The 57671-nt window shown below is 68.9% G+C and carries 40 protein-coding genes and 1 riboswitch (2 of these 41 only partly in view); of the genes, 19 read left to right on the forward strand and 21 right to left on the reverse strand.

Annotation, left to right across the window (positions count from 1 at the left end):
• Nucleotides 1–165 carry the 3' portion of a cell division topological specificity factor MinE gene (gene minE / locus HEP74_RS14885; protein ID WP_009608870.1) on the forward strand. It extends 93 nt beyond the left edge of the window, so the window shows 165 of its 258 coding nt (coding positions 94–258); its start codon lies beyond the left edge, outside the window; its stop codon occupies nt 163–165.
• Nucleotides 166–422: 257 nt separating this feature from the next.
• Complete coding sequence (locus HEP74_RS14890; protein WP_185813540.1) at nt 423–920, forward strand: hypothetical protein; 498 nt, start codon at nt 423–425, stop codon at nt 918–920.
• Nucleotides 921–1699: 779 nt separating this feature from the next.
• On the opposite strand, the gene HEP74_RS14895 is transcribed toward HEP74_RS14890, so the two are convergent.
• Both HEP74_RS14895 and HEP74_RS14900 read right to left on the reverse strand, forming a co-directional pair.
• Entirely contained in the window at nt 1700–2992 is a 1293-nt protein-coding gene (locus HEP74_RS14895; protein WP_185813541.1) for a sensor histidine kinase, read from the reverse strand.
• Nucleotides 2982–3683 (reverse strand): response regulator transcription factor, encoded by a 702-nt coding sequence (locus HEP74_RS14900; RefSeq protein ID WP_179570760.1) that lies wholly within the window; start codon nt 3681–3683, stop codon nt 2982–2984. Before HEP74_RS14900 ends, HEP74_RS14895 begins: the two co-directional genes overlap by 11 nt.
• 307 nt (nt 3684–3990) lie before the next feature.
• Between HEP74_RS14900 and HEP74_RS14905 the strand changes: the two genes are divergently transcribed.
• From HEP74_RS14905 to HEP74_RS14915, 3 genes are all read left to right on the forward strand, one after another.
• Nucleotides 3991–4773 carry a phosphatase PAP2 family protein gene (locus HEP74_RS14905; RefSeq protein ID WP_179570759.1) on the forward strand — a complete coding sequence of 261 codons (783 nt, stop codon included), beginning with the start codon at nt 3991–3993 and terminating at the stop codon, nt 4771–4773.
• On the forward strand, nt 4770–6455 hold the full coding sequence (locus HEP74_RS14910) for a phosphoethanolamine transferase (protein ID WP_185813542.1): 1686 nt from the start codon (nt 4770–4772) through the stop codon (nt 6453–6455). The genes HEP74_RS14905 and HEP74_RS14910 overlap by 4 nt, the downstream gene beginning before the upstream one ends.
• Nucleotides 6456–6558: 103 nt before the next feature.
• Complete coding sequence (locus HEP74_RS14915; RefSeq protein WP_185813543.1) at nt 6559–8532, forward strand: M2 family metallopeptidase; 1974 nt, start codon at nt 6559–6561, stop codon at nt 8530–8532.
• A gap of 90 nt (nt 8533–8622) precedes the next feature.
• Here the strand turns inward: HEP74_RS14915 and HEP74_RS14920 are convergent, their stop codons facing one another.
• From HEP74_RS14920 to HEP74_RS14935, 4 genes are all read right to left on the reverse strand, one after another.
• A complete protein-coding gene (locus HEP74_RS14920) occupies nt 8623–9117 on the reverse strand; it encodes a tetratricopeptide repeat protein (protein ID WP_185813544.1) in 495 nt (164 codons plus the stop codon).
• 95 nt (nt 9118–9212) lie between these two features.
• On the reverse strand, nt 9213–9743 hold the full coding sequence (locus tag HEP74_RS14925) for a GNAT family N-acetyltransferase (protein WP_185813545.1): 531 nt from the start codon (nt 9741–9743) through the stop codon (nt 9213–9215).
• 4 nt (nt 9744–9747) lie between these two features.
• Nucleotides 9748–10161 (reverse strand): hypothetical protein, encoded by a 414-nt coding sequence (locus HEP74_RS14930; protein WP_185813546.1) that lies wholly within the window; start codon nt 10159–10161, stop codon nt 9748–9750.
• Between the two features lie 52 nt (nt 10162–10213).
• A complete protein-coding gene (locus HEP74_RS14935) occupies nt 10214–11464 on the reverse strand; it encodes a multidrug effflux MFS transporter (protein WP_185813547.1) in 1251 nt (416 codons plus the stop codon).
• Nucleotides 11465–11823: 359 nt separating this feature from the next.
• A riboswitch (glycine riboswitch) is annotated at nt 11824–11931 on the forward strand.
• Between the two features lie 101 nt (nt 11932–12032).
• On the opposite strand from HEP74_RS14935, the gene gcvP reads away from it, so the two are divergent.
• Nucleotides 12033–14894 (forward strand): aminomethyl-transferring glycine dehydrogenase, encoded by a 2862-nt coding sequence (gene gcvP / locus HEP74_RS14940; RefSeq protein ID WP_185813548.1) that lies wholly within the window; start codon nt 12033–12035, stop codon nt 14892–14894.
• Nucleotides 14895–15032: 138 nt separating this feature from the next.
• Here the strand turns inward: gcvP and HEP74_RS14945 are convergent, their stop codons facing one another.
• Together HEP74_RS14945 and HEP74_RS14950 are read right to left on the reverse strand one after the other, a co-directional pair.
• Complete coding sequence (locus HEP74_RS14945) at nt 15033–15752, reverse strand: hypothetical protein (RefSeq protein WP_185813549.1); 720 nt, start codon at nt 15750–15752, stop codon at nt 15033–15035.
• A gap of 79 nt (nt 15753–15831) precedes the next feature.
• A complete protein-coding gene (locus tag HEP74_RS14950) occupies nt 15832–17307 on the reverse strand; it encodes a GGDEF domain-containing protein (protein WP_185813550.1) in 1476 nt (491 codons plus the stop codon).
• 474 nt (nt 17308–17781) lie between these two features.
• Here HEP74_RS14950 and HEP74_RS14955 point away from each other — a divergent pair, with 474 nt between their 5' ends.
• Nucleotides 17782–19884: a catalase gene (locus tag HEP74_RS14955; protein WP_185813551.1), complete on the forward strand. Its 2103-nt coding sequence runs from the start codon at nt 17782–17784 to the stop codon at nt 19882–19884.
• A gap of 1302 nt (nt 19885–21186) precedes the next feature.
• On the opposite strand, the gene HEP74_RS14960 is transcribed toward HEP74_RS14955, so the two are convergent.
• The 9 genes from HEP74_RS14960 to HEP74_RS15000 form a co-directional block, all read right to left on the reverse strand.
• Entirely contained in the window at nt 21187–21885 is a 699-nt protein-coding gene (locus tag HEP74_RS14960) for a glycosyltransferase family 2 protein (RefSeq protein ID WP_185813552.1), read from the reverse strand.
• Nucleotides 21882–22478, reverse strand: a complete 597-nt coding sequence (locus HEP74_RS14965; RefSeq protein WP_185813553.1) for a class I SAM-dependent DNA methyltransferase — start codon at nt 22476–22478, stop codon at nt 21882–21884. The genes HEP74_RS14960 and HEP74_RS14965 overlap by 4 nt, the downstream gene beginning before the upstream one ends.
• Nucleotides 22475–23236 carry a PIG-L deacetylase family protein gene (locus HEP74_RS14970; protein ID WP_185813554.1) on the reverse strand — a complete coding sequence of 254 codons (762 nt, stop codon included), beginning with the start codon at nt 23234–23236 and terminating at the stop codon, nt 22475–22477. Before HEP74_RS14970 ends, HEP74_RS14965 begins: the two co-directional genes overlap by 4 nt.
• Complete coding sequence (locus HEP74_RS14975) at nt 23224–24204, reverse strand: acyl-CoA dehydrogenase family protein (RefSeq protein WP_255427760.1); 981 nt, start codon at nt 24202–24204, stop codon at nt 23224–23226. Before HEP74_RS14975 ends, HEP74_RS14970 begins: the two co-directional genes overlap by 13 nt.
• 222 nt (nt 24205–24426) lie before the next feature.
• A complete protein-coding gene (locus tag HEP74_RS14980) occupies nt 24427–25590 on the reverse strand; it encodes a zinc-dependent alcohol dehydrogenase (protein ID WP_185813555.1) in 1164 nt (387 codons plus the stop codon).
• 186 nt (nt 25591–25776) lie between these two features.
• Nucleotides 25777–26001 carry a hypothetical protein gene (locus HEP74_RS14985; protein WP_255427761.1) on the reverse strand — a complete coding sequence of 75 codons (225 nt, stop codon included), beginning with the start codon at nt 25999–26001 and terminating at the stop codon, nt 25777–25779.
• Entirely contained in the window at nt 25998–34694 is an 8697-nt protein-coding gene (locus HEP74_RS14990; protein WP_255427762.1) for a glycoside hydrolase family 94 protein, read from the reverse strand. Before HEP74_RS14990 ends, HEP74_RS14985 begins: the two co-directional genes overlap by 4 nt.
• Nucleotides 34695–35142: 448 nt before the next feature.
• A complete protein-coding gene (locus HEP74_RS14995; protein WP_185813557.1) occupies nt 35143–35886 on the reverse strand; it encodes a FadR/GntR family transcriptional regulator in 744 nt (247 codons plus the stop codon).
• A gap of 105 nt (nt 35887–35991) precedes the next feature.
• Nucleotides 35992–38916, reverse strand: a complete 2925-nt coding sequence (locus tag HEP74_RS15000; RefSeq protein ID WP_185813558.1) for a TonB-dependent receptor — start codon at nt 38914–38916, stop codon at nt 35992–35994.
• 281 nt (nt 38917–39197) lie between these two features.
• Between HEP74_RS15000 and HEP74_RS15005 the strand changes: the two genes are divergently transcribed.
• The 7 genes from HEP74_RS15005 to HEP74_RS15035 all read left to right on the forward strand — a co-directional run bounded on the left by HEP74_RS15005 (nt 39198) and on the right by HEP74_RS15035 (nt 48081).
• On the forward strand, nt 39198–41393 hold the full coding sequence (locus HEP74_RS15005; protein ID WP_185813559.1) for a polysaccharide lyase 6 family protein: 2196 nt from the start codon (nt 39198–39200) through the stop codon (nt 41391–41393).
• The gene (locus HEP74_RS15010; RefSeq protein ID WP_185813560.1) at nt 41390–43633 is read left to right on the forward strand and encodes an oligoalginate lyase; all 2244 of its coding nucleotides are present in this window, start codon (nt 41390–41392) and stop codon (nt 43631–43633) included. The genes HEP74_RS15005 and HEP74_RS15010 overlap by 4 nt, the downstream gene beginning before the upstream one ends.
• Nucleotides 43630–44949: an MFS transporter gene (locus HEP74_RS15015; RefSeq protein WP_185813561.1), complete on the forward strand. Its 1320-nt coding sequence runs from the start codon at nt 43630–43632 to the stop codon at nt 44947–44949. The genes HEP74_RS15010 and HEP74_RS15015 overlap by 4 nt, the downstream gene beginning before the upstream one ends.
• A 39-nt stretch (nt 44950–44988) precedes the next feature.
• Nucleotides 44989–45741, forward strand: a complete 753-nt coding sequence (locus tag HEP74_RS15020) for an SDR family NAD(P)-dependent oxidoreductase (protein ID WP_185813562.1) — start codon at nt 44989–44991, stop codon at nt 45739–45741.
• Between the two features lie 24 nt (nt 45742–45765).
• On the forward strand, nt 45766–46974 hold the full coding sequence (locus HEP74_RS15025; protein ID WP_524540743.1) for an SGNH/GDSL hydrolase family protein: 1209 nt from the start codon (nt 45766–45768) through the stop codon (nt 46972–46974).
• Nucleotides 46975–47258: 284 nt separating this feature from the next.
• Nucleotides 47259–47651 carry a hypothetical protein gene (locus HEP74_RS15030; RefSeq protein ID WP_185813563.1) on the forward strand — a complete coding sequence of 131 codons (393 nt, stop codon included), beginning with the start codon at nt 47259–47261 and terminating at the stop codon, nt 47649–47651.
• Nucleotides 47652–47730: 79 nt separating this feature from the next.
• Complete coding sequence (locus HEP74_RS15035) at nt 47731–48081, forward strand: nucleotide pyrophosphohydrolase (RefSeq protein ID WP_185813564.1); 351 nt, start codon at nt 47731–47733, stop codon at nt 48079–48081.
• A gap of 122 nt (nt 48082–48203) precedes the next feature.
• Here the strand turns inward: HEP74_RS15035 and HEP74_RS15040 are convergent, their stop codons facing one another.
• The 4 genes from HEP74_RS15040 to HEP74_RS15055 all read right to left on the reverse strand — a co-directional run bounded on the left by HEP74_RS15040 (nt 48204) and on the right by HEP74_RS15055 (nt 53079).
• The gene (locus HEP74_RS15040) at nt 48204–48806 is read right to left on the reverse strand and encodes a DNA-binding protein (RefSeq protein ID WP_185813565.1); all 603 of its coding nucleotides are present in this window, start codon (nt 48804–48806) and stop codon (nt 48204–48206) included.
• Between the two features lie 503 nt (nt 48807–49309).
• A complete protein-coding gene (locus HEP74_RS15045; RefSeq protein ID WP_524540744.1) occupies nt 49310–50653 on the reverse strand; it encodes a DUF763 domain-containing protein in 1344 nt (447 codons plus the stop codon).
• A gap of 611 nt (nt 50654–51264) precedes the next feature.
• Nucleotides 51265–52287 carry an IS5 family transposase gene (locus HEP74_RS15050; protein WP_221893129.1) on the reverse strand — a complete coding sequence of 341 codons (1023 nt, stop codon included), beginning with the start codon at nt 52285–52287 and terminating at the stop codon, nt 51265–51267.
• A 180-nt stretch (nt 52288–52467) separates the two neighbouring features.
• Entirely contained in the window at nt 52468–53079 is a 612-nt protein-coding gene (locus HEP74_RS15055) for a TetR/AcrR family transcriptional regulator (RefSeq protein ID WP_255427763.1), read from the reverse strand.
• Nucleotides 53080–53197: 118 nt separating this feature from the next.
• Between HEP74_RS15055 and HEP74_RS15060 the strand changes: the two genes are divergently transcribed.
• The 5 genes from HEP74_RS15060 to HEP74_RS15080 form a co-directional block, all read left to right on the forward strand.
• Nucleotides 53198–54265 carry an NAD(P)-dependent alcohol dehydrogenase gene (locus tag HEP74_RS15060; protein WP_185813566.1) on the forward strand — a complete coding sequence of 356 codons (1068 nt, stop codon included), beginning with the start codon at nt 53198–53200 and terminating at the stop codon, nt 54263–54265.
• Between the two features lie 241 nt (nt 54266–54506).
• On the forward strand, nt 54507–54776 hold the full coding sequence (locus HEP74_RS15065) for a hypothetical protein (RefSeq protein ID WP_185813567.1): 270 nt from the start codon (nt 54507–54509) through the stop codon (nt 54774–54776).
• 127 nt (nt 54777–54903) lie between these two features.
• Nucleotides 54904–55530, forward strand: a complete 627-nt coding sequence (locus HEP74_RS15070; RefSeq protein ID WP_185813568.1) for a DUF4291 domain-containing protein — start codon at nt 54904–54906, stop codon at nt 55528–55530.
• A gap of 119 nt (nt 55531–55649) precedes the next feature.
• Nucleotides 55650–56249: a hypothetical protein gene (locus HEP74_RS15075; RefSeq protein WP_185813569.1), complete on the forward strand. Its 600-nt coding sequence runs from the start codon at nt 55650–55652 to the stop codon at nt 56247–56249.
• 860 nt (nt 56250–57109) lie between these two features.
• On the forward strand, nt 57110–57671 hold the 5' portion of the coding sequence (locus tag HEP74_RS15080) for an SDR family oxidoreductase (RefSeq protein ID WP_255427981.1). The gene runs 317 nt beyond the window's last position; 562 of the gene's 879 nt are visible here — the first part of the coding sequence; it begins with the start codon at nt 57110–57112; its stop codon lies off the right edge, out of view.

Raw genomic sequence — 57671 nt, forward strand, 5'->3', positions numbered from 1 at the left:
CGCGGCGGCCCGGATTACCTGCCGCTGCTGCAGCGCGAACTGCTGGAAGTGATCAAGAAGTACGTCAACATCGACGCCGACGCGGTCAAGGTGGACCTGGTCAAGGACGGCGAACACGACGTGCTCGATATCTCGGTGGCATTGCCGGAAGGGCCGACGCCCTGACGGGCAGCGCGCTGCGGTCGTGGATAGCGACCGTGGCGCGCAGCCTGCGCCGCGTTGTTCGGTGGTGTGTTCGACATAACGTCCCCACGAAAATGCACTGCGGCGCCCGAAATGCGCCATGGTTGCGTGCACCACCCCAGCTGCGCTCACCGAACGCACGAGTTCGAGCGGCATGGCAGTCGCGCTGTCGGCCGGCCCAACCGCCGCCAATGCGTTGCCGATTGCCTCTCGCGCCGCCTCTCCTTCCCGACCTCACGATGCAGACCGACGACTCCCGCTCCGCACCCGCTGCCGAGGTCCTGACCGTCGGCGCCATCGGCCTGGACGCGCCGCGCGCGCTGCTGGCCCGGCATGGGCTGATGCTGCACCGGGTCGCCGACGGCGCCAAGATTCCCGGCAGCTACTGGGGCGAACCGGAAGCCGGCGTGATCGCCAGCGACGTGTACGTGCGCGACGACACGCCGGTGCATTCGCTGCTGCACGAGGCCTGCCACCTGATCTTGCTGCCGCCGGAACGGCGTGCGCTGGTGCATACCGACGCCACCGACTCGGTCGAGGAAGAGGACGCCACCTGCTACCTGCAGATCGTGCTGGCCGACGCGCTGCCCGGCGTCGGCAGCGCGCGGCTGATGGCCGACATGGATACCTGGGGCTACACCTACCGGCTGGGTTCGACACGGGCCTGGTTCGAACAGGACGCCGAAGACGCGCGCGTCTGGCTGCTGCAGCGCGGACTGTTGCCGCAGCAGGCGTGAAGCCCGCGCAAGCAATCCCTCGGCCTCCGAATTCTTGCAGGAGCGGCTTCAGCCGCGACGAACGAAGCACGATGCAAACCGGCCACGCATGCAGTCGGGACTGAAGTCCCTCCCACAGCGCACCCAGCCAATCTGCTGCAAGCCACTGTAGGAGCGGCTTCAGCCGCGACGAACGAAGCACGGAGGCCAACCGGCCATGCATGCAGTCGGGACTGAAGTCCCTCCCACAGTGCACCCAGCCAATCTGCCGCAAGCCACAGTAGAAGCGACTTCAGTCGCGACGAACGAAGCACCGATGCCAACCGGCCACGCATGCAGTCGGGACTGAAGTCCCTCCCACAGCGCACCCAGCCAATCTGCCGCAAGCCACTGTAGGAGCGGCTTCGGCCGCGACGAACCAAGCACGATGCCAACCGGCCACGCATGCAGTCGGGACTGAAGCCCCTCCCACAGTGCACCCAGCCAATCTGCCGCAAGCCACTGTAGGAGCGGCTTCAGCCGCGACGAACGAAGCAACGATGCCAACCGGCTACGGATGGCAGTCGGGACAGAAGTCCCTCCCACAGCGCACCAGCCAATTTGCCGCAAGCCACTGTGGGAGCGACTTCAGTCGCGACGAACGAAGCGGGATAGCGCACGGGCTTCGGATGCCATCAGGGCATGGATGGCAACCCAGCTGCGGACGCGGTCGCGGCTGAAGCCGCTCCTACAGGTTGCGGTACAGGTTGCGCGGCAATAGCCGCAAGCCGATGCCGCTTCGGTGCAAGCGCGGCAACGCGCTACGCCGCGCCAGCATCCTTCAATGCCGGACGCAGATCCAATGTCGCCCGCGTGCCCTGCCCCGCATCCGAATCCAGTTGCAGCGACCAGCCCAGGTGCTCGCACAGGCGCGCGATCAGGTCCAGGCCGATGCCGCTGCCCTCGCGGCCGCCGCCGCGGGCCATGCGCATGTAGATGGCGCTGATCTCTTCCGGCGCCATGCCGTGGCCGGGGTCGTCGATGCGCACCACGCCCGGCGCCGGCATCGCGATCTGGATCACGCCCTGGTCGCTGTTCTCGATGGCGTTGCGCAGCAGGTTGCCGATCGCCGCCTGCACGATCGCCAGCGGCGCCAGCACCTCGCACGGCGGCAACGGCGCCAGCACCAGCTCCAGGCGCTTGTCGGCGCACAGGTGGCGATGGTCTTCGACGATGTCCGGCAGCAACTGGTCCAGGCGCACCAGGTCGCTGCCGCGCGCCAGCCGCGCCGGGTCCTTGGCCAGCACCAGCAGCAACGAGATCAGTTGGCCGACGCCGCTGGCGGTGCGGCGGATGCGCAGCAGCTGGTTGCGCGCGCTGGGCGGGATGTCGGACTGCTCCAGCGCCAGTTCGGCGGCGCCGCCGATCACCGCCACCGGCGTGCGCAATTCATGGCTGGTGCTGTCGATGAAGGCGCGCTCGCGCTCGACGAACAGGTCGTTGCGCAGCAGGTAGTCGTTCAGCGCATCGGCGATCACCACCTGTTCGGCGCTGGCGCGCGGATGCACTTCGATGCGCTGGCCCGGCCGGTCCGGGCGCAGGCTGCCGATGCGTTGCGCCATGTCGGTGAGCGGCTGCACCACCCGGCCCAGGCCCCAGGCCACCAGCGCGCCTAGCAGCAGCACCGCGATCACGTTGGACAGCAGCATCCACAGCGCCAGGTTCTCCTCGTGCTTCTGCAGCTCGGTGATGTCCAGCGACAGCGCCAGGCGGCGGCCCTGCACGTCCTGCACCAGCACCACCTTGTCGCGGCCTTCCAGTGGCACGTCGTCGTGCAGCCCAGGCGCCAGCGCCGCCACCGCCGGCGGCAGCGGCTCGCCGCCTTCGTCGCCGTACAGGCTCACGGTGCGGGTGTCGATCCAGCGGTAGTCCGGATCGACCGCGCTGCGCGCCAGGAAATGCTCCAGTTCGGAGCTGAGCAGCGAACGCCATGTCAGCTGCTCGGCCTGGTCGTTGACGATGTAGCCATGCACGAACACCGCCAGCGACAGCAGCGCCGCATAGCCGACCAGCCACAGGGTGATGCGTTGCCGCAGCCCAGTCCTACGCGGCATGCTCTTGCTCGTGCGGGTCCACCACCGCAAGCCGGTAGCCGATGCGCGGTAGGGTGTGGATCAGCTTGGTCGCGAACGGGCCATCCACGCTGCGCCGCAGGTCGTAGATATGCGAGCGCAGCATGTCGCCGTCCGGCGGCTCGTCGCCCCACAGCGCCTGCTCCAGACGATCGCGGGTGACCGCGGCCGGGCTGGCCTGCATCAGCACTTCCAGCAGCTTGCGGCAGGCAGGATACAGGTGCAGGGTGCGGCCGCCGCGGGTCGCCTCCAGCGTGCCCAGGTCCAGCTGCAGGTCGCCCACGCGCAGCAGCTTGCTGCGGCCGCGGCCCTGCGCGCGCAGCAGCAGCGCCTCCAGCCGCACTTCCAGCTCCGGCAGCGCGAACGGCTTGGTCAGGTAGTCGTCGGCGCCGGCGCGGAAACCGGCGATCTTGTCAGGCAGTTCGTCGCGCGCGGTGAGCATGATCACCGGCACCTCGGCGCGGTGCTGCTCGCGCATCGCGCGCAGCACCTGCGGCCCGTCCAGACGCGGCAGCATCCAGTCCAGGATCACCGCATCGTAGTGCTGGGTGGTGGCCAGGTGCAGGCCGGTGACGCCGTCCGGCGCCGCGTCCAGGGTGTGGCCGCGCACCTCGAAATAATCGAACAGGTTCGCGACCAGGTTCCGGTTGTCCTCTATCACCAACAGCCGCATGGCACTCGCTCGCATTCCGGGACGACGGGGGGATGGGCGCCATGCTAGCGGATGCGCGTCGGAACGCGGTCGGAACGCTGCGTCTCTGCGGGCCACGCTGGGCGACCCTGACCCACGCATCGCCTTCACCGCGCGGCTCGGCATGCGGCATCGCAGCAATGACGCCGATTGGGATACGCATCCAGTGCTGCAGAAATACAACTGCAGCTGAAGCCCGCAGCGCCGCTACCTTCACAGTCCGACCACTCTCCGACACGGGCACGGTGACCATATCCACTCTTACCGTCCCAGGCTGCGTCTGCAGACTATGCATAGTCCGTCCCTTGGCATGCCCACCGTGAGCGCAAGCAATCCGAGCGCGCATGGCCATTTCTATCTGTCCCACGCCCTGCTGCCGCTGGCCGCGACGCTACTGGCCAGCACCGTGCTGATGGGCCTGGGCGGGGATTTCTGGTTCGCCGACCTGCTGTACCGCTGGGAAGGCGGCCACTGGGCGCTGAAGAACGCGGCGCTGACCCGCAGCCTGATCCATCACGACGGCAAGCTGCTCAGCACCGTGGCCTGGGTGGCGACCGCCGCCCTGGCGGCCTGGGCCTGGCGCCGCGCCGACGGCCAGCGCTACCGGCTGCCGCTGCTGTATCTGGCGCTGGCGGTGGCGTTGAGCACCGGCGTGGTATCGCTGCTGAAGTCGCTGACCCACATGGACTGCCCGTGGGACCTGAGCCGCTACGGCGGCCGCCTGCCGTACATTGGCCTGTTCGAGGCGCGGCCGGCCGGCATGCCGCATGCGGCCTGCTTCCCGGCCGGGCATTCCAGCGCCGGCTATGCCTGGGTGGCGCTGTACTTCGTCGCGCTGGCATTGAAACCGGCCTGGCGCTGGCCGGCGCTGGCGGTCGGGCTCGGCGCCGGGCTGCTGTTCGGGTTCGGCCAACAGCTGCGCGGCGCGCACTTCCTGTCCCACGATCTGTGGACGCTGTCCCTGAGTTGGTGCGTGGCCCTGGGCCTGTACCGTGTTTTGCTGTGGCGGCCGCAGGTTTCGGCCCGATCCATGCATCTCCCCTTGCCTGTCGTGAAGGAAAGTCGCGCATGAGCGTTTCGCTGCCGCATCCCGGCACCCATTCCAAGACCCGCTGGTGGAGCTACCGCCCGCTGCTGAGCAACGAGACCCTGGCGCTGGCCGCCAGCGCGTTCTTCGCCCTGGCCTGCAACGACATGTTCTGGCGCAGCGCGATGAGCGGCCACCCCGGCGACCTGAAGCTGGGCGTGTCGCTGTTCCTGCTGCTGCTGTCTGTGCACGGGCTGCTGCTGGGCCTGCTGCTGTGGCGCGGCGTATCCAAGCCGCTGCTGAGCGTGCTGCTGCTCACCACCGCGTTCGCCACGCACTACATGAACAGCTATAGCGTCTATCTGGACGCGGACATGCTGCGCAACGTGCTGGCCACCGACCACAAGGAATCGCGCGAACTGATGACCCCGGCGCTGATCGCGCCGCTGCTGTTCTACGCTGCGCTGCCGATCCTGGCGCTGTGGCGGCTGCGCCTGATCCGGCGTTCGCCAGGCAAGGCGCTGGCGATCCGCGCCGGCTTCCTGCTGGCGATGCTGGCGCTGGGCGGCGTCGGCGCGATGCTGTCGTTCCAGGATCTGTCTGCGATGATGCGCAACCATCGCGAGATCCGCTACCTGGCCACGCCGATCAACTATCTGGTCGCGTTGCGGCAGAACCTCAAGTCCGACAGCCCCACGCACAAGGCGCCGAAGCTGCCGCTGGAACACGATGCGATCGCCACGCCGCGCGCGTCCGGCAGCAAGCCGCGCTTGCTGGTCGTCGTGCTGGGCGAAACCGCGCGCGCGCAGAACTGGGGCCTGAACGGCTACGTGCGCCAGACCACGCCGCAGCTGGCGCAGCTGGACGTGATCAACTTCCCCGACATGCATTCGTGCGGCACCAGCACCGAGGTCTCGGTGCCGTGCATGTTCTCCCCGTTCGGCCGCCACGACTACAACGAAGGCAACATCCGCAAGCACCAGTCGCTGCTGCACGTACTCGAGCACGCCGGCATCGCCACGCTGTGGCGCGACAACCAGTCCGGTTGCAAGGGCGTGTGCGATGGCCTGACGATCCAACGCCTGGACGACGCCAAGGACCCGCAGCTGTGCAAGGACGGCCGCTGCATGGACGAGATCCTGCTGCAGGACCTGGCCACCCAGGTGCGCGCCAAGCCCGGCGACCGCGTGGTCGTGCTGCACCAGCTCGGCAGCCACGGCCCCAGCTATTTCGAACGCTATCCGGCCGGCTTCCGACGCTTCACGCCGACCTGCGACACCGCCGACCTGGGCCACTGCGAGCGCGACCTGATCGCCAATGCCTACGACAACTCGCTGCTGTACACCGACCACCTGCTGGCGCGCACCGTGTCCACGCTGGAAGCGATGCCCGATTACGACACCGCGATGATCTACCTGTCCGACCACGGCGAATCGCTGGGCGAGAAGGGCCTGTACCTGCACGGCGTGCCGTATGCGATCGCCCCGCAGGAGCAGACCCACGTGCCGATGGTGATGTGGTTTTCGCCCGGCTTCGCCAGCGACCGCGGCCTGGATCTGGCCTGCGTGCGTGCGCGCTCGCGCCAGTACGCCGACCAGGACAACCTGTTCCCGTCGGTGCTGGGCCTGATGCAGGTCAAGACCGGAGTCTACGAACGTTCACGCGACCTGTTCGCGCCCTGCGCGGGTAGCGGCAGCGCAATCGCCGCCGGCACCGGAAGCCGCTAAGCGACGGCGTGGCGGCGCGCCGCCGCGCAGTCGGCGCGGGCGGCCCTTGCGGCGGGCGGGGCGGACCACTAGCCTCCTCGCATTCGTCACCGAAGGATTCGCCGTGAACCACCGCCCCCTGCTGCTCGCGCTGTGCATCGGCGCGAGCGTGCTTGCGCTGTCCGCGTGCCGCAAGGAAGCGACCACCGAGACCGACACCACGCCGGCGCCGTCCGCGCCCGGCGAGAGCGCCGACCAGTTCGTCGCCCGCATCAACGAGGAATACCGCGCGCTGCTGCCGGAGCTGACCTCGGCGCAATGGCTGTCGATCACCTACATCAACGGCGATTCGGAGCGGCTGGTATCCAAGGCCAACGAGCGCTGGCTGACCACGCTCAACGGCTGGATCGCGCAGGCCAAGCGCTACGAAGGCAAGCCGATGTCCGCCGACAGCGCGCGTTCGCTGCAGTTGCTGAAGCTGATGACCGCGATGCCGGCGCCGCGCGACCCGGCCAAGCTGGCCGAACTGGCCACGCTGGCCTCGAAGATGGAAGGCGCCTATGGCGCGGCCGCCTATTGCACCGGCGAGGGCGACGCGCGCCGCTGCCGGCAGCTGGGCGAACTGGAGGACGTGCTGCGCCGCAGCCGCGACTACGACCAGCAGCTCGACGCGTGGCAGGGCTGGCACGGCACCGCGCAGCCGATGCGCAAGGATTACCAGCGCTTCGTCGAACTGGTCAACGAAGGCGCGCGCGAGATGGGCTACGCCGACACCGGCGCGATGTGGCGCAGCGGCTACGACATGCCGCCGGCGCAGATCGCCGCCGAGACCGACCGGCTGTGGAGCCAGGTCAAGCCGCTGTACGAGCAACTGCACTGCTACACCCGCGGCAAGCTCGACGCCGAGTACGGCAAGGACAAGGGCGAGGTCGCCGGCGGCCTGCTGCCCGCGCACCTGCTCGGCAACATGTGGCAGCAGGACTGGAGCAATCTGTGGGACCTGCTGCAGCCCTACCCTGGCGCCGGCAGCCTGGACATCACCGACACGCTGGAGAAGCAGTACCAGAGCAACCTCGGCGCGGCGCTGGCGCGGCGCAATGGCGACACCTCGCCGGAAGCGCGGTTCATGGCCCAGCGCGACGCGCAGCTGCAGAGCGCCAAACAGATGACCGAGCGCGCGCAGGATTTCTACACCTCGCTGGCGATGCCCAAGCTGCCCGACAGCTACTGGGCGCGCAGCCAGTTCATCAAGCCGCTGGAGCGCAACGTGGTCTGCCACGCCAGCGCCTGGGACATGGACATGGCCGGCGACGTGCGCACCAAGATGTGCATCAAGCCGAACGAGGAAGACTTCACCACCATCTACCACGAACTCGGCCACATCTATTACGACCTTGCCTACAACCCCCTGCCGCCGCTGTTCCAGGGCGGCGCCAACGACGGTTTCCACGAGGCGATCGGCGACACCATCGTGCTGGCGATGACCCCGCAGTACCTGCATTCGATCGGCCTGGTCGAAGCGCCGCAACTCAGCCGCGAAGCACTGATCAACGCGCAGATGCGCATGGCGCTGGCGAAAGTGTCGTTCCTGCCGTTCGGACTGATGATCGACCGCTGGCGCTGGGGCGTGTTCGACGGCTCGATCGCGCCGGAGCACTACAACCAGGCCTGGTGGGAACTGAAGGCCAAATACCAGGGCGTGGCCCCGCCGACGGCGCGCGGCGAGGACTTTTTCGATCCCGGCGCCAAATACCACGTGCCCGGCAACACCCCGTACACCCGCTACTTCCTGTCGCACATCCTGCAGTTCCAGTTCTACAAGGGCCTGTGCGACGCGGCTGGCCACAAGGGTCCGCTGTACGAGTGCACCTTCTACGGCAACAAGGAGGCCGGGCAGAAGTTCTGGTCGATGCTGCAACGTGGCGGCAGTCAGCCCTGGCAGCAGACGCTGAAGGAACTGACCGGCAACGACAAGCTCGACGCCGCCCCGCTGCTGGAATACTTCGCGCCGATGCAGGAGTGGCTCAAGCAGCAGAACCAGGGGCAGATGTGCGGGTGGGAGGCGCCGAAGGCGGTGCAGGCATCAGGGCAAAAGTAAATATTGCTCGGAAGAGCCTGACATTAAACGACAAGGCCCGCTGATGCGGGCCTTGTGCGTCATGGGTGAAGATAACTGCCTCCGTCCCCGTTAGCCTGAAAAGTTCAGAAGCTCCTTAGCGATACCTCGATTTTCGGGAACGCCAATCCCCCAATAAAACAATCGCCCAACTTCGGCGACCGATTGCTTCTCTCCCAACATCATGGCCCTGAAGTAGTAAATGCCAGCCTTCTTTAAGCTCTTCCTGACGCCTTTTCCCGTTTCATAGCTGACAGCGACGTCGAAGCACGCATCCGGAACAAAATTTTCAGCCGCTTCCAACATCAAGGAAAAGCCTCTCTTTTCATCCTTGTTGAAGAACTGGCCATGAAAGTGCCAAGTACCAAGCGCATAGGTAGCGCGCTTGTCACCATGTGTATGCGCCTCCTCAAGCAACTTGGCGACTGGAGCAAGGTCTCCTCGGTCGCTGTCAGATCTCATCGATCTTGCCGCACGCAAAGCAGCATCGTATTTCTTATTACTTTCTTGGCGGCCAAGGACCTTTGTGGCCTGACGGCCTCTCACCCTACGGGTCTCTACTGTCATCGCCCCTCCTTCCACCAGATTTGTCTGGTTTGGTTTTGGTTTGCTCTTGCCCTTCCCTTCTCACGCTTTCCTGTTGTGCCAGGCCTTGCACCTACTCAATCGTCGGCCAGCCGCGCCCAACGTTCGTGGTCGCGCCACACCCCGCCGATGCGCAGGTAGCGCGGCGAATAGCCTTCGTGGCGGAAACCTGCGCGTTTGACCAGCGCCAGCGAGCGCGCGTTATCCGGTTGGATATTGGCCTCCACCCGATGCAGGCCCAGTTCGGAAAACGCGTAGGCCACGCACAGCCGCAACGCATGGGTCATCAGCCCGCGGCCTTCGCAGCCGGCCATGGCGTGGTAGCCCAGGTAGGCGCTCTGGAAACAGCCGCCGACCACCTGGCTGAAGGTGAACAGGCCGGCGACCTCGCCGCTGTCGCGGGCGCGCGCCAGCAGGGCGACGTTGCTGCCGTCCAGGGTCTGCGCGTACCAGGCGTTGAAGCCGGGCACGTCGGTGAACGGATACGTCCACGGATGATGCAGGGCGGTGCTGGCGCGGTGCGCCTGGATCAGCGCCAAGCCGTCGCGGCGCCGCACCCGCGCCAGCGACACGGCGGCGTCCGCGGCCTGGCTGGCGCTCTGGCCCATGCCTTCAGCCCGGCAACGCCGCGCCGGCGCCGCGCTGCATGACCTGCGCGTGGCGGTCCTTGAACTCGTCGAAGCTCAGCCCCTGCGCCTGCGCATCGGCGTGCGCGGCATCCTTCAGCGCATCCGAATACACCAGCCGCACCGGGGTGCCGGCGCGCTCGTGCAGCTCCGCGGCCTGCATGATCAGCGACAGCACCTGCGCCGCGCTCTCGCTCTGCCCGGCGATGCGCCCGTCCATGCCCAGCACCCACTCGCCGTCGCGGCGCACGATGCCGGCCAGCAAGGTGCGCTGCTGGTCGCGCAGCTCGGCATGCGGTTCGATCGCGGTGGCCGCAGCGGCGGCGGCCTCGCTGCGGTGGCGCAGGCGTTCGGCAAGCTTCTTGCGCACGTCGCGGCGCTGCTTGGACTGGATGGACATGCAATTTCCTCAACGATGACCCGGCGACGATAGCCCAACCGCGCCGCTGGCGTCACACCGGATCGGCCGGCTCCAGCTGTGGCACCTGGCTGCCGGGCCGCGGCAAGCGCTTGCCGCTGCGCCGTTCCCAGCGCCAGAAGCCCCAGCCGATCAGGAAGAACGCGCCCGAGCCCAGCGCCAGGTGCATCGGCCGGCCGCTGAGCAGCGGCGACAGCACCCCGGCCACCACGGTGTTGAGCATCAGCTGGGTGAAGGCCTGCAGCGACGAGGCCAGCCCGCGCTGGCGCGGGTACATGTCCAGCACCGCCAGTGCCAGGATCGGGAAGATCAGCGCCATGCCCAGGCCGGCCACGAAGATCGGCAGCACCGCCCACGGCAGCGCGATCTGCGGCGCGATCGCGGTATAGGCGATGTTGCCGACCATCGACACGCCGCAGCAGATGAAGCCGATGCGCACCTGCCGCATCGGCCCAATGCGTCCGGCCATGCGCCCGGACAGGAACGAGCCCAGGGTCATGCCGCCGATGGTGGGAATGAACAGCCAGGCGAAATCGCGCTCGGTGCGGTGCAGCAGGTCGATCATGAACACCGGCGCCGAAGCGATGTACAGGAACACGCCGGCGAAGTTGAACGCGCCGGCAGCCGCCAGGCGCTGGAAGCGTGCGTTGAACGCGATGGCGATGTAGTCGCGCAGCAGCGTGCGCGGCGCCAGCGGGGTACGCGCCTGCGGCGGGTGCGTCTCCGGCATCCAGCGCAGTGTGGCGACCAGCAACAGCAGCGAGAACCCGACCAGGAACCAGAAGATCAGCGGCCAGCCGGCACCGGTGGCCAGGATCCAGCCGCCGATGATCGGCGCGATCGCCGGGGCGATGCCGAAGATCATCGACACCTGGCTCATCAGCCGCTGCGCGTCGTGGCCCTGGTACAGGTCGCGGATCACCGCACGGCCGACGATCATGCCCACCCCGGCGGAAACCCCCTGCAGCGCGCGGAACGCCAGCAGCGTGCTCAGGTCGCGCGACAACGCGCAGCCGGCCGAGGCCAGCACGAACACCACCAGCCCGCCGACGATCACCCGCTTGCGGCCCCAGGCGTCGGACAGCGGCCCGTGCGCCAGGCCCATCAGCGCGTAGGCCAGCAGGTACACGCTGACCGTCTGCTGGATCGCCACCGGATCGGCGCGCAGGCGCTGCGCCAGCTGCGGGAACGCCGGGAAGATGGTGTCGATCGAGAACGGGCCGAACATCGCCAGCCCGGCCAGCAGCAATGCCAGGCGGCGGGTCGAGATCGTCGGGAGCGTCATGCGCAGGATCCTGGAAAGCCGGCCGCACGCAGCCCGGGCGGGCGAACACGCGACGACACCGTCCAAGGGACGGAACGATGGGAAAAGGAATGCCGCCATGATAAACCCTGGCCGATGCCGCGTTAAGCGCCGACCGCGCAGGGCATATCGATGCGACCGGGATGGCCTCCACATGAAGCCGCGGCAGCAGGCCGCTACGGTTCAGCAAGCCGGCGCGAGGGCCGCTGCAGGCATGCCCGGGGCGGCCCCGTGGGCGCCGCCAGCCACGCTATAATCGTCGGGCAGCATGGTGGGAGAAGCGGGGCGACCCGCTGCCGAAGGCGCAAACGCCCGTAATCGCTCAGGCCCGATACCACCCGCACCAAGACTCTGGAGAGACCGGTCCAACCCGGCGCCGAAGGGGCACGAAGCGCAGCGCAATACGCCGCCGCTTCCAAACTCTCAGGCAAAAGGACAGAGGGGCAGTGGGAAGACATGTGGCTTCCCGTCGGTCGTGTCCGCAGCTGCGGCCGACGGCGGCATCCGTGCGTCCTCCGCCCTTCGTGCCCTCCTCTGCCGGACGACCGCCATGTCTAACACCCCCTCGCTGCGCGACCTCGAACACCACTCGGCCTTCGTCGAACGCCACATCGGCCCGAACGACGCCGAGATCGCGCACATGCTGCGCACCGTCGGCCACGATTCGCTGGAGGCGCTGACCGACGCCATCGTGCCGGGCAAGATCAAGTCGCCGCTGCCGCTGGCGCTGCCCGAAGCGATCACCGAAGAGGAAGCGCTGGCCAAGATCGGCGCCATCGCCGACAAGAACCAGGTGCTGCGCAGCTTCATCGGCCAGGGCTATTACGGCACCCACACGCCGAAGGTGATCCTGCGCAACATCCTCGAGAACCCGGCCTGGTACACCGCCTACACGCCGTACCAGGCGGAGATCTCGCAGGGCCGCATGGAAGCGCTGATCAACTTCCAGACCATGTGCGCGGACCTGACCGGCATGGAGATCGCCAACGCCTCGCTGCTGGACGAGGCCACCGCCGCGGCCGAGGCGATGACCCTGGCCAAGCGCTCGGCCAAGGCCAAGTCCGACACCTTCTTCGTGCACGACGCGGTGCATCCGCAGACCCTGGAACTGCTGCGCACCCGCGCCGAGCCGCTGGGCATCGTGCTGCGCGTGGGCACGCCGGAGGAAGCGCTGCAGGCCGAGTGCTTCGGGGTGCTGCTGCAGTACCCGGACAGCTTCGGCCACATCGGCGACCATAAGGCGCTGGCCGACGCGGTGCATGCGCAAGGCGGCCTGGTCGCGGTGGCCACCGACCTGCTCGCGCTGACCCTGATCGCCGCGCCCGGCGAATGGGGCGCGGACATCGTGGTCGGCAACTCGCAGCGCTTTGGCGTGCCGTTCGGCTTCGGCGGCCCGCACGCCGCGTTCATGGCCTGCCGCGACGCCTACAAGCGTTCGATGCCCGGCCGCCTGATCGGCGTGTCGATCGATGCCGCCGGCAACCCCGCCTATCGCCTCACCCTGCAGACCCGCGAGCAGCACATCCGCCGCGAGAAGGCCACCTCCAACATCTGCACCGCGCAGGTGCTGCTGGCGGTGATGGCGGCGATGTACGCGGTCTACCACGGCCCCGACGGCCTGACCCGCATCGCGCGGCGCACCCACCGCCTGGCCGCGATCCTGGCCGCGGCGCTGCGCAGCGCCGGCGTCGACGTCGGCGAGCGCTTCTTCGACACGCTGCACGTCAAGGCGATCGATGCCGAGGCGATCCACGCCAAGGCGCGCGCGGCCGGCATCAACCTGCGCGCGATCGACAGCGAGGCGGTGGGCATCAGCCTGGACGAGACCAGCACCCGCGCCGATGTGGTCGCGCTGGCGCAGCTGTTCGGCGCGAGCGCCGATGTCGATGCGCTCGATGCGGCCACTGCCGACGCATTGCCGCAAGACCTCAAGCGCAGCAGCGCGTTCCTGCAGCACCCGGTGTTCAACACCCACCACAGCGAGCACGAACTGCTGCGCTACATGCGCGCGCTGGCCGACAAGGACCTGGCGATGGATCGCACCATGATCCCGCTGGGCAGCTGCACGATGAAGCTCAACGCCACCGCCGAGATGATCCCGGTGACCTGGCCGCAGTTCGGCGCGATCCATCCGCTGGCACCGGCCGAGCAATCCACCGGTTATGCGCAGCTGATCGGCGAACTGGAAGCGATGCTGGTCGAATGTACCGGCTACGACGCGGTGAGCCTGCAGCCCAACTCCGGCGCGCAGGGCGAATACGCCGGCCTGCTGGCGATCCGCGCCTACCACCGTGCGCGCGGCGAGGCGCATCGCGACATCTGCCTGATCCCCGAATCGGCGCACGGCACCAACCCGGCCTCGGCGCAGATGTGCGGCATGAAGGTCGTGGTCACCAAGTGCGACGCCAACGGCAACGTCGATGTCGACGACATCCGCGCCCAGGCCGAGAAGTACAGCGAGCGCCTGGCCGCGCTGATGATCACCTACCCGTCCACCCACGGCGTGTTCGAGGAAGACGTGGTGGCGATCTGCGAGGCGGTGCATGCGCACGGCGGCCAGGTCTACACCGACGGCGCCAACATGAACGCCTTGGTCGGCGTGGCCAAGCCCGGCAAGTGGGGCTCGGACGTGTCGCACCTGAACCTGCACAAGACCTTCTGCATCCCGCACGGCGGCGGCGGCCCGGGCGTGGGTCCGTGCGCGGTGAAGTCGCATCTGGCGCCCTACCTGCCGAAGACCCTGGGCGGCGAAGGCGACGTCGGCATGGTCAGCGCGGCCAGCTTCGGCAGCGCCTCCATCCTGCCGATCAGCTGGATGTACATCACCATGATGGGCAACGCCGGGCTGCGCAAGGCGACCCAGGTCGCGCTGCTCAACGCCAACTACATCGCCAAGCGCCTGGCCCCGCATTACAAGACCCTGTACACCGGCCGCAACGGTTTGGTCGCGCACGAGTGCATCCTCGACGTGCGCCCGCTGGAGAAGACCACCGGCATCGGCGCCGAGGACGTGGCCAAGCGCCTGATCGACTTCGGCTTCCACGCGCCGACGCTGAGCTTCCCGGTCGCCGGCACGTTGATGGTCGAGCCGACCGAGAGCGAATCGCTGCACGAGTTGGACCGCTTCATCGACGCGATGATCCAGATCCGCGAAGAGATCCGCGCGATCGAGGACGGCCGCCTGGACCGCGAGGACAACCCGCTCAAGCACGCTCCGCACACCGCCGCGCAGGTCACCGCCGGCGAGTGGACCCACGCCTATCCGCGCGAGCTGGCCGCGTTCCCGCTGCCCACGCTCAAGCAGGCCAAGTACTGGCCGCCGGTGGCGCGGGTGGACAACGTCTACGGCGACAAGCACGTGATGTGCGCGTGCATCCCGGTGGATGCGTACAAGGACGATGTGGTGGCGTAACGCTCCGCGATCGCGGACGCATGCCAGAACCAGCCGCGGACTCCGCGGCTGGTTTTCTTTTGCCGCACGCTGCGCAAATTCGTTCGAGTGCGCCGCGTCCGGCGCACGCCTAGACCACTCGAGACGCTGCGCTCAGTTTCACTCCACGCCGGGATCGAACTCCAGGCCGTCGCCGATCTGCTCGATGCAGCGCAGCGGCTGCTTGGGCAGCTGGCGCCAGTGCGTGCGCAGCGCGCTGTCCTCGATGTTGCCGTCACTCACCTTGGCCTTGCCGGTCAGGTAGTTCGCGCTGATATCGTGGACTTCGCCGCTGCCGCGATTCGTGCCGTGCACGTCGTAGCCGATCAGCTGGAAACAGCCCTGCCCATAGCGGAACCGGAACGTGGTCTGGGAGGTGCTCCAACTGCCAGCGCTGGAAAACTGGTTCAGGTTGACCGAAAACGTGCCGCGCGCGATGGCCGGTTCGCCGCCTTCGAGGTAATCCTCCATGTTCGGCGCGTCCGGGCGCGGGATCAGCGTGTGATCGCGCAGCGCCAGCCGGTAACCATCGCCCTCGGCGAAGGCCACCGCCAGCATGCGCGGATTGGTGTCGAAGCGATCCGGGCCGAAGTTGGTGTTGTCCAACACATTGCGCGGATCGGCCATCTTCAGCACCAGCAGCAGATCCGCGCGGCCATCGCCGTTCAGATCGCCACGGCGTTCGACCTCCAGCTTCCAGCCGCTCGGCACGAACGCGGCGGCATCGCCGCCCTGCGCGGGCAACTGCGGATAGACCACCGCAGGCGGATCCAGCGCTTGCGCGGCGCCGGTGACGGCCAGCAACAGAGGGAACCACGGCCAGGCGGAGGTGTGCGTCATAGCGGATCGAGCGTGCAGGAAGGAACCGCGATGGTGGCACGATTCGGCGGCGCTCTCGCGCAGCATTTACCGCGTGCGCTCAGCCCGGCGCCGCGACGCCGTGCATCTCCGCCGCCGCGTCCTGCGCATGCGCGCAGCAGTTGCGGCCGTTGCGCTTGGCGCGGTATAGCGCGGCGTCGGCGTGGTGCAGCAGATCGATCGCCGCCTCGGCGCTGGCCGGATGGGTGGCGATGCCGATGCTGACCGTGACCACGCCCAGCGGACTGGCCGGGTGCGGAATCTGCCGCTGCTCGATCGTCGCCAGCAGGCGCCGCGCGATCACATGCGCGGCATCGGCCACGGTGTCCGGCAGCACCACCGCGAATTCTTCGCCGCCGTAGCGCGCCACCGTGGCGGTGTGCGCGGGCAAGGCCTCGGCCAGTGCGGTGGCCACCTCCACCAGACAGGCATCGCCGACCACGTGGCCATGGCTGTCGTTGAACTGCTTGAAGAAGTCGATGTCGATCATCAGCAGCGAACAGTCCAGGCCGCCGTCCAGGTCGCGCAGCCGCGCCGCCAGGCCGACCCGATTGGCGATGCCGGTCAGCGGATCGCGCGCCACCTGCTGCTGCAGGCGGCGCGTGCCCAGGCGGCTCAGCCGCTGGATTTCCAGGTGCTCGCTGTGCAGGAACGCCACGTGCACGCCGTACACCGCCACCGCCGCGGTGGCCGCGGCCATGCCCCAGAAGAAGCTCACCCGCGACACGCTGATCGCCAGCAACAGCACCGCCAGCGAAAACACGATCGGCGCGAACGCGGCGATCAGTTCCGCGCTGCGCATGCTTGGCCGCGCGTGGCGCAGCCAGCGCCCCCGCGGCAGCGACGCCACCAGCACCAGCGCCATGCCGGGCAGATCGATCAGCAGCCCACCCCACCACGGCAGCCCGGCCAATTCGATGCGGTTGTACAGCGCCGTCACTGCCGCGTTGGCCCACAGGTAGGCGCTGGCGCTGAGATAGAAGTGGCGGCGGCTGCAGCCGCCGGCGCCGAGCAGGCGCAGCGTGGCCATCGACGCGAGCAGCAGACCCATCGCATCGGCGTGATTGATGATCAGGCTGACGTCGGGTTCGGAGAACCCGTTGCTGGACGACAGCGCCAGGTCGATCAGCAGGAACAGCAGGCCGGCACCGACCAGCGCCAGCAGCGCGTCCAGCGCCACCACCAATCGCGGCTGCGGCCGGTTGAACGAGCGCGCGATCAGGAACAGCGCCGGCACCATCGACGAGCCGGAAAACATCACGCCCAGCACCTGCAGCGTCGGACCGTGCTGCGGCACCAGCAGCGCCAGCAGGTTGCAGCCGGTCCACAGCATCTGCACCCCGACCACGCCACCCAGCAGCCGCCACGGCCAGCGGTCCACCGCCGGCGCGTGGCGCAGCCGGCGCAAGACGGCCAGCACCGCCATCGCCTGCACCGCCAGTCCGCACCACTGCGCCGCAGGCGCAGCGCTGCCGCCCGCCTGCGCGGCCAGCGCATGGGCGAGCAACAACCCGATGACGACGATGGGCAAGAACACGTTCGGTCTCCGTCGCACGCCATGCTGCGTTGCATCGGCCGCTGCCGCTGCGCCGTCCCCGCGCTCGCGGCCCCTGAAAGGAGCGGCGCGCAACGCACTATCGGCCGCGCGGCGCTGTCCTGTAGCGCCAGCTTAGCGGCAATGCCGCACCGTTCGGCGCTTGCGGCGTCCCGACGGGCAGCGGCAGCGGGCACGCCCGCGGTTCGCCGCAGCCGCCGCGGGCGACGCCAGGCCGTGGCGCGACGCATCGGAACTCAGCGATACACGTCGCTCGCACGTCCGCGCTTTGTGCGAACTGCAACACATGCCGCAGCAGCGTCCTCACGCCATGCTCGGACAGGTTGCACGGATCGTTCACGGCTGCCGGCACAGCATCGGTCGGACCCCTGACACCCCTCTCTCCCGCACATTCCGCAGCCATTGCAGCGCGAATCCCTTCTGCCGTAACTGCCTCATCCCCCGGAGCGCTCATCCATGGCCAGCCCTCGCAAGCCCAGCAAATCCAGCACGCCCGTCGATACCAGCGCCGTCGCCGACCAGCGCGGTCGCGGCGACGAACTGCATCAGCATGCCGGCGGCACGCATCCGCCGCTGACCACCAACCAGGGCATTCCGATCGCCGACAACCAGAACTCGCTGCGCGCCACGCCGCGCGGACCGACGTTGCTGGAAGATTTCATCCTGCGCGAGAAGATCACCCACTTCGACCACGAACGCATCCCCGAGCGCATCGTGCACGCGCGCGGCAGCGCCGCGCACGGCTATTTCGAGCTGACCGCGTCGCTGGACACCTACACCACCGCCAAGATCCTCACCGAGGTCGGGGTGAAGACACCGGTGTTCACCCGCTTTTCCACCGTCGCCGGCGGCGCCGGTTCGGTGGACACGCCGCGCGACGTGCGCGGTTTCGCGGTCAAGTTCTACACCAAGGAAGGCAACTGGGACCTGGTCGGCAACAACATCCCGGTGTTCTTCATCCAGGACGCGATCAAGTTCCCGGACCTGATCCACGCGGTGAAGATGGAGCCGGACCGCGGCTTCCCGCAGGCGGCCAGCGCGCACGACACGTTCTGGGATTTCATTTCGCTGACCCCCGAATCGCTGCACATGATCATGTGGGCGATGAGCGACCGCACCATTCCGCGCTCGCTGCGCATGATCGAAGGCTTCGGCATCCACAGCTTCCGCCTGCTCGACCGCAACGGCAACAGCACCTTCGTCAAGTTCCACTGGCGGCCCAAGCTCGGCCTGCAATCCACGATGTGGGACGAGGCGGTGAAGCTGGCCGGCGCCGATCCGGACTTCCATCGCCGCGATCTGTTCGAAGCGATCCAGCAAGGCGATTTCCCGGAATGGGAGCTGGGCGTGCAGCTATTCACCGAGGAAGAGGCCGACAAGTTCCCGTTCGACCATCTGGATTCGACCAAGCTGATTCCCGAGGAACTGGTGCCGCTGAAGATCGTCGGGCGCATGGTGCTGGACCGCTGGCCGGACAACTTCTTCGCCGAGACCGAGCAGGTGGCGTACTGCCCGGCCAACATCGCCCCCGGCATCGATTTCTCCAACGATCCGCTGCTGCAGGGCCGCCTGTTCTCCTACCTGGATACCCAGCTCAGCCGGCTGGGCGGGCCGAACTTCCACCAGATCCCGATCAACGCGCCGAAGTGCCCGTTCGCCAACATGCAGCGCGACGGGCACATGCAGATGGGCGTGCCCAAGGGCCGCGTCGCCTACGAACCCAGCTCGCTGCAGGACGACACCCCGCGCGAAAGCGCGCGCGGCTTCCCCAGCCACGCCACGCCCAGCGAGGACGGCGCCAAGGGCCGCGTGCGCGCCGAGAGCTTCGCCGACCACTACAGCCAGGCGCGCATGTTCTTCCGCAGCCAGAGCAAGCCGGAACAGGCGCACGTCGCCTCGGCGCTGGTGTTCGAGCTGTCGAAGGTGGAGACCGCGCATGTGCGCGAGGCGGTGGTCGGGCACCTGCGCCACGTCGATCAGGCGCTGGCGCAGCGCGTGGCCGACGGCCTGGGCATGGACGCGTTGCCGCCGGCGCCACCGGCCGCGGTCGCGCCGCAGGACATGCCGCCGTCGCCGGCGTTGCAACTGATCGGCAAGATGAAGCACACCCTGCAGGGGCGTGCGATCGGCATCCTGGTCCACGACGGCTCCGACGCGGCGACGGTGAAGGCCCTGCAGAAGGCGGCGCGCGACGCCGGCGCCACGGTCAAGATCGTGGCGCCGAAGGTCGGCGGCGCCAAGCTCAGCGACGGCAAGAAACTGGCCGCGGACGGGCAGTTGGCCGGTACACCGTCGTTCGTGTTCGACGCGGTGGCGGTGGTGCTGTCGGCCGAGGCCGGCAAGCAGCTGAGCAAGGAGTCGGCGGCGGTCGATTTCGTCAGCAACGCCTTCGCGCACCTGAAGGCGATCGCGGCCGACGCCGGGGCGCAGCCGCTGCTGAAGGCCGGCAACGTGGTCAAGGACGCCGGCGTGCTCGATGCCGGCAACGCCAAGGGCTTCATCGAGGCCGCCAAGACCCGCCAGTGGGACCGCGAACCGAAGCTGCGCATGCTCGCCTGAGCCTGCGTCGCCAGCGTCAGCCTTGCCCCCGACCGCGCCATGCCTTCGCATGGCGCGGTTTTCGTTTGCGGTTGGGGGCGGCGGGTCTGGGGCGCAGCGCTGGTTTTTCCGGTGGGGCGTAGCACCGGGTCCCGAGCCGGCCGTCGCGGCGGCGCCTGATCGGTATCTTGGTCGCGGCAGCGGTCCAACACTGCCCTCCCCTAGAGCCGATGAACGGTGTTGCCGACCTCCGGAATCAGGACGGATGCGGGCGCCGGAAATTGCCCTGTCTAATTTTTCGCCAGGTCTCTTGACAGTCTTGTGGCACGTGGCCGCGACGGGCTTATCCACACCCTTATGCAGAAGTCATCCACACCCCCTGTGGACAACGGCGCGCCCTCCGGCGCAGCGGCAGCCATGGGGCAAGTGGTTGAAAAACAAAAGAAACTGCTTGGCGCCTATTGACAAACGCGGATCTACGGCCGGGCCGACTGCTGTCTCGCAACAAATCCGAGACAAAACTTATCCCGAGGCCTGTCCGCTGCGGGCGCGGTTTTGCGTTTCTGGCTGAATGCGCGGTGCCCTGGCGGTGGGCGCGCGCTGTGCAGGCCGTTGGTGGTCGCCGTCATGAGACGGACATGGGAGCGGATCTGGCGGCTCGGTAGCTGTTCTGGCTATGCATCCCGGCTGTTCCCTTCTCCCACCGGGACCATGGCCCCCTTTTCGGGGGAGGTGCCCCGAAGGGGCGGATGAGGATACGGGCATAGCCTCGTGCACCCAAACGCCGCGAGACGCTTCGCGCCGGACCCTCACCCCAACCCCTCTCCCGGGGGGAGAGGGGCTACGGCTGTTCCCTTCTCCCCACCGGGACCATGGCCCCCTTTTCGGGGGAAGGTGCCCCGAAGGGGCGGATGAGGGTACGGGCGAAGCCTCGTGCGCCCAAACTCTGCGAGTCGCTTCGCGCCGGACCCTCACCCCAACTCCTCTCCCGGGGGGAGAGGGGCTAGCGGCCGCTCCCTTCTCCCATCGGGAGAAGGTGCCCCGAAGGGGCGGATGAGGGTACCGGCGAAGCCTCGTGTACCCGAACTCCGCGAGACGCTTCGCGCCGTACCCTCACCCCAACCCCTCTCCCGAGGGGAGAGGGGCTACGGCTGCTCCCTTCTCCCATCGGGAGAGGGTGCCCCGAAGGGGCGGATGAGGGTACGGGCGCAGCCTCGCGCACCCACACTCCGCGAGTCGCTTCGCGCCGGACCCTCACCCCAATCCCTCTCTCCCACGGGACTTCCTTCGGTCGCCGACGGGAGAGGAGCTATGCACCTCGGCTCAAGCCAGCACGTCGCCACCCGGCGTGGGCAGCAGCGATTCGGCCAGGCTGCGCTCCATCTGCTTCAGGTAGTCGCTGAAACCGCCGCGTGCCCGCGCCACGCGCCTGGCGCTGGTGACCACCACCGGCTGCGCGCGGCGCGCGATCCGCGCCTGCACGCGCACCATCGCCTCGACCAGCGCCACGTCCTCGTGCGCGGCCAGCGGCAGGAAGCCGCCGCAGCGCCGGTACAGGTCGGCGCTTAGGCCCAGGTTGGCGCCATGCACGTGCGGGTGGTCGTCGCGGCGGCATTCGCCGGCGCGGTAGGCATCGCGCAGCGCGCTGCCGTAGTCGTCCCAGTCGCCGACCGTGACGATGCCGCAGAACGCGTCGCTGGCGCAGTCCAGTTGCGCCGACAGCCAGTTCGCCGGCACCACCGAGTCGGCGTCGGTACACGCCAGCCAGCGGGCGCCGGCGGCCAGCGCGGCCTCGGCCGCCGCCGCGCGCGCGCTGCCGACATTGCCGGACTGCAGCACGATGGCCTGCGCGCCGTGCGCGGCCACGATGCCCGCGGTGCCGTCGCTGCAGCGGTCCAGGGCGATGAACACCTGCACCGCCTCGCCGCGCAGGCCGGCGCAGTGCGCCGCCGTCGCCACCGAGCGTAGGCAGGCGCCGATCAGCAGTTCCTCGTCGTGCGCCGGAATCAGCACCGCGATCACCGCAGCCGCTCCGCGGCCGCGACCGAATACGGGGTAGCGCTCCAGGCTTCGAGCAGCACGTCGTCGTCCTCGTAGCGCAGCAGGCGCGGCAGCTGCAGGGTCTGCGCCAGGCAGGTGTGCACCGCGCGCCCGTCCATGCACGCCTGCGCGAACGGATGCAGCCAGTGGCAGGCGACCAGCACGCCCTGCTCGGTCAGCGACGCGCGCAAACGCTGGATGCAGTCCTGCAGCAGCGGCAACGGCAGGTAATAGCCGACCTCGCTGAACACGATCAGATCGAAACGGCCCGGCGGCCAGCTGCGCGGATGCTCGGCCTGTTGCACCTGCACGTGCGCGGATTCCGCATTGCGCTGCGCGGCCAGGGCCACCGCGCGCTCGGACAGGTCGGTGGCCAGCAGCGCGTCGCAGCGCGGTGCCAGCGCCGCCGTCAGCTCGCCGTTGGAGCAACCCAGTTCCCAGGCGCGTTCGAAACGTGCGCGCGGCAGACTGGCCAGCAACAACGCGCGCTTGCGTGCCTCGTACCAGCGTTCGCGATAGCCGAACGGATCGTCGTCGCGGTAGATGTCGCCGAAATACTCCTGCACCGCGCTCATGCGACAAAGACCTCGAAGCGGCGCGCGAAACGTTCCAGCACCTGCGGCGGCAGGATCGGCGCCGGCACCGCCGGTTGCGCGGTGCCCAGCTGCGAGGCGAAGCAGCGCAGCGCCTGTTGCTTGGCCTGCCAGTCGGCGTCGTCCAGCGCATAGCGGACCGCGCCAGGCAGCGCCTGTTGCGGCGCGCCGGCGTCCATCCAATGCCAGGCCCAGACAGGGAATTCGGCCATGCGCGCATCGCCGGCGGCGACGGCGCGCCGCACCGCCCGCGCGGTGGCTTCGTGGTCCGGATGACCGTCGTGGCACCACGTCGTCAGCACCAGATCGCCGGCATGCAAATGCGCGTGGATCTGTTCGGCGACCACGAATTCGCGCTGGCCGACCTGGCCGTCGGCGATGCGCAGGTGGCAGATCGCAGCGGCATCCAGGCCCAGGCACTGCGCGGCGGCGGCCAGTTCGGCGCGGCGCACATCGCGCAGGCGCTGCGGCGTCCAGTACGGATCGTCGGGATAGCACGCCTCGCCGTCGGTCACCGCGATCAGGCACACCGGCAGGCGCAGCCGCCGCGCGCAGGCGACCGCGCCGCCGCAGCCCAGCGCTTCGTCGTCCGGATGCGGCGACACCACCACCAAGCGGCCAGCGCCGGCGAGCAGGTCTTCGATCCGGCGCTGCGGCAAGGCCGCCAGCCACGGCGAGCGCTGCCACGCCGATTCCGGCGTGCCGTCGCCGTGGATCTGCGCCGCGCTCACAGCCGCCATGGCTGCACCTGGTCGGCCAGCGCCTGGCCCAGCGCCGCCCAATCGTGCTCGGCATGGCTCTGGCGCACGAACACGGCCAGGTCGGCGCAGCGCAGGGCGTGTTCGCGATCGCTGCACAGAGGTGCCGGGCCCAGCGCGCGGCCGACGCGATCGAGCACGTCGGTGGCGGCGCGTTCCACGAACGAACGCAGCCGGATCACCGCATGCTGGTGATCGTGTTCGGGTGCCGCGTCGATCGCCGCGGCCAGTTCGCGCAGCAGCGCGCGCGCCGCGCCGAGCTGCTGGTCGATCGCGCCCAGGTGCATCGCCGCATGCGCATCGCGCTGCAGCTTCGGATGCGCGCGCAGGCGCTCGGCCACCGCGGTCGCCGCGCCGAACCAACAGGCGGCGATGCCGGCGCCGCCATGCCAGAAACCCGGACGCGCCAGATACCGGCCCGGCGCACCGATCGCGCTGGCCGGCACGGCATCGAAGGTCACCGGCCCGCTGACCACGCGCGCCATGCCGACCGCCGCCCAGGCCTGCGTATCGATGGCGATGCCGGGCTGGTGCATGGACACCTGCACCAGGTGCTGGCGGTCCTGGTCGTGCGCGGTGAGCAGCGCGCAATCGACCATGCCGGCGCCGGAGCACCAGGCCTTGCGGCCGTGCACTTCGCCACGCCCGGCATCGCGGCGATAGGCCAGGCGCGCATCCGGCGCTTCGGCGGCCCATACCGCGAACAGTTGCCCGGGCGCAGGCGCTGCGGCGCCCAGCTCGGCCAGGATCGCCTGCGCGTCGTAATGCGCCTCCAGCACCTTGGCCAGGCACACATCGCTCGCGGCGATCTCGGCCAGGATCCGCCAGCGATCCAGGGTGTTGCCGGCGCCGGGCAGCGGCAGCTGCGGATAGCGTTCGAGCACGCGCAAGGCGGCGCTGCGCAGATCGCACACGTCGCCCAATGCGGCAGGGGAAAGCAAATCGGTCAAGGAAGTCTCTCAGGCAATTCGAAAAACGACACGGTCGATGGCGCGACGGATGCGCGGCATGCGATGCGGGGTGTGCCGCGATCACAACAGGCACGCCGCCCACGCAGCGTGTGCATGCCGCACGGCGACGTGCACATCGATAAAGAGTTCATGCACGGTGCCGGCCTCGGCCACCATCGGCTGCATGCAGCGCGACGGCAGCGAGGCGACGGCCGCGCCGGGTTACGGCGTCAGGATCACCTTGCGGCAGTCCTGTTCCTTCTTGTCGAAGATCGCGTAGCCGTCGGCGGCCTGCGCCAGGCTCATGCGATGGGTGATGATCTCGTTCGGCTTGAGCCGGCCTTCGCCGATATGCTCCAGCAGCTCCGGCAGGAAACGCTGCACGTGGGTCTGGCCCATCTTGAAGGTCAGGCCCTTGTCGAACGCGTCGCCGAACAGGAAGCCGTGGATGAAGCCGGCATACACGCCGGGCACGCTGACCGTGCCGCCGCGGCGCGTGGCGGCGATGCACTGGCGCAAGGCGGTGCCGCTGCTGCCTTCCAGCTTCAGCGTGGCCATCACCGTTTCCACGGTGCTGCCCTTGGCTTCGAAGCCGACCGCGTCGATGCTGGCATCCACGCCGCGGCCGTCGGTCTGGCCGACGATGATGTCGGCCGGATCGTCGATCTGTTCGAAATTGAGCGGAATCACGCCATAGGTCTTCTGCGCGAAATCCAGCCGGTACTGGTACCGGTCGACCATGAAGATGCGCTCGGCGCCGAGCATGCGGCAGCAGGCGGCGGTCATCAGCCCGACCGGGCCGGCGCCGAAGATCGCCACGGTGCTGCCCTGGCCGACGCCGGCGTTGAGCGCAGCCTGGTAGCCGGTAGGCAGGATGTCGGACAGGAACAGCACCTGCTCGTCGTGCAGCGCATCCGGTACCACCAGCGGGCCGACGTTGGCCTTGGGCACGCGCACGTATTCGGCCTGGCCGCCGGCGACGCCGCCGTACAGATGGCTGTAGCCGAACAGCGCCGCCGGCGGGCGGATGCCCTTCTGGTTCAGCGCGGCGCCCTTGCCGGTATTGGTGGTCTCGCAGGCGGCGTATTCGGTCAGGCGACAGTGGAAGCACTCGCCGCAGGCGATCACGAACGGGATCACCACGCGGTCGCCCTTCTTCACCCGCGTCACCTCCGGGCCGACGTCTTCGACCACGCCCATGAACTCGTGGCCGAGCACGTCGCCGCTGTGCAGGTCGGGAATCTTGCCGCGATACAGGTGCAGGTCGGAGCCGCAGATCGCGGTAGCGGTGACCCGCAGCACGATGTCGTCGGCATCGATCAGGACCGGATCGGGAACGGTTTCCACGCGCACGTCCTTGGTGCCGTGATAGGTGAGAGCTTGCATCGGATGGTGTCCTCTTGCGACGGCGTGGAGCGCAGTGTTGCCGCAGGCGACGTGCAACCGGGGTGACCATGCCGTGAGGTCAGCGTGGCGGGATCGGTGCAGCGCCATGCTGCGCGGTGCTGAGGCGTGCCAACGATTGCCGAGCGATCAGCGCGATGGCGTGCGCTAATGGAGCGACGACGCGACTCAGTGCGGCAACAGTCGCGTATCGATCGCATGCTCGGCGAGCATCGCCGCCAACGCCTGCCGCGCCTGCGCACGATCGCCCGGATCCGCCGCATCCAGCAGTTCCTGCGCGAGCGCGCTGAACTGCGGCCAGAACTCCGCCGGATGGCGCAGATGCGCGGTCCACTCCGGCAGCATCGCCGCCATATGCGCCAATGCCGCCTGCGTCTGCGCGTGCGTGTTCATGTCGGCGCGCGCAGCTGCCGCCATTGCACGCGATGCGCCTTGCCGTCGTCGGCCAGCGCGATGCGCGCGTCCTGCTGGCGCAGTCCGTCCAGGAACAGGCCGCTGCCTTCGTCGGCATCCGCGCCGGCCTCCGTTTCACCGGCAGCCGACTGCAGCAGTTCGATGTGATACGTGCTGCTGCCGTGGCGGTAATGCAGTTCGCAGCGCTCCCAGTCGGCCGGCAGGCACGGCTGCAGTCGCAGGCTGTCGCCTTCGCGCTGCAGGCCGAGCAGCGATTCGACCAGCAGCCGGTACATCCAGCCGGCCGAGCCGGTGTACCAGGTCCAGCCGCCGCGGCCCACGTGCGGCGCCACGCCGTAGACGTCGGCGGCGAGCACGTAGGGTTCGACCTTGTAGCGCTCGCTGGCCGCCGCATCCAGGCTGTGCTGGATCGGGTTGATCATCCGCGCCAGTTCCCAGGCGCGTTCGCCGTCGCCGAGGTGAGCGAAGGCCATCGCCGCCCACACCGCCGCATGCGTGTACTGCCCGCCGTTCTCGCGCACGCCCGGCACGTAGCCGCGGATGTAGCCGGGGTCGTGCTCGATGCGGTCGAACGGCGGCTCCAGCAGCTGGATCAGGCCGGCGTCGCGCTTGACCAGATGCTTGTCCAGCGCGGCCATCGCCTGCTGCGCGCGCGCCGGTTCGGCCGCGCCGGACAGCACCGACCAGCTCTGCGAGATCGAATCGATGCGGCATTCGGTGTTGTCCGCCGAACCCAGCGCGGTGCCGTCGTCGAACCACGCGCGCCGATACCAGCCGCCATCCCAGGCATGCGCCTCCAGATTGCCGCGCAGGACATGCGCCGCCGCGTCGCATTCGTCGGCGAAGGCGGCATCGTCGCGACCGCGCGCCAGGGCCGCGAACTGCTGCAGCACGTGGTACAGGAAGAAGCCCAGCCACACGCTCTCGCCCTTGCCGCCCTCGCCCACCCGGTTCATGCCGTCGTTCCAGTCGCCGGTGCCGATCAGCGGCAGGCCGCGTTCGCCGAGCAGCGCCATGCCGCGACGCAGCGCCTGCACGCAGTGCGCGTACAGCGGCGCACGCTGGCTGGACGGCGCCGGCAGGTCGTAATACGACTCCTCGTCGGCACCGACGGCGCGGCCTTCGATGTAGCGCACGTCTTCGTCGAGCACGCCGCGATCGCCGGTGACCTGCAGGTAGCGGCATGCCGCCAGCGGCAGCCACAGGTAGTCGTCCGAACAGCGCGTGCGCACGCCGCGGTCCTGCGGCGGATGCCACCAGTGCAGCACGTCGCCTTGCGGGAACTGGTGCGCGGCGCTGGCCAGCAGGTGCTCGCGCGCCAGCGCTGGCGTCGCGTGGACCAGCGCCATCATGTCCTGCAGTTGGTCGCGGAAACCGAACGCGCCGCCGGACTGGTAATAGCCGCTGCGCGCCAGGTAGCGGCAGGCCAGGGTCTGGTACGGCAGCCAGCCATTGACCAGCAGATCCACGCTGGGATCGGGGGTCTTCACCTGCAAGCCGCCGAGCAGTTGCCGCCAGTGGATGCGCACCGCATCCAGCGCGTCGTGCGCGGCATCGCGGCCGCGCATGCGCCGCGCCAGTTCCACCGCCGCGTCGTGGTCCTTGCCGGCGCCGAGCCGGAACACGGTTTCGCAGTCGGCGCCGGCGGCCAGGCTCAGCGGCACCTGGATCGCCGCGCACGGATCCAGCCCGGCGCCGAGGCGTCCGGACAGGCGTTCGCGGCGCAGCGCCTGCGGGTCGGCCATGTCGCCGTTGCGGCCGAGGAACTCGCTGCGGTCGCCGCTGCAGCTGCGCGTATCCGCGTCCACGTCGAAGAACGCGGTGCGCGCGGAGAACTCGGCGTTGTACGGATTGCGCGCCAGCAATGCGCCGTGCGCGCCATCCTGCTCGGTGACCACGTGCATCTGCGACTTCACCCGCAGATCGCCCAGCACCCATTCCACATAGCCGGTCGCCGACAGGCGCCGGCTGCGGCCGGACAGGTTGCGCAGCTTCAGCACCGAGAACTTCACCGCCTCGTGCAGCGCCACGTACACCCACAGCTCGCTGGCGATGCCGTCCTCCACATGCTCGTAGACGCTGTAGCCGAAGCCGTGGCGGGTGCGGTAGTCGCCCTCGCCGCGGCGCGGCAGGGCTTGCGGCGACCACACCCGGCCGCTGTCCTCGTTGCGCAGGTAGAACGCCTCGCCGCAGGCGTCGGCGACCGGGTCGTTGTGCCACGGCGACAGGCGGAACTCGTGCGCGTTCTCGAACCAGGTATAGCCGGCGGCGCTCTCGCTGAGCACCGTGCCCAGCTGCGCGTTGGCCAGCACGTTGGACCACGGCGCCGGGGTCGGCGCGCCCTCGCGCAGCGCGACCAGGTATTCGCGGCCGTCGGCGGCGAAGGCGCCGGTACCGTTGTCGAACAGCACCTCGGCGTGCGCCGGCGCGAACGGCCACGGATCCTCGTGCGCATCGCCGGCCGCATGCGCAGGCACTGCCAGGGCCTGCGCCTCGGCCAGCGCGGCGGCCGCCAGCGGCACCAGTTCGGGCACGCCGCGCGGCGGCGGCAGATGCCGACCGATCTGCGCGGCCAGGGTGCCACGCTGGTCGCTGACGATGACCCGCGCCACCACCTGCAGCAGGATGCGGTCCTCCTGCGAGATGTTCTGCACCGGACGCACGAAGATGCCGCCGGGACGCTCCAGCACGCTGGCGTCCGGATCGGCCGCGACCATACCCAGGATCTGCTCCTGCAGCTGCTGCCGGTAGCCGCTCTGGCTTTCGTTCCAGATCACCAGGTCCGCATGCAGGCCCTTGAGCCGCCAGTACGCGTGCGCCTGCACCATCTGCCGCACCAGTTCGATGTTGTCGGCATCGCCGATCTGCAGCAGCGCGATCGGCAGGTCGCCGGAAATCGCATGGCCCCACAGCCCGGACTGGCCGCGCCGGTTCTGCAGCAGCAGTTCGCTGTCGGCGCGCAGCGCCGGATGCACGTACACCATCAGCCCGGCCAGGCGCTCGTACAGCTGCGCATCGGCCTGCGAGGCGTTGATCTGGCGGCGCACCACCTGGCTGTGGGTCCAGGCCAGGTCGAACACGCGGTCGGCCAGGCGCCGGTCGCGGTACTTGTCGATCAGCGCCATGCACGCGGCACGGTCGCCGCCGACGCCGTAGACCATGTCGATCATCGCGGTCTGCTCCGGCGCCAGCACGATCCGGCAGCGGATCGCGACCACCGGGTCGAGCACCGAGCCGGCGGTATCGGACAGCACCGTATCGTGGCTCAACGCGCGCGGATTGCGCGCCGTATTGCCGCGGCCGAGGAAGCGCGCGCGGTCGGTCTCGTAGGAAATCGCGCCGATGTGCGCATCGTGCACCGCCACCAGGTGGAACATCCACGGCGCGACTTCGTCGTGCGCGCGGGTGCGCCGCGTGCACAGCAGCGCCTGCGTGTCGCGGGCGATCTCGGTCTGCACGAACAGGTTGCTGAAGGCCGGGTGCAGTTCGTCGGCGATGGCCGGCGCCAGCACCACTTCGGCATAGGTGGTGATCTCGATGGTGCGCGGCTGCCGCGACCGGTTGCTGACCCGCAGGCGGCGCAGCTCGATGTCGTCCTCGGCGGAGATCGCCACTTCCAAGTGCGTGTCGAAGCCGCGCTTGCGGCCGCGGAACTCGGCCTTGGCATCGGAGAAGATCGCTTCGTAGTGGTCCACCTTCACCGCGGTGGGCTGGTAGGCGGCCGACCAGTAGTCGCCGCTGTCCACGTCGCGCAGGTAGCAGAAACTGCCCCAATGGTCGCGGGTGCCGTCCTCGCGCCAGCGGGTGATGGCCATGTCGCGCATGCGGCTGTAGCCGCCGCCGGCGCTGGTCAGCAGGCCGTGGTAGCGGCCGTTGGAGAGCAGCTGCACCGCCGGCCGCGGTGCGCCCGGGTCGCGGAACACGCGCAGCTGTGTCTCGTCCTCGCGCGCGTCCTGCGGACTGCGCGCGGCGCCGTCGGCCTCCTGCGGATGGAACACGCCCACCCGCGGGATCCGTTCCTGCAGCAGCAGCAAGGTGGCCTGGAATTCGGCATCGGCGGCGAAGCGCTTCTGCATCGGCTGCTCGCGCAGCAGATGGTCCAGCGCCAGCAGGCCCATGCCCTGATGGTGCGCCATGTACGAGCGGATCAGTGCGTGGTCCTGGCCGGGCGGCACCCGGCTGGGGGTGTAGTCGATCGCCTCGTGCAGGCCGAAGCGGCCGCCGAAACCGGACTCGGCGAGCCGCTGCAGATTGGCGCAGGCCGCTTCCGGGGCCACCATCAGCGCCATCATGCTGGCATACGGCGCGATCACCAGATCGTCGCCGAGCCCGCGCTTGAGTCCCAGCCCGGGCACGCCGAACGCGCGGTACTGGTAGTTCATCCGCGCATCGACCGCGTTGTAGCCGGACTCGGAGACGCCCCACGGCACCGCGTGCCGCGCACCGTGCGCGATCTGCGCATTGACCGCATGCACCGCGGTCTGGTCGAGCAAGGTGTCGGCATAGCTGGGCATCACCAGCTGCGGCATCAGGTATTCGAACATCGAGCCGCTCCACGACAGCAGCGTCGCTTCGCCATCGACCTCGGTGAGCTGGCGCCCGAGCGCGAACCAGCTTTCCTGCGGCAGCTGGCCCTGGGCGATGGCGACGAAGCTGCACAGCCGCGCCTCCGACGCCAACAGGTCGTAGTAGCCCTGGTCCAGGCGCCGCTCGTCGACGTTGTAGCCGATCGCCAGCAGGCGCCGCGCCGGATCGTAGAGGAAGCCGTATTCCATCAGCGACAGCTGCCCGGCGATATGCGCCAGGCGCTCGAGCTGGTGGATGCGCGCGCGGGCGCGCTCGGCGGCCTCGGCGTCGCAAGTCTGCGCGGCCAGCGCGCGCAGCGTCGGCAGCGGCGCGTCGGTCACCGGCAGGCACGCGTCGTCGCGATCCGGCGCCGTCGCCCACGGCGCGAACTCGCGCAGTTCCTGCTGCGCAGCGTTGCACGCGTCCAGCAGGACCTGCGGCCAGTGCGGCGCCAAGGCGTCGGCGGACTGCTCCGCACCGGCGGCCGGCGGCGACCAGCGCTCGGCGATCGAGCCCGCCTGTACGGCCAGCGCAGCCAGTGCGTGCCAGGTCTGCGGCAGCGTCTCCGGCGGGGCCGCGCGCAGCGCCTGCAGGCGCTGATCGAAGTCGTGCAGCGCGGCCTGCGGCAGCGCCGCCGCGGCTGGATTGTCGTGCGCGGCCTCGCGCAGCACGCCGAACGTGTCGGCCAGCCCGTCGAAGCTGGCCGCCGCCAGCAACGGCGCATCGCACAACGCCAGCAGGCCCTGGCGCAGGGTCAGCAGATGCCCGGCCAGGTTGCCGCTGTCCACCGTCGACAGGTAGATCGGCGGCAGCGGCAGCAGGGTCTCGGTGTCGTACCAGTTGTAGAAATGGCCGCGGTGGCGCGGCAGCGTCTCCATCGTCGCCAGGGTCAGCCGGGTGCGTTCGATCACCCCGCCCGGCTGCAGGTAGCCCAGGTCGTACGCGGCCAGGTTGCCGAGCAGGGCCAGGCCGATGTTGGTCGGCGAGGTGCGCCGCGCCACCACCAGTTGCGGATGTTCCTGCACGTTGTCCGGCGGCAGCCAATGGTCCTGCGCGCGCATGTGCACTTCGAAGAACGCCCAGGTACGCCGCGACAGCCGGCCGAGGAAGGCGCGCTGCGGCGGCGCCAGCTGTGCGCGGCGCGGTGCGGCGGCATGCCCCATCCACGCCATCAGCGCGGGCGCGACGATCCACAGCGCCAGGATCGGCGCGGCGACCCACAGCGCGTGCGGCTGCCGCCAGCCCAGCACGGCCAGCAGCGCCAGCGCGCACAGCGCTGCCGGCGCCATCCCGCCCAACTCGGCCGCATTGCCGCGGCCGAGGCTGCGCGCCACGTCGCCGGACGCATGCCATTGCAGCAAGTGGCGCCGGCTGACCAGCATGCGCCACAGCGTGCGCACGATCGCCAGCGCCGCGTAGCCGGCCTCGTACGGCAGGCAGGCCAGTGCCACCAGCGCGCGCTGCAGTTGCGTCGCCACCGCCTTGGCCAGCGTGCCCAGGTGCATGCGCCAGGCCATGTCCGATGGCTTGACCACCAGGTCGTGCAGCGCCGGCACCACGATCGGCAGCACGAACAGACCCAGCAGCCACGCGGTCCATGCCGCCGGCCGCGGCAGCCACAGCCAACCGATCGCCAGCAACGCGGTGGCGGCGATCGGCACCAGGCTGCGGCGCAGGTTGTCCAGCAATTTGCCGCGCGACAGCAGCGACAGCGGCGTGCGCCGGTAGCGGCCGGCGGCGTCCGGCACCCACGGCAGCAGCCATGGCAGCAACTGCCAGTCGCCACGGATCCAGCGCGCGCGGCGCTTCACGTCGGCCGCATAGCGCGCCGGATAATCCTCGAACAGGCGCACGTCGCTGACCAGGCCGGCGCGCGCATAGCAACCTTCCAGCAGGTCGTGGCTGAGGATGCGGTTGTCGGGCAGGCGGCCGTCGAGCGTCTGCTCGAACGCATCCACGTCGTAGATGCCCTTGCCGACGAACGAGCCTTCGCCGAACAGGTCCTGGTACACGTCGGACACGGTGCGCGTATACGGGTCGATGCCCGGCTCGCTGCCGAACAGGCGCGCGTAGCGGGTGATGCGATGGCCGCTCATGCTGCTGCCCACGCTCGGCTGCAGGATGCCGTAGCCGCGGGTCACCCGGCCCAGCGCCGGATCGATGCGCGCGCGGTTCAGCGGATGCGCCAGGGTCGCGACGAACTCGCGTGCCGCATCGCGCGGCAGCCGCGTGTCCGCGTCCAGGGTGATCACGTAGCGCACCTGCGCCAGCAGCGCGGTCGCGCCGATCGCCGCGCTGAAATCGGCATCGGCCGCGCCGCCGCGCAACAGCCGGTTCAGCGCCGCCAGCTTGCCGCGCTTGCGCTCGTGGCCGATCCAGGCGCGCTCGCCGGCGCTCCACAGGCGCGGGCGGTGCAGCAGGAAGAAGCGGTCGCCGCTTTCCGGCGCGTAGCGTTGGTTGAGCCGCACGATGTGCTGCACGGCGTGGTCGAGCAGCGCCGCGTCGCCGGGCAGCGTCGCCTGCGCGGCATCCAGGAAATCGGTCAGCAGCGCGAAATGCAGCTGCGCATCGCGATTGGCCAGGAACCGCACCTCCAGCCCCTCGGCCAGTTCGTCGATCGTGGCCGTGTCGCTGAGCATGCTCGGCACCACCACCAGGGTCCGCGCACCGGCCGGAATGCCCTTGGAAAAATCCATCCGCGGCAACGTGCGCGGCGCCACCAGCAGCGTCGCCGCCCAGTTGACCAGCGCCACGCCCAGTTCGCTGAACGCCAGCACGCCCAACAGCGCGGCCGTCGCCCACAGCCATGCCGGCACCGTGGCCAGCGCATGCAACTGCTCGAGCAGGGTCCAGGCGCCGAATGCGGCGATCGCCGCGATCGGCAGCAGATACCCGGGCAGCGGCAGCGTGCGCCGCGCCATGTACGGCCGGCGACGCGCGCGCGGCAATGCGGCGATCGCCGCCGGCAGGTCGCGCTGGCCGTCGTCGACCAGGTAGTAGCCGACATGGCGCCGGTCGTCCGCGGCCGCCGCCTGCGCCAGCTGCAGCACGCACGCGGCCACCGCGTCTTCGCTGGCGCCGCTGCGCCGCGCCAGCAGCTCGACGCTGTGCCGGTAGCTGTCGCGGGTCTGGAAGTCCATCTGCGCGTAGGTGCCGTGCGGATCGCGGCGCAGGTGCGCTTCGACCGCGCTCAGTTCCTCGACGAAATCGCGCCAATCCATCGTCGCCAGAAAACGCAGGCTGGCGATGCTATTGCTGATCGAGACCTGGTCGGCGGCCTGCTGCTGGCTCTCCGCATGCACCATGTCGTCGATGCGTTGCCCGCCATCGGCCAGCCATTGCTCGACCCAGGTCACCGGCATCGCCAGCACCCCGCCGCGCCCGTGCAGCCCGCGCACCAACTCGGCCACGAATGCGCCGGACAGCGGCGGCTGCGAGCGCGCCATGTCCGCGACCACCAGCACCACGCTCTTGGGATCCTGCGCGGCGGTGGTATTGAGCCGGTCGGCCCATTCGCTGGCCAGGCGGTGGTCGATGCCGTCGCGCATCACCCGCGCCGCGACCCGGCGCAGGTTTTCCAGCAAGCCCAGGCGCAGCATGATCGGAATCGCCCACAGCTCGCCCAGCTTCAGCGGCGTCACCGTCTGGTAGGCGGCGATGAAGCGGCTGGCCATGTCGGCATCGATACGGCCGTCGCCGTGGGCGATCGCGTCCATCGACAACGCATAGACGCGCGGCAACCCGGCCGACGCGCCCTGCGCCAGCGCCGGCAGCTGGCGGCTGTAGCCGGCCGGCAGATGGCGCCGCGCGATCAGGATCTGTTCTTCGACCAGGTAGAAGTTGTCCAGCAGCCATTCGCCGGCCGGAGTGACGCGGATGTCGTCGCGGACCATCGCCGCGAGCATCGCCAAGGCGTCGCGCAGCACGTCCTCGTTCTGTTTCAGCCGCGCCAGCAACACCTCGGGACTGCGCCCGCCGCGCACCCGGTGACTGCGCGCCAGGGCTTCGCCGTGCGCGGCCATCTGTTCGGCGCTGAGCAGTTGCGCGCGCAGCGGCTCTTCGGCCAGCGGCCGCGTGCGGCCATGCTGCAGGAACATCGCGCGCATGCCGGACAGGCCACGCCGATAGGGAAGCAGCCGTCTACGCAACGCACGCCAGGGGGACGCCATGATGATCCAGAGGGGCCAAAGAGCCCGCTTGGCTTCATGCTTAGCAGGCGCCGGCAGCGCCAGGCGTGAATGCGGACAGCGTGGTGCGCGTGATTGCCGATCGTGCTTGCGTCGCTGCGCGAGACACAGCCGCGCTGCGGTTGACGCTGCGGCTGGCGCACGGCGCGCCGATGGCGTTCAGGTGCCGATGCGCGCGTTGTCGCCGCTCGGCGCAATGTGCCGCGATCGCGGCGCGATTGCGCAGAAGGCAGATGCTGCAAAGCGAGGCGAACACGCCCCGACGATGGTCAATGGCAGCGGCGACGACAGGCAGCGCGCGCACCGCGTACGCACATGACGCCGCAGCGCCGAAAACGGAGACGTTATGCCAGCAACGGCGCCCGGCTCAGATCCGCGTGGTCGCCAGGAAGCGCTCGCGGTCCTGCTGGGTGCGGCGGCGGATCTCGGCCAGGGCCTGGCTCTCGGTGGCTTCCAGCATCGACTCGAACAGGCGCTGGAAGTGATTGCGCATCGCGTTGCGCGAGGCCGCCGGATCGCGCGTCTTCAGCGCTTCCAGGATCGCGGCATGTTCGTCGGTGCGGGTCGCATCGTCCTGGTGGCAGACATGCGCATACACCTGGCGCACCCGCGGCAGTTCGTTGCGCATGCGCCAGATCAGGTGGATGCAGTACTCCACCACCGGATTGCCGGACAGGCGCGCGATCGCCAGGTGGAAGCGGCGGTCGTATTCGCCGGCCATTTCCTCGGTGGTGGTCGGGTCGGACATCGCCGTGACCAGGGTCTGCAGTTCCTCGATGTCGGCATCGGTCAGGCGCCCGGCGGCCAGTGCCGCGGCTTCGGCCTCGATCACCGTGCGCGCGGCGGTCAGGTCGAACGCGGTGACGTCGGGCAGCGCGCCCTGCGCATCGATCGGACGCGGCCGCACGTACACGCCCGAGCCGGTCTTGATCGCGATCCAGCCCTGCGCTTCCAGCGCGATCTCGGCCTCGCGGATGGTCACCCGGCTCACCCCGAACCGCTCGGCCAGATCGCGCTCGCCCGGCAGCCGCGAACCGGTCGGGAATTCTCCCGATTCGATCAGCGACAGGATCTTTGCGGCGATGGATTGGTAGAGGCGGCTTTCGGACATTCGCGCTAAGGACCCGTCGGTGAATTCCACAGCGGCGCCGGGACGACGCGCCGGCGCCTGCTGCGGCTCGAAAAACGGCGCGACCCGGGAGCCGCGCCGCTGCGTTCAGAACTTGTATCGTACACCGAAATATGCGCGCCGCCCGTAGCTCACGTACTCGCGGAAGTTGCCGTAGACAGGCTGGGATGCGACGCGCGGTTCGTTGGTCAGGTTCATCAGTTCCAGCGACAGCGACAGCTGCTTGGTGACCCGGTAGCGGGCGCGGAAATCCACGCTGGTGTTGTCGTCGTAGTAGCGGTTCTGCTGTGCGGTGTTGCCGGTGAAGTCCTGGTAGTACTTGGAGCGATACTTGCCGATCGCCTGCATGTCGAAACGGCCCAGTTCCCAATACAGCGAACCGGACAGCACATGCCGCGAGAAGCCGCTGAGCCCGGCCGGGGCCACGATCGCCGGGATCACCGCGCCGGTGACCCCATCCACCTGCTCGCCCAGGCGCGGATCCTGGGTCTCGTAGTCGGTGTCGGCGTAGTTGTAGCTGAGCTTGAAACCGAGCCCGTCCAGCGGCTTGGGCAGGTAGGAGAAGCGGTGCGCGGCGCTGAGCTCGAAGCCGGTCAGCGTGCTCTTCTTGTCGGTGGTCACCTGCCGCGGCACCGCCACGGTGACGCTCTGTCCATCGACCACGAAGGTCTCGTCGAACAGCGCGGTCTCGGTGCCGCCGTTGAACTGCTTCCAGTACACCGCACCGGCCAGCATGCTGTCCTCGTTCGGATACCACTCCAGCGACACGTCGCCGTTCCAGGACATCAGCGGCTTGGCCTCCGGGTTGCCGGTGGCGGTGATGCCGGCCAGCGCCTCTTCCAGGCTGGTGAAGTTCTCGGTGCCGGTGAGGTTGACGTTGCGGCCCGAGCCCAGCGCGGCGATGTCCGGACGCGACATCGCCCGGTAGCCGGCCAGGCGCAGCAGCAGGTTGTCGCGCAGTTCGAACGACGCATTCGCGCTGGGCAGCAGCTTGTCGTTGCCGGCCTTGGCGACCAGGGTCTGGTAAGTGCCGGTCGGCTGCAGGCGCAGCGTGCCGGCGCCGTTGTCGATCAGGTCCAGGTCGGCGCGCACGCCTTGCGAACGCACATCGGTCTTGACCCAGCGCACGCCCATGTTGCCCGTCACCGGCAGCCCGAACAGCGTGCTGCGGAAGTCGGCCATCAGGAACAGCGCCTTGGTCTTCTCCACCACGTCGACGTTGTTCGGATCCATGTAGTTCGGATCCACGCCGGTATCGCTGCTGCCGCGGAACGCTTCGTACAGGCAACTGGGATCGAAGTAGGCCCAGCTGGAGATGGTGTTGCCGCTGGCCGCGTCCAGGAAATCGTCCTGCGGGAACGCCGCGCGGCAGGCCTGGTTGGCGGCGACGATCTGCGCGCGTCCGGCGCCGCTGGAGGCGATGTCGGTGGTGATGGTGTTGTCGAAATAACGGTAGTCGGCCTGGCTGGCGCGCAGGCCGAAGCTGAGCTTGGTCAGCAGGCCGTCTTCGGGTAGGTAGCTGACGTCGAAGCGGCCGGCACGGATGCGGTGGTCGTTCTTTTCCTCTTCGGAGGTGACCCGCGCCGCACCGGTAAAGGCGTCCCAGTCGTTGACGTCGAATGCCGGATCGAGCGCGATGCTCGGCACATCGCCGCGGTTGTCCCAGTCGTAGTTGACGTAGCCGGTGGTGCCGCTGCTGATGCCCGGCACCACGGCGTTGTTGACGTCGCGGGCGTTGGCGCGCAACCGCGTCATGCGCTGGGTGTCCTCGCGCACGGTATGCGAGTAGGACAGGTCGGTGGCGATCTCCCAGGCCACGCTCGGGCGCAGCACGATGTTGAGGCCGCCGCCGGTGTATTCCTCGTTGCGGTCGTACAGGGTCGAGGTGGAATCGATCGAGGTGTTGCCCGAATAGCTGCGCAGCACGCCGTTGTCGTCGACCTGCCGATCGACGATGCCGCGGCGGGTGTTGGACAGGCTCAGGTCGGAGCGCTTCTCGTGCCAATTGCGGTCGGTGTGTTCGTAGTCGACGTTGACCTCGAGCACCTCGTTGGGCTTCCACTGCACCGCGGCGAACTCGGACTGACGGTCGTTGCGTTCCTGCTTGAGCCGGTAGATGCGGCTGCTCGGCACCAGATAGTACGGCGCGCCGTTGGCGATGGCGTTGGCGCCGACCTCGGCGCAGTTGGCGTTGCGCACGTTCTGGGTGCCGTCGCAGGCGTACCAGGTGGAGCCGCTGGTCATGCTCTCTTCCGGATCGGTGCCGTCCAGCGCCTGCAGGCCGATCGACACGCCGAGCTTGCCGCCGTTGGCGAACTCGAACTGGTCGATGTAGCTGGCGGTGCCGCGCCAGCCGATGCCGTCCTTGTCGCGGTACTTGCTGTCGTACTCGGCCCAGCTGCCGCGCCCGTCGAACTGGATCGCGCGCTTGCCGTAGTCCAGCGGCTTGACCGTCTCCAGGCCGATGGTGCCGGCGACGCCGCCTTCGATCAGGTCGGCGCGCTGGGTCTTGTAGATGGCCACGGTGTTGATCAGTTCGGCCGGGAACATGTTGAAGTTCACCGAGCGGTCGCCGCTGCCGTTGGTGATCTCGCGGCCGTTGAACTGGGTGCTGCTGAGGAACGCGCCGAGGCCACGGATGGAGATCTCCGAGGCGCCGGTCTTGTCGCGGGTGGAGGCCGCGCCGGTCAGGGTCTCGATCGCATCGGCCAGCGACGGCGCCGGCAGGTCGCCGATGTCCTCGGCCGAGAGCACGTCGGAGATCACCGTGTCGTCGCGCTTCTTGTTGATCGAGGACTGGATCGAGCCGCGGATGCCGGTGACCTGGACCTGGTCCAGCGTCGTCGCACCGCTCGCCGGCGCCTGCGCCGTGGCGGTCTCGGCCGCAGCGGCGGGCGGTTCCTGCGCCCAGGCCACGCTGGTCAACGAGGCCGCGATGGCGCAGGCCAGGGCGCTGCGCAACGAGCGCGCGCCGGCGCGCTTGGCGGACGGGGCCGCATAGGGGTGCCGCATGGTCTCTCCTCCCGAGTGAACGCCGTAAGGGCTACGACTTGGGAGCGGAGCCTTCACCGGTCCCCGACCAATGTCAACAAATTGGTAGAAATATCCGTCCAGGCCAATTGGTACGTGAGATTGATCTTATTTTATGTGCGTTTGCAGCACGCATTTCGCGCCAAAATACCTTTCCAGATAAATGATTTTTGGTATGCGCATCTGGTTGACGAGCGTTCGACCTCTGCTACCATCCGGCCCACGGCGGCGCCGCCACGGCACGCATCGAGAGGAGGCAGACCATGGCATCGACCGCCGCGCGCAACCGCTTCGCCCTGCTGTTCCTCGCCCTGGCGGCCGGCCAGGCCGATGCCGCCGACATCCTCGTCGCCACCCCGGCCGAATACCGCGCCGCCACCGGCGCCCTGCAACCCGGCGACCACGTGATCCTGGCCAACGGCGAATGGCGCGATTTCCAGATCGTGTTCGCCGGCACCGGCACCGCCGCGCAGCCGATCCGCTTGAGCGCGCAGACCCCGGGCCAGGTGATCATCACCGGCCAGTCCAATCTGCGCATGGCCGGCACCTACCTGGTGGTCAGCGACCTGGTGTTCCGCGACGGCTACAGCCCGACCGAGGCGGTGCTGTCCTACCGCGTCTCCAGCAAGGAGCGCGCGCGCCACAGCCGCATCACCCGGGTCGTGGTCGACCGCTTCAACCAGCCCGAGCGCAGCCGCTCGGACAACTGGGTGGCGATGTACGACAGCCACAACCGCTTCGACCACAACCAGCTGGTCGGCAAGAACAACGCCGGCCCGACCATGGTCGTGGTCCGCGACGCGGTGCAGGGCCTGGACAACCGCCACCGCATCGACCACAACTGGTTCGGCCCGCGCCCGAACCTGGGCGCCAACGGCGGCGAGACCCTGCGCATCGGCACCAGCAACGACGCCAGCTCCGCTTCCAATTCGCTGGTCGAGAACAACTGGTTCGAAGGCTGCGACGGCGAAGTGGAGATCGTCTCCAACAAGTCCGGCGGCAACACCTACCGCGGCAACGTGTTCAAGCGCTCGCGCGGCGCGCTGGTGCTGCGCCACGGCGACGGCAACCTGGTCGAGAACAACGTGTTCTTCGGCGACGGCAAGGACGACACCGGCGGCATCCGCGTCATCAACCGCAAGCAGACCGTGCGCAACAACTACCTGGAAAGCCTGGCCGGCGACGGTTATTCCTCGGCATTGAGCATCATGTACGGCGTGCCCGATTCGCCGGCCAACCGCTATGTGCAGGTGCAGGAAGCGCTGATCGAACACAACACCTTCGTCGCCAGCAAGCAGCTGTTCTTCGGCGCCGGCAAGGACGACGAACGCACCGCCGCGCCGATCGACAGCGATTTCGCCGACAACCTGATCGTCGCCGAGCACGACCCGGTACGCGTGCTCGGCGACCTGTCCGGCATCGCCTTCGCCGGCAACCTGCAAAGCCCGTCCGCCTCGCCGCGCCTGCCCGGCGGCGTGACCGGCCGTACGCTGACGACGACGCGCACCGCGACCGGCCTGCTGGTCGCGGCGGACGCCGGCGGCATCGGTGCCGACCCTGCGCTGACCTATGTGCCGCGCGACGACGTCGGCGTGGCCTGGTACGCAAAGGAAACGGTGCCGGTGGCGCTGGACAGCGGCCGCCGCCAGCGCGTGCGGCCCGGCAACGATACGCTCGCGCAGGCGGTGGCGGCCGCCGGCGCCGGCGATCGCCTGCAGCTGGATGCCGGCCGCTATCAGGTCGATCAGTTGCTGGCGCTGCACCACCCGCTCAGCGTCGAAGGCCCGGCGCGCGGCCAGGCGCAGATCGCGTTCTCGCGCGCCACCCTGTTCCAGATCGAAGCCGGCGGTGCGCTGAAGTTGACGCACCTGCAGATCGACGGCAGTACCGCGCCGGACGAAGTGGGCAACGCGGTGATCCGCACCGCACCCGGTTCCAATGCCGCCAACTACGAACTGATCGTCGAGGACAGCCGCATCCACGGCCTCACCGGCAACCGCGGCTTCGACGTGATCGCGCTGGGCAAGGGCACCCTGGCCGAGCGCATCGCGCTGCGCCGGGTGGTGGTGGAAGACGTCTCCGGGGCGGTGCTGTCGGCGCATGCGGAAACCGACGACCGCGGCACCTACAACGCCGCGCGCGTGGAGATCGCCGATGCGCAGTTCCGCCGCATCGGCGGGCCGGTGGTGGACCTGTACCGCGGCGGCCGCGACGAAAGCACCTTCGGCCCTGTGCTGACGATCAGCGGCTCGCGCTTCGAACGCGTCGGCGGCGCCGATGCGCCCTCGCTGCGCCTGCACGGCGTGCAGCGCACGGTCCTGCACGACAACCAGTTCATCGACAGCGCCGCGATCAGCAGCGTGCGCACCACCGGCACGCCACAGCTGATCGCCACCCGCAACCAATTCCTCGGCACCCCGGCCCTGCCGGCCACTGCCGACGCGGAGCCTTTGCTATGACCCGATCCACTCGCCTGATGCTGCTGGTGCTGGCCGCCGCCACCAGCGCGCCCGCCGCCTGGGCCGCGCCTGCCGCGCCGCCCGCCGCCCCGGCCGCGAGCGACAACGCTGCCAGCGACGCCGCCCCGGTGCTGGTCACCGCCGCGCAATGGCAGCAGATGGCCAGCGATGGCGCACGCTACCCGCTGTTCGCGCGTGAACGGGCGCGCGCCGAAGCCAGCCTGCGCAAGGCGATGCAGGCCGGCATCGACGTGCCGCTGCCGAAGGATCCCGGCGGCGGCGCCAGCCACGAACAGCACAAGCGCAACTACCAGGCGATCCAGGCCGCCGGCGCGCTGTACCGGCTCACCGGCGAGCGCGCCTACGCCGACTACGCGCGCGACCTGCTGCTGGCCTACGCCAAACTGTACCCGACCCTGGGCGCGCATCCGGCCGGGCGCGGCCAGGTGCCGGGGCGGCTGTTCTGGCAATCGCTCAACGACTCGGTGTGGCTGGTCTACGCCGCGCAGGGCTACGACGCGATCCGCGACAGCCTCAGCCCCGCCGAGCGCACCACCATCGACGAACAGGTGTTCCGGCGCATGGCGCACTTCCTGTGCGACGAAAGCGCGGACAACTTCGACAAGATCCACAACCACGCCACCTGGGCGGTGGCCGCGGTCGGCATGACCGGCTACGTACTGCGCGATCAAACGCTGGTGGACAAGGCGCTGCGCGGCAGCAGGCAGGACGGCAACGCCGGCTTCCTCAAGCAGATCGACCTGCTGTTCTCGCCCGACGGCTACTACGCCGAAGGCCCCTACTACCAGCGCTACGCGTTGGCGCCGTTCGTGCTGTTCGCCAATGCGATCGAACGCAACCAGCCGCAGCAGAAGATCTTCCAGCGCCGCGACGGGGTACTGCTGAAGGCGGTCGATACGCTGGTGCAGAGCAGCTACGCCGGCTACTTCTTCCCGCTCAACGACGCGATCCTGGACAAGGGCCTGGATACCGAGGAACTGGTCGCCGGCCTCGGCATCGCCTACGCCCAGACCCACGACGCGCGGCTGCTGTCGATCGCGCAACGCCAGCAGCGCGTGCTGCTGACGCCCGAGGGCCTGGGCGTGGCCGCGGCGCTGGCGCAGGACAAGGCCAAGCCGTTCGCGTTCCGCTCCGCGCTGCTGCGCGACGGCGCCGACGGCGATCACGGCGCGCTGGCGATCCTGCGCGCCGGCGGCGAGGACGGCCAGACCCTGGTGATGAAGAACACCTCGCAGGGCATGGGCCACGGCCACTTCGACAAGTTGAACTGGCTGTTCTACGACAACGGCCAGCGCGTGGTCACCGACTACGGCGCGGCGCGCTTCCTCAACGTGGAAGCCAAGTCCGGCGGCATCTACCTGCCCGAGAACACCAGCTGGGCCAAGACCACGGTGGCGCACAACACGCTGGTGGTGAACGAGCGCAGCCACTTCGACGGCGACTGGCGGGTGGGCGAGGAGCATGCGCCGACGCCGCTGCTGTTCGCCCACGACAAGGACACCCAGATCGTCTCCGCGCGCATGGACCACGCCTACGAGGGCGTCAGCTTCACCCGCACCCAGGCGCTGCTGACCCATCCGGAGCTGGGCCTGCCGATCGTGATCGACCTGCTGCGCGTGCACGGCGCCAAGCCGGCGCGCTACGACCTGCCGCTGCACTTCAACGGCCACATCATGCAGGTCGGCTTCGAGGCCAAGCGCGCGCTGGCCGAACGCCCGGTGCTGGGCAAGGCCAACGGCTACCAGCACCTGTGGGTGGACGCGAGCAGCGAAGCGTCGCAGGCGCCGCGCAGCCTGAGCTGGCTGCTGGACGGGCGCTTCTACAGCTACCGCTTCGGCAGCAGCGCGCCGTCGCGCGCGATCCTGGCCGAGAGCGGCGCCAACGATCCGGACTTCAACCTGCGCCGCGAACCGATGCTGCTGCAGCGCGTGGACGGCCAGGCCGAGGCCAGCTTCTTCGGCGTGCTGGAGCCGCATGGCGAATACAACGGCACCGCCGAATACGTGCACGGCGCCGACAGCCGCATCCGCGCCATCGCGCGCGTGCGCGGCGACGACGCCGAGGTGATCGTGCTGACCCTGGCCTCGGGCAAGACCCTGGCGTTGGCGGTGGCCGACGATGCCGCCGCCGAGCGCGAACACAGCGTGCAGGTGCAGGGCCAACGCTATGCCTGGCGCGGCGGCTATGCCCGCTTCGACCGCGCGGCGGGCGGCAAATGAGCACGCCCGCCTCCGTCGCCGCCAAGCCGGGCAAGCCAAGCAAACGCAGCGCGGTGCGCTGGATGATCGTGGGCCTGATCGCGGTGGCCACGGTGATCAACTACATCGACCGCAACGCGCTGGCGGTGATGTGGCCGGCGATCTCGCAGGACATCGGCGCGACCAAGGAAGACTACGCGCTGCTGGTAACCATTTTCATGCTGTTTTACGCGGCCGGCCAGTTCGTGTTCGGGCGCCTGTTCGACATCATCGGTACGCGCATGGGCTTCGCGTTGTCGATCGCGGTGTGGTCGATCTCGATCGCGCTGCATGCGGTGACCCATTCGATCGTCTCCTTCAGCATCGTGCGGGCGATGCTCGGCATCAGCGAGGCCGGCGCCTGGCCGGGCGCGGTGAAGGCCAACGCCGAGTGGTTCCCGGCACGCGAGCGCGCATTGGCGCAGGGCATCTTCAACGCCGGCGCCTCGATCGGCGCGATCGTGTCGGCGCCGCTGATCGCGCTACTGTTCCTGTGGCTGGGCTGGAAAGGCACCTTCGTGCTGGTCGGCACGCTCGGCTTCGTGTGGCTGCTGCCGTGGCTGGTGATCTACCGCGCCGGCCCGGACAGGCATCCATGGGTGGATGCCGCCGAGCGCGCGCTGATCCTGGACGCGCCGGCCGACGGCCACGCAGCGGACAAGCCGGCCTACCTGCCGAGCCTGCGCCAGATCATGTCGCACCGGCAGAGTTGGGGCATCGTGCTGTCGCGCTTCTTCATCGACCCGATCTGGTGGCTGTTCGTGTCGTGGCTGCCGATCTACCTGGCCGAGACCTTCCATTTCGACATCAAGCAGATCGGCGCGTTCGCCTGGGTGCCGTTCGTCGGCGCGATGCTCGGCAGCCTGTCCGGCGGCTGGCTGTCCGGGCGCTTGATCGCGGCCGGCTGGAGCGTGGACCGCGCGCGCAAATGGACCATCACCCTGGGCGGCGCGATCATGGCCCCGGCTCTGCTCGGCGCGGTGCTCGCCGCCGATCCGACCATCGCGGTGCTGACCATCGCCGCGGTGCTGTTCGGTTTCCAGATCGCGATCGGCAACATCCAGACCCTGCCCGGCGACCTGTTCGACGGCAAGTCGGTCGGCTCGCTGGCCGGCATCGGCGGCATGGCCGCGGTCGCCGGCACCCTGATCACCACCTGGCTGGTGCCGGTGATGACCGCCCACTCCTATGCGCCGATGTTCATTCTCGTCGCCGCCCTGGTGCCGGCCTCGCTGGCCGCGCTGTGGCTGGTGACCGGCCGCATCGAAAAACTCGACGATCCCGCCACCCGCGGCTGATCGCCTTCCCTTTCCCCACAACGCAAGGACTCATCGCGCATGCAATTCCAAGACAAGGTGGCCATCGTCACCGGCGGCGGCCGCGACATCGGCCGCGAAGTTTCGCTGAAGCTGGCCGCGGCCGGCGCCAAGGTGTGCATCAACTACGCCAACGACGCGGCCAGCGCCGAGGAAACCCTGCGCCAGATCCAGGCCGCTGGCGGCCAGGCCATCGTGCATCGCGCCGATGCAGCCAACGCACAAGCTGTGGCCGGGTTGGTCGCCGCGACGCAGCAGGCGTTCGGCCAGCGCATCGACATCCTGGTCAACGTCGCCGGCGGCATGCTCGCGCGCAAGCCGCTGGCCGACATCGACGAAGCCTTCTTCCACCAGGTCATGGACCTCAACCTGAAGTCGGTGTACCTGACCACGCAGGCGGTGGCGCCGCACATGCAGGCGGGCGCGGCGATCGTCAATTTCGCCTCGCTGGCCGGCCGCGACGGCGGCGGTCCCGGCGCGGCGATCTACGCCACCGCCAAGGCCGCGGTGATGACCTTCTCGCGGGCGATGGCCAAGGAACTGGGCCCGCGCGGCATCCGCGTCAACGCGCTGTGCTGCGGCATGATCGCCACCCGCTTCCATGACGACTTCACCAAGCCGGAAGTGCGCGCCTTCGTCGCCAACGCCACCCCGCTGCGCCGCGAAGGCCGTGCCGCCGAAGCCGCCGATGCGGCGGTGTACCTGGCCTCCGATGCCGCCAGCTTCATCAATGGCGCCAATCTCGACGTCAACGGCGGCGTGTATTTTTCCTGACCCGAACGCCTAGGAGCCACGCTCATGTCGTTGCGATTCCCGCCCTTGCGGCCGTTGTTGTGGAGGGGCGCGGTAACCGCCGCGCTCGCGTTGTACATGACGCTACCGGCGGCGGCGCAGCAGGCCGCGCATTGGCTGCCGGCGTGGATCGCCTCGCCCACGCCGGACCGGCTCGACGGTCCGGCCGGCAGTTCGTTGCAGTTCGAGCGGCAGAGCGTGCGCCAGGACATGCGCCTGGGCACCGCCGCGCAGGCCTTGCGCTTCCGCATCAGCAACGAACTGGGCACCGCGCCGCTGAAGATCGGCGCGGCGTCGGTGCGTCTGGCTAGTGCCGCCCAGCCGGCGCAGCCGGTGTCGTTCGACGGCCGCCGCGAGATCGTGCTGCCGCCCGGCGGCGTCCTGCTCAGCGATCCGGTGGCGCTGCGCGCGCCGGCATTGGCCGAGATCGCGCTGACCCTGTACTTTCCCGAGGCAGCGCGGCCGGCGGTGCGTCGCACGGCGGTGCGCGTGGCCGAGGGCAATGTCGACGTGAGCGACGCCACCGCGCTGAGCTACCGGCAGAACGTGGTGTCGGCGGTGTATGCGCAGACCAGCGCGTCGCCGCGGGTGGTGGTGGCGCTGGGCGATTCGATCACCGAAGGCGCCACCGCCGCACGCGGTAGCAATGGCGACTGGCCGGCGCTGCTGGGCAAGCGCCTGGAGCAGGCCTGCCCCGGCCAGGTAGTGGTGCTCAACGCCGGCATCAGCGGCAACAAGCTGCTCGACGCCGGCCGCAGCCCCAGCGCGCTCGCGCGCCTGGACCGCGACGTGCTGGCGCTGCCCGGCGTCGACCAGGTGCTGCTGTTCGAAGGCATCAACGACATCCGCCACAGCGGGCCGCCGGCGTTCGCGCCCGGGCGCACTGCTGCGGACATGCAGCTTGGATATCGCCAGGTGGCCGAACGCCTGCGCCAGCACGGCATCGCCACGATCGGCGCGACGCTGACCCCGTTCGGCGCATCGGAACGCTACGAACCCGTGTCCGCCGCGACCCGCCAGGCCTTGAACGCCTTCATCCGCGACAGCAAGACGTTCGACGCGGTGATCGACTTCGACGCGATCCTGCGCATGCCCGACAACCCCGAATCGCTGCCAGCCGCCATCACCCGCGACCACCTGCACCCCAACGACGCAGGCTACGCGCGCATGGCCAACGCCATCGACCTGTCGCTGTTCGGCTGCAAGGCGCGCTGACGGGGCAAAGATCTCCGCGCCGCTACCGCGAGCGGTGCACGTCGTTCGCGGCTGGAGTTCTTCGCCGAGCGTGCCGCCGCCCCCATCCACGCTCCCCGACACTGTGGGGAGCGACTTCGGGTGACCTCGCGCCATCCGTCGCGACGGGCATTACCGACAAAGCCCGTCACGACCGACCTCACCGGCAGGCGCTCGCACAGAGGACATCGCTCCTGATCGAGCAAGCGCCGAGGCCCGTCGCTACGATTGGGATAGGCTATAGCCATGCCGATGCAAACCGCACATTGCCCGACTTGCTGCACTGGCATCGCGCGCTCGTCCCTCTCGCGTCGTCGCCCCAGCGCGAACGGGACGCGCCACCAGGCAGCCGCGTCGTGAGCGCCACGCACTTCCAGGTACTGGACCACGTCGCGCATGCCTGGTTCCTGTTGCAATCCGGCACGGACCGCTTCCTGGACGTGAACTGCAACGCCTCCGCGTTCGGCTACTCGCTGTTGATCCGGCTCGACGCCGACGAATGCGCGCAGATACAGCAGGGCGGACACGCCGCCTGCGACGCCCTGGCCACGCGCATCCGCGACACCGCGTCGCCGCGGCACCCGCGCGATGTGTCGCGCGATCACGGCGAAGCGGTGTCCGATGCCATCGCCCGCTGGCGCGAGGAAAACGGCAACTGAAGTCAGGCCGTCGCCGCTGCCGCCACGAGCGGCTCCGGCGGTGCATTACCATGCGGCTTCCCGCCTGCGAACCCTTGCCATGCCCGACAGTCTCCACGACCTGCAAGCCGCCCAGCGCGCGTTCGCCGACGCACGCGATTGGGGCCAGTTCCACACCCCGCGCAACCTGGCCGCAGCGCTTTCGGTCGAGGCGTCGGAACTGCTCGAGCATTTCCAATGGCTCACCGACGAGCAGAGCCGGCAACTGTCGGACGACAAGAAGGCCCAGGTCGGCAGCGAAGTCGCCGACGTGCTGCTGTACCTGCTGCAGCTGTGCGACAAGCTGGGCATCGACCCGATCGAGGCGGCGCGGCAGAAGATGCAGGTCAATGCCGCCAAGTACCCGGTGGACCGCGCCAAGGGCCGCATCACCAAATACACCGAGTTGTAGGCGTCGCTCACGCCCGCCGTTGTAGGAGCGGCTTCAGCCGCGACAGACTTTATCCGGAGAACCTGTCGCGGCTGAAGCCGCTCCTACAAGGGATTGAAAGACGCCTCCAAGACGCTTGCGCCCTATCGCGAAGACGCCTTCTTCGCAGCGCGCTTGCGCGGCGCACTCTTCCTGGCCGCCGTCTTTTTCGCCGTACTCTTGCTTGCGGTGGAGGCTCCGGTCGCGGCCTTCTTCGCCCGTGTCCGCGCCGCCTTCTTGGCCGCGCTCTTGCGCACGCTGGCGCCCTTGGTCTGTGCGGCCTTCTTCGCCGCGGCCGAACGGCTGCTGGCGGTGCGCTTCTTGGCCGCCTTCTTGGTCTGCGTGGACAAGGCCTTCTTGCCCACGGTCTGCTTGGCGGTCTTGCCCTTGCTGGCGGTCTTCAGCGCCTTCTTGGCGCCGCGCGAACGGGTCGGCGACGGCGCATCGGCCTTGCCGCCCTTCGCTTCTTCCTGCGCGACCTTCTTCTTGGTGGACTTGGAGGCGGTCTTGGACGCACCAGTCTTGACCCCGGCGCGGCGTGCCTTGGACAGGCCGATGGCGATCGCCTGCTTGGTCGACTTCACCTTGGTCTTGCCCTCGCGCACCCGATCGATCTCCTCGTGGACGAATTCGCCGGCCTGGGTAGTACCCGCCTTGCCTTCGCGCTTGGCACGCTTGGCGCTGGCGGTGGTGGATTGCGTCGGCATGTCGTTCTCCTGCAAGCGGCCGGAACTGGCCATCGCAACAGGTGTAGCAGCCAAAAAGTAAAGAACCGGCATAAACCACGCGAAGCCGATGTGCACTGCGCGCGGTTCGCGTTGCGGGTGTGCAGCAGTGCGAATGGCGCGAACCCATGCTGACGAAGCGTGCGCGCATGCTCGACATGACCGAGCGCTGCGCAAGATTTACTGCCCTCGCGTTCGATCGCGTCACTTATTTTCCCTGGCTGGACGCGCGATACACGCCGCCACGTCGCCACCGCAGCGCGCTCCGCCAGATCCGCGCGGCCACGCTGCGCGCGCATCGCATTGCCGATTCCACGCGACGTTTTCTGGACGATGTCCTCGAAGTCGTCATCCTTGGCTGCCAGCAGATCTCGCGCTGCTTCCGCGTCGGACTTGGACCAACGCGCCGATCGCTTGGCACCGCCCGGCGATCGGATTCTCCCGCGCGCCGCTGCCGTCGCGCACACCGCTCTTGCTGCAGCAATCTACTGGCGACGCACGCGTCGGGTTGGCGCATCGTCGGCGCCACTCGCCGCGTCGGCCGGTGCCGGCTCCCAACCGAACACGCTGCGCCCGCCGTAGCCGTGCGACGCGCGCCGCTCCTCGGCGATCAGCGCCTCCACCGACGGCCCGCGCGCGTGCGGTTCGAGCAGGCGCGCCTGCGCATCCAGCCGCCGGATCGCCTCCAGCTTTTCCTCGCGGCCCAGCTTGGCCTGCGCCACCGCGGTCTTGAGTACGCCGATGGTGTGGTCGTAAACGCGCGTCGGCACCGGGAACGGATGCCGATCCTTGCCTCCATGCGCCATCGAGAACCGCGCCGGATCGGTGAATCGGCACGGCGCGCCGTGCAGCACTTCGGCCACCAGCGCCAGTGCGCGCACGGTGCGTGCGCCGACGCCCGGCACCTGCAGCAGTTCGGTGAAATCCTGCGGCCCGCATTCGGCCGCCGCGGCCAGGTTGCCATGCAGGCGCCGGGTCACGATGTCGCTGCCGCGCAGGTCGTGGTGGTCGGGCAGCGACAGGTGCGGCAGGCCGGGCGGCCTGCGCGCCGGCATCGCGTCGGGCGTGGCGGCGAACAGGTCGCCGCTCGGCGCGAACAGCGCGTCGGCCGCCGCGCTGCGCGCACTCCGCGCCGCGTGCGCGGCGGCCATCGCACCGTTCACCGTGTTCGCGCGGGTGGCGGCACGTGGCACGGACGCCACCGCGTGCGCCGAAGACGCTTGCAATGCGCCGTATTCCTGCGCGATCCGGTCCGGCCCCAGCGCCTGCAGCAGTTCCACCTGCGCAGCCCGCGACGCGGCGGCGCGATGGTCGGCGAGATTGACGATGCGGCCCTGCCCCGGCCCGTCGATCGCCGCATGCGGCGCATCGACGAAACTGCTCAGCCCTTCGGACAGCCAGTGATAACGCCGCGCCTGCTTGCTGGCACCGTTCATGCCCTGCTGCACCACCACCCATTGCCCGTCGTCGCTGACGATGAAACCGTGCAGATACAGATCGAACCCGTCCTGCACCGCGGCGCTGTCCACCTTCGCCACCAGCCGGCTGGCGCGCGCCAGCCCGGCGCCGTCCAGCCCGGTGCGTTCGCCCACCGCGCACAACTCATCGGGCGTGGCACGCGAATGCCGCCCGCGCCCGCCGCACACATGGATGCCCAATTCGGCGGACAGCGGCGTCAGCCCGCGCTTCAGCGCACCCAGCACGCTGGTGGTGATGCCCGAGGAATGCCAGTCCATGCCCATCACCGCGCCCAGCGACTGGAACCAGAACGGATGCGCCAGGCGCCGCAGCAGCTCGTCGCGGCCATAGCTGTGCAGATGGCCTGGCACATCACCGCGCCGAGCCGGGTCATGCGCTCGCCCAGCCAATGCGGCACGCGGCCACCGTGCAGGGGCAGATCGGCGCTGCCGGAACGTCGGCTCATGCGCGGAACTCCGAAGAAAAACGGATCGCCAGCGTAGCCAGGCCGCGTCTCATCGCGCGACTTGCGACCGCAGCAAGACTGAGCGATTCAGCGAAGAGCCGCGCAATGTCCACCACACTGCAGTCGGGGCTGAAGCCCCTCCCACAACGTACCCAGCCAACTCACCGCAAACCCCTGTAGGAGCGGCTTCAGCCGCGACAAACCAAGCGACGCGCCTATCAGCCTGTGATGGATGAGAGACCGACCGCGACTCCACCACAACACAAAAGCCAGGAAGCCGCGCGACTTCCAGCCCCATGCAGTCGGGGCTAAAGCCCCTCCCACAACGCACCCAGCCAACTCGCCGCAAGCCCCTTGTGGGAGCGACTTCAGGGCACCTCGAACAACCCATAGTTTCATCACTATGAGCCGCGAGTACGCAGCGTCAGCGTGTCTTGAGGACGACTTCGGTGTATTGCCGGCTTGCTGGATGGCATTGATGTGCCAGGTAAGGCGGCCGTCGGCCGCCTTACCTGATCACGCCGGCACCATGGCCCGATGCTGCAGCCGCGCCAGCCGCATCAGGTTGTGACTGGCGACCTTCAACCCGATCACCACCGTGGCCCGTGCCAACCCAATGGTGCGCAGGCATTTACCGCCCTGCTGCGCCAGCCGCGCGAACGGGTGTTCGCCGAACACCCGGTCCTTGGCAAGCCGCCGGTTGCGGCGCTGTTGGGCCGCGCTTAGCGGCTTGCGCGCCTGGCCCTGGTGCTGAATGGCCGCCCGATAGCCGCGTTGCGTCAGATCGGCCTCCCGCGATGCGTCGGCATAGCCACTGTCGGCCCACACCGTGCGTCCGTGATTGCTGGGGTCCAGCACCTCCTCGAAGTGTCGGCTGTCATGCACGTTGGCTGCGCTCACCGCATGTCGGCGGATGAAGCCCCAACGCCGATCGGTGCTGGCGTGCAGCTTGTAGCCGTAATGCGCCTTGCCGTGCTTGCGCGTCCAGCGGGCTTGCACATCCTTCTGCGCGCGCTTGGCGTCGCTCCAGTCTTGGCCTACCTCGCTACCCTGCTTGATCTGTGCGTTCTCCTCGCGCGTGTTGCGTTGGATCGGGGCGCTGACGATGCTCGCATCGATGATCTGACCGCCGCGCGCAATGAATCCCGCACGCTGCAATTGCACGCCAACCGCTGCGCTGATGTCGCCCATCAGATCCTGCGCCTTGAGCCGCTCGCGCCACACCCAGATCGTCTTGGCGTCAGGCACCTTGCCGCTGTGTTCCAGTCCAAGGAACTGCTGGAAACTGCGCCGATCCAGCACCTGGTACTCCAGCGCATCGTCAGAGAGGTTGTATAGCTGCTGCAACAGCAGCAGTTTGACCATCACCACCGTCGGCCAGGCCGGACGGCCCCCGTGCGTGCCGGTGCCCAAGGACAGCTTCGCATCGACGGCTTGGGCAATCGTTGCGAAATCGATATGGCGAGACAACACCGCCAGCGGGTCGCCTATCTGCTGGCGCTTGGACTCGCGTTCGTGTCCGGCAAACAAGCTGATCATCGCAGGGCCTCGGCTCTCTCTCTTCTGACCATATGATGCCAAAGAAGGAGGTTTTTAGAGGTGCCCTTCAGTCGCGACGAACGAAGCGGTGCACTTCACGGCTTCGAACAGGATCGGCGCAGAAGCCTTGCCTTGAAAAAATCTATAGCGCAGATCGCGGTGATCCAACGCTCAATCGACTCAGCCGCCACCACGCTTCCGCTTCGCCGACGCCGCAGTAGCCGCAGTCGCAGCCGTAACCCCAGACTTGCCTGCCCCCTCCCCCGCATGCACCGTCGCCAGCGTCATCGCGATCAGCCCGCCGATCAGACGCCGCAAATCGCCCTCGTTATCGGCCGACGCCTTCAGACTGGTGGTGGCCAGGCGCAGGATGTAGGCGATGTCCGCCGCCGACATCGCCGCTGGCGCATGCACTTCCGGCTGCAGCGTCGCCACCAGCTGCGCCTCCAGCTCTGCGTACAGCGCGGCCAGGGCCTCCGGCGCGTAGTCGCCGCACTTGGCCAGCAGTTCGGTGGCGTTCTCCGAATCGATCACCGCCGCCACCGGTTCCAGCACCCAGATGTCGAACAGATGCCGCAGCCGCGTCGCCAGGTCCTGCCCCGGACGCAGCCGCACGCCGGATTCGGCCAGGCACTGGTCGCGCTGGCGCAGCACCATCGCGGCGAAGATCGCCTCCTTGTTCGGGAACGACGCGTACAGCGACGGACGCGACATCTGCGCCGCCGCGGCGATGTCGCCGATGCCGACCTTGCGGTAGCCGTGGCGCAGGAACAGCTGGAAGGCGGCATCCATGATGCGCGTCTCCTTGCTCGGCAGAGCCGCAACGGGTGCAACGGATTTTACACTTGACATAATTTGTAAAGTTGTCAAAATTACATTTCCAGCCAAATTGTAAAGCACCGGAGCCCTGATGAACGCTATCGCCCCAACGGCCCAGCCCCGCCCGACCCGCGCCTACGCCGCCCTGGAAAAAGGCGGCGCGATGGTGCCCTGGCATTTCGAGCGCCGCGCCGTGCGCGAACGCGACGTGGCGGTGAAGGTGCTGTACGCCGGCGTCTGCCATTCCGACCTGCATTCGGTGAACCACTGGGGCGGCGAATTCCCGCTGGTGCCCGGCCACGAGATCGTCGGCGAAGTGGTGGAAGTGGGCGCGGCGGTGTCGGAGTTTAAAGTCGGCGAGCGGGTGATGATCGGCACCATCGTCGATTCCTGCCGCGTGTGCGAACCCTGCCGCGCGCAGATGGAGGTGTACTGCCGCGAGTTCCCCACGCTCACCTTCGACGGCACCGACCGCGTCGACGGCAGCCGCACCCGCGGCGGCTATGCCGAGTATTACGTGGCCGACGCGCACTTCGTCTATCCGCTGCCCGACGGCCTGGATCCGGCTGCGGCGGCGCCGCTGCTGTGCGCCGGCATCACCACCTACTCGCCGTTGCGGCACTGGCAGGTAGGCCCAGGCAGCACCGTGGGCGTGGTCGGCATCGGCGGCCTGGGCCACTTGGGGGTGAAATTCGCGCGGGCGCTGGGCGCGCACGTGGTGGCCTTCACCACCTCGCCGAAGAAGGCCGCCGAAGCGCAGCGCCTGGGTGCGCACGAAGTGGTGCTGTCCACCGATCCCGCACAGATGCAGGCACAGGCCTTCCGCTTCGACTTCATCCTCGACACGGTGTCCTCGGTCTATCCGATGGACGCGATGCTGCAGGCGCTGACACTCGACGGCACCCTGTGCGCGCTGGGCCTGCCGGACCACTTGGAATTTCGCCCGGTGATGCTGGCGATGGGCCGCCGCCGCATCGCCAGCTCCGGCACCGGCGGCACCGCCGACACCCACGAAATGCTGGCGTTCTGCCAGCAGCACGGCATCGTCGCCGACGTGGAAGTGATCGCGATGGAGCAGATCAACGAGGCCTTCGCGCGGCTGCAGAAAGGCGACGTGCACTACCGCTTCGTGATCGACATGGCGCGCTCGACGCTGTAGCCGGCAGTGGTCTGCGGCGGCGTTGCCCGGCAAAAACGTCTTCGCGGGCCGGACGCGCTAGCCGGCACCCACGCGGTCCTTGCGGCAGTGCCCGCGCGGGGAAATCGGGACGCCCGCGCCTGGCTTGACCGCCCCCGCCGCGCAAGCGATGCTCGACGCGGCGGCTGATGCAGCCGCCGCACCCGCGCAGTCGGCCACGCTGCGCAACCGTCCTCGGCCACGCCAACAAGGAAGACTCCTGATGTCCGCCAACAAAACCGTCGCGCCCGCGCTCTCCGGCGCCATCAGCCTGTTCGTGGTACTCGGCCTGTGCGTTAGCCCCCTGTACTTCAGCGCGGCCCTGGTCTGCCTCGCCATCCTGGCCATGCGCAACGACACGCGCCAGGGACAGCTGTACGCCGGGCTTGCGCTCCTGTTCCTGCTCGTCGCCTTCGGCTACGGCATCGGCAAGGACCTGGCGCAACGCGACAATGCGCACGACGCGCAGGTTGCCGCAGTCGACCGCCAGTAGCGCGCGCCAACTCGCCCGGTCGCCTCGCGAGGCACCTGCGCGGCGCCACGCGATCGCTCGCCGAGTTCGCGCGCCCGCGGCCAGCGGAATCGACCCCGGCAGCGCATCTGCGTAAACTTCCGCGGTGATGAAACAAGCGACCTACGTGGCATTGCAAGCCACCTGGCCGCGGCAGGGCCGCCACATCCTGGCGCACTTCGATGCCGAATCGATCCTTGTCTACCAGGCGTACCGCCCCTCGATCGCGCAGTTCGCGGTCGCGCAGCAACGCTTCGGCGGGGAATTCAGCTACGAGCGGATGAGCTGGATCAAGCCCAACTTCCTGTGGATGATGTATCGCTCGGGATGGGCGCAAAAGGAAGGACAGGAACGGATCCTGGCGGTGCGGCTGCCGCGCGCATTCTTCGACGAACTGTTGCGCACCGCGGTTCCTTCGACATTCGATGCTTCGCGCTTTTCCAGCCACGCCGAATGGCAGGCCGCGATACGCCATTCCGACGTGCGCCTGCAATGGGATCCCGACCATGCGCCCGACGGCACCCCACTGGAACGTCGCGCCTTGCAACTGGGCCTGCGCGGCGAGGTGCTGCGCCGCTACGGCACGCAGCAGGTCATGGCGATCGCCGACATCACCGACTTCGTGCACGCGCAGGCGGCCAATTTGCGCCACGGCGAGGCGTCACTGTGCATGCCGCACGAACGGGTCTATCTGCCCGAAGCGAGTGCCGCGCACGCCGTCGGCCTCGACCTCTGAGGTATAGCGCCGATAGCGGTGGCGCATGCCGCAATACGGCGCTGCACGACCGCGCACCGCGCCTGGCACCCTGCATGCGCGGGCATACTGTCGGCCCTCCCGACTGCCGCAGGAAACCGATGTCCTACAGCGCACTTCGCACCCTGCTCGCCCCCTGGGGCGAGCTACGCCCGCAACCGGCGTCCGACTGGCAGGGACCGATGCCGCTGCCGGCGGCGCTCGTCGATTTCTATGCGCAGGTGGGGCCGTGGGGCGAGACCTACCACGCGCACGTTGGCCCGATCGGCGTGTCGCTCGACATCGGCGGCAACCCCGTCGACATTCCGCCGCTGCACAAGCTCTGGCAGCTGCAAGCCGGATACCGGTGGAATGCGGTCAGCGGCGAACGCCTTGCGGACTGGAGCGAGCAGTGGCTGGTGGTCGCGGACCAAGGCGCGGATCCTTTCATTCTCGACATCGCAAGCGGCGAGGTCCTGTTCGCGTTTCACGGTGCCGGTGCGTGGCAACCCAAGTGGCTGGCCGCCAACCTGGATACTGCATTCGGCGGCCTGGCCACCATCGCCAACGCCATGGCGAAACTGGGCGACGACGCATTCGACGACACCGACGAGCTGCTCGCAACGGCGCGAGCGGCGGTCGCCTCGTCCCTGACGTCGTATCTGGGCAGCGCTGCGCAGGCCGCGCAATTTCTGGATGCGTTGGAGTGGTACCAGGCTTGAACTCGGCTGGCAGGCGTTGAAGCCGACGGTGGAGCCGGGCGTGTTCGACATGTGGGTGGCACCATCGGCCGAAGCTGCCGGCGTGTCCGTCAGCTTCGAATTGGCAAGCTGAGAAGCAGGAGCGTTTCGCAAGAGCAATCCCTGTAGGAGCGGCTTCAGCCGCGACAGGCGCCATCAGGCAAGCCCGTCGCGGCTGAAGCCGCTCCTACAGAATGCAACGCGCTATCACTGCCGCGTCTGCCTCGGCAACGGCGCAGTCGTGGGTGGCGCCATCGGCCGAGCCCGCGGGCGTGTCCGCCAGCTTCGAATTGGCAGGCTGAGAAGCGGGAGCGCTCCGCAACAGCGAACCCTGTAGGAGCGGCTTCAGCCGCGACAGGCACCATCAGTAAAGCCCGTCGCGGCTGAAGCCGCTCCTACAGGATGCAACACGCTATCCCTGCAGCGTCTGTGTCAGGAACGGCGCAGTGTGGGCGCCGCCGTCGCGGCCGCCACGCGCATCCCACGCGTCGCCGCCGGTCCGCTTCACGTCGGCAGCACCTCGCGCTCACGTCGCGGTGCCGGGCGCGGCGCTGAGATGGGTACCCGACGTCGGCCCGCATGCATCCCGCCGCTGCCTGCAGCGCTCCGGACCTGGCGGAGGACGCCGAACAGGCGGCGCAAAGACCATGCCCGCGCCGCCGCTCCTTCCCCCATCGAGGAACCGCGCCATGAGCGATCACGATCCCAACCACTCCGCCAGCCGTCGCCGTGCGCTTGGCGTCCTCGGCAGCAGCCTGGCCGCAGGCGGCACGCTGGCGATGTCCGGTGCCGCCGCGCAGGCCACGTCGGCGGGCACCGGCGCCGCCGGCAGCAGGCCGCCGATGCAGGACCCACGCACCCAGTATCCGCGCCCGCCGTTCGATACGCCCAAGCAGGAATGGCCGGGTCTGGCGTCGAAGATGGTGCCCGTGCCGGACCACGGCGAGCGCAGCTACGTCGGTTCCGGCCGCCTGGCCGGGCGCAAGGCGCTGATCACCGGCGGCGATTCGGGCATCGGCCGCGCCGCGGCCATCGCCTTCGCGCGCGAGGGCGCGGACGTGGCGATCAACTACCTGCCGCAGGAGGAGTCGGACGCGCGCGAGGTGGTCGCGCTGATCCGCGCGGCCGGGCGCAAGGCGGTGGCCATTCCCGGCGACCTGCGCGGCGCCGCGTTCTGCAGGCAGTTGGTCGATCAGGCAGTGCGCCAGCTCGGCGGGCTGGACATCCTGGTCAACAACGCTGCGCGCCAGACCGCACAGCCGTCGATCCTGGACATCGACGACCAGCAGTTCGACGACACGCTCAAGACCAATCTCTACGCGCTGTTCTGGGTGACCCGCGCCGCATTGCCGCACCTCAAGCCCGGCGCCTCGATCATCAGCACCACCTCGATCGTGGCCGACG

This window comes from Xanthomonas sp. SS (assembly GCF_014236835.1).
Lineage (GTDB): Bacteria > Pseudomonadota > Gammaproteobacteria > Xanthomonadales > Xanthomonadaceae > Xanthomonas_A.

Excerpts from the sequence above, each read along its gene's own strand:
- HEP74_RS14905 (WP_179570759.1), top strand. The coding sequence starts at position 3,991 with ATGCATAGTCCGTCCCTTGGCATGCCCACCGTGAGCGCAAGCAATCCG.
- HEP74_RS14890 (WP_185813540.1), top strand. The coding sequence starts at position 423 with ATGCAGACCGACGACTCCCGCTCCGCACCCGCTGCCGAGGTCCTGACC.
- HEP74_RS14925 (WP_185813545.1), bottom strand. The coding sequence starts at position 9,743 with ATGGGCCAGAGCGCCAGCCAGGCCGCGGACGCCGCCGTGTCGCTGGCG.
- HEP74_RS15035 (WP_185813564.1), top strand. The coding sequence starts at position 47,731 with ATGCCCGACAGTCTCCACGACCTGCAAGCCGCCCAGCGCGCGTTCGCC.
- HEP74_RS14920 (WP_185813544.1), bottom strand. The coding sequence starts at position 9,117 with ATGACAGTAGAGACCCGTAGGGTGAGAGGCCGTCAGGCCACAAAGGTC.
- HEP74_RS15005 (WP_185813559.1), top strand. The coding sequence starts at position 39,198 with ATGGCATCGACCGCCGCGCGCAACCGCTTCGCCCTGCTGTTCCTCGCC.
- HEP74_RS15000 (WP_185813558.1), bottom strand. The coding sequence starts at position 38,916 with ATGCGGCACCCCTATGCGGCCCCGTCCGCCAAGCGCGCCGGCGCGCGC.
- HEP74_RS14970 (WP_185813554.1), bottom strand. The coding sequence starts at position 23,236 with ATGGCGGCTGTGAGCGCGGCGCAGATCCACGGCGACGGCACGCCGGAA.
- HEP74_RS15025 (WP_524540743.1), top strand. The coding sequence starts at position 45,766 with ATGTCGTTGCGATTCCCGCCCTTGCGGCCGTTGTTGTGGAGGGGCGCG.
- HEP74_RS14965 (WP_185813553.1), bottom strand. The coding sequence starts at position 22,478 with ATGAGCGCGGTGCAGGAGTATTTCGGCGACATCTACCGCGACGACGAT.
- HEP74_RS14910 (WP_185813542.1), top strand. The coding sequence starts at position 4,770 with ATGAGCGTTTCGCTGCCGCATCCCGGCACCCATTCCAAGACCCGCTGG.
- HEP74_RS14995 (WP_185813557.1), bottom strand. The coding sequence starts at position 35,886 with ATGTCCGAAAGCCGCCTCTACCAATCCATCGCCGCAAAGATCCTGTCG.
- HEP74_RS15020 (WP_185813562.1), top strand. The coding sequence starts at position 44,989 with ATGCAATTCCAAGACAAGGTGGCCATCGTCACCGGCGGCGGCCGCGAC.
- gcvP (WP_185813548.1), top strand. The coding sequence starts at position 12,033 with ATGTCTAACACCCCCTCGCTGCGCGACCTCGAACACCACTCGGCCTTC.
- HEP74_RS14945 (WP_185813549.1), bottom strand. The coding sequence starts at position 15,752 with ATGACGCACACCTCCGCCTGGCCGTGGTTCCCTCTGTTGCTGGCCGTC.
- HEP74_RS15040 (WP_185813565.1), bottom strand. The coding sequence starts at position 48,806 with ATGCCGACGCAATCCACCACCGCCAGCGCCAAGCGTGCCAAGCGCGAA.
- HEP74_RS14935 (WP_185813547.1), bottom strand. The coding sequence starts at position 11,464 with ATGACGCTCCCGACGATCTCGACCCGCCGCCTGGCATTGCTGCTGGCC.
- HEP74_RS15060 (WP_185813566.1), top strand. The coding sequence starts at position 53,198 with ATGAACGCTATCGCCCCAACGGCCCAGCCCCGCCCGACCCGCGCCTAC.
- HEP74_RS14990 (WP_255427762.1), bottom strand. The coding sequence starts at position 34,694 with ATGCGCGCGATGTTCCTGCAGCATGGCCGCACGCGGCCGCTGGCCGAA.
- HEP74_RS15010 (WP_185813560.1), top strand. The coding sequence starts at position 41,390 with ATGACCCGATCCACTCGCCTGATGCTGCTGGTGCTGGCCGCCGCCACC.
- HEP74_RS14985 (WP_255427761.1), bottom strand. The coding sequence starts at position 26,001 with ATGAACACGCACGCGCAGACGCAGGCGGCATTGGCGCATATGGCGGCG.
- HEP74_RS15075 (WP_185813569.1), top strand. The coding sequence starts at position 55,650 with ATGTCCTACAGCGCACTTCGCACCCTGCTCGCCCCCTGGGGCGAGCTA.
- HEP74_RS15050 (WP_221893129.1), bottom strand. The coding sequence starts at position 52,287 with ATGATCAGCTTGTTTGCCGGACACGAACGCGAGTCCAAGCGCCAGCAG.
- HEP74_RS14895 (WP_185813541.1), bottom strand. The coding sequence starts at position 2,992 with ATGCCGCGTAGGACTGGGCTGCGGCAACGCATCACCCTGTGGCTGGTC.
- HEP74_RS15015 (WP_185813561.1), top strand. The coding sequence starts at position 43,630 with ATGAGCACGCCCGCCTCCGTCGCCGCCAAGCCGGGCAAGCCAAGCAAA.
- HEP74_RS14930 (WP_185813546.1), bottom strand. The coding sequence starts at position 10,161 with ATGTCCATCCAGTCCAAGCAGCGCCGCGACGTGCGCAAGAAGCTTGCC.
- HEP74_RS15055 (WP_255427763.1), bottom strand. The coding sequence starts at position 53,079 with ATGGATGCCGCCTTCCAGCTGTTCCTGCGCCACGGCTACCGCAAGGTC.
- HEP74_RS15065 (WP_185813567.1), top strand. The coding sequence starts at position 54,507 with ATGTCCGCCAACAAAACCGTCGCGCCCGCGCTCTCCGGCGCCATCAGC.
- HEP74_RS14955 (WP_185813551.1), top strand. The coding sequence starts at position 17,782 with ATGGCCAGCCCTCGCAAGCCCAGCAAATCCAGCACGCCCGTCGATACC.
- HEP74_RS14980 (WP_185813555.1), bottom strand. The coding sequence starts at position 25,590 with ATGCAAGCTCTCACCTATCACGGCACCAAGGACGTGCGCGTGGAAACC.
- HEP74_RS14900 (WP_179570760.1), bottom strand. The coding sequence starts at position 3,683 with ATGCGGCTGTTGGTGATAGAGGACAACCGGAACCTGGTCGCGAACCTG.
- HEP74_RS15070 (WP_185813568.1), top strand. The coding sequence starts at position 54,904 with ATGAAACAAGCGACCTACGTGGCATTGCAAGCCACCTGGCCGCGGCAG.